The organism is Pseudomonas sp. 5.2 (assembly GCF_059025405.1).
Genome location: NZ_JBYBHH010000006.1, coordinates 286,667 through 344,337 on the forward strand (window position 1 = coordinate 286,667; position 57,671 = coordinate 344,337).

At 63.8% G+C, this 57,671-nt stretch carries 43 protein-coding genes, 1 pseudogene and 1 riboswitch (2 of these 45 running past the window's edge); of the genes and pseudogenes, 17 read left to right on the plus strand and 27 right to left on the minus strand.

The features are described 5' to 3' along the window. Together AC5PZ0_RS12240 and codB are read right to left on the minus strand one after the other, a co-directional pair. Positions 1-898 carry the 5' portion of a PucR family transcriptional regulator gene (locus AC5PZ0_RS12240; protein WP_027593187.1) on the minus strand. It extends 320 nt beyond the left edge of the window, so only the first 898 of its 1,218 coding nucleotides appear in the window; it begins with the start codon at positions 896-898; the stop codon falls past the left edge of the window. After that, a complete protein-coding gene (gene codB / locus AC5PZ0_RS12245; protein ID WP_493855049.1) occupies positions 895-2,160 on the minus strand; it encodes a cytosine permease in 1,266 nt (421 codons plus the stop codon). Before codB ends, AC5PZ0_RS12240 begins: the two co-directional genes overlap by 4 nt. Before the next feature lie 503 nt (positions 2,161-2,663). On the opposite strand from codB, the gene AC5PZ0_RS12250 reads away from it, so the two are divergent. The 8 genes from AC5PZ0_RS12250 to AC5PZ0_RS12285 all read left to right on the plus strand — a co-directional run bounded on the left by AC5PZ0_RS12250 (position 2,664) and on the right by AC5PZ0_RS12285 (position 13,488). Next, positions 2,664-3,488 (plus strand): class II aldolase/adducin family protein, encoded by an 825-nt coding sequence (locus AC5PZ0_RS12250; protein WP_493855050.1) that lies wholly within the window; start codon positions 2,664-2,666, stop codon positions 3,486-3,488. Positions 3,489-3,498: 10 nt separating this feature from the next. Continuing rightward, positions 3,499-4,467 (plus strand): ABC transporter substrate-binding protein, encoded by a 969-nt coding sequence (locus AC5PZ0_RS12255; RefSeq protein WP_493855051.1) that lies wholly within the window; start codon positions 3,499-3,501, stop codon positions 4,465-4,467. Between the two features lie 177 nt (positions 4,468-4,644). Continuing rightward, on the plus strand, positions 4,645-7,083 hold the full coding sequence (locus AC5PZ0_RS12260; protein ID WP_493855052.1) for a TonB-dependent receptor plug domain-containing protein: 2,439 nt from the start codon (positions 4,645-4,647) through the stop codon (positions 7,081-7,083). A gap of 50 nt (positions 7,084-7,133) precedes the next feature. Beyond that, a complete protein-coding gene (locus AC5PZ0_RS12265; RefSeq protein ID WP_493855053.1) occupies positions 7,134-8,453 on the plus strand; it encodes an LLM class flavin-dependent oxidoreductase in 1,320 nt (439 codons plus the stop codon). A 9-nt stretch (positions 8,454-8,462) separates the two neighbouring features. Beyond that, complete coding sequence (locus tag AC5PZ0_RS12270) at positions 8,463-10,064, plus strand: ABC transporter substrate-binding protein (protein WP_493855054.1); 1,602 nt, start codon at positions 8,463-8,465, stop codon at positions 10,062-10,064. A 3-nt stretch (positions 10,065-10,067) separates the two neighbouring features. Next, on the plus strand, positions 10,068-11,027 hold the full coding sequence (locus AC5PZ0_RS12275; protein WP_493855055.1) for an ABC transporter permease: 960 nt from the start codon (positions 10,068-10,070) through the stop codon (positions 11,025-11,027). After that, complete coding sequence (locus AC5PZ0_RS12280; protein ID WP_493855056.1) at positions 11,024-11,863, plus strand: ABC transporter permease; 840 nt, start codon at positions 11,024-11,026, stop codon at positions 11,861-11,863. Before AC5PZ0_RS12275 ends, AC5PZ0_RS12280 begins: the two co-directional genes overlap by 4 nt. Continuing rightward, a complete protein-coding gene (locus tag AC5PZ0_RS12285) occupies positions 11,863-13,488 on the plus strand; it encodes a dipeptide ABC transporter ATP-binding protein (RefSeq protein ID WP_493855057.1) in 1,626 nt (541 codons plus the stop codon). Before AC5PZ0_RS12280 ends, AC5PZ0_RS12285 begins: the two co-directional genes overlap by 1 nt. Before the next feature lie 347 nt (positions 13,489-13,835). Here AC5PZ0_RS12285 and tenA read toward each other — a convergent pair whose 3' ends face one another. Both tenA and AC5PZ0_RS12295 read right to left on the minus strand, forming a co-directional pair. Beyond that, the gene (gene tenA / locus AC5PZ0_RS12290; protein ID WP_099429389.1) at positions 13,836-14,495 is read right to left on the minus strand and encodes a thiaminase II; all 660 of its coding nucleotides are present in this window, start codon (positions 14,493-14,495) and stop codon (positions 13,836-13,838) included. Positions 14,496-14,497: 2 nt separating this feature from the next. Beyond that, positions 14,498-15,145: a TenA family protein gene (locus AC5PZ0_RS12295; RefSeq protein WP_099429390.1), complete on the minus strand. Its 648-nt coding sequence runs from the start codon at positions 15,143-15,145 to the stop codon at positions 14,498-14,500. 79 nt (positions 15,146-15,224) lie between these two features. Beyond that, a riboswitch (TPP riboswitch) is annotated at positions 15,225-15,339 on the minus strand. Between the two features lie 243 nt (positions 15,340-15,582). On the opposite strand from AC5PZ0_RS12295, the gene AC5PZ0_RS12300 reads away from it, so the two are divergent. From AC5PZ0_RS12300 to AC5PZ0_RS12315, 4 genes are all read left to right on the plus strand, one after another. Next, the gene (locus AC5PZ0_RS12300) at positions 15,583-18,975 is read left to right on the plus strand and encodes an Ig-like domain-containing protein (RefSeq protein ID WP_493855058.1); all 3,393 of its coding nucleotides are present in this window, start codon (positions 15,583-15,585) and stop codon (positions 18,973-18,975) included. A 142-nt stretch (positions 18,976-19,117) separates the two neighbouring features. Then, a complete protein-coding gene (locus AC5PZ0_RS12305) occupies positions 19,118-20,104 on the plus strand; it encodes an SCO family protein (RefSeq protein WP_493855059.1) in 987 nt (328 codons plus the stop codon). A gap of 80 nt (positions 20,105-20,184) precedes the next feature. Beyond that, the gene (locus tag AC5PZ0_RS12310) at positions 20,185-22,512 is read left to right on the plus strand and encodes a putative bifunctional diguanylate cyclase/phosphodiesterase (RefSeq protein ID WP_493855060.1); all 2,328 of its coding nucleotides are present in this window, start codon (positions 20,185-20,187) and stop codon (positions 22,510-22,512) included. A 42-nt stretch (positions 22,513-22,554) separates the two neighbouring features. After that, the gene (locus tag AC5PZ0_RS12315; RefSeq protein ID WP_493855061.1) at positions 22,555-23,535 is read left to right on the plus strand and encodes a site-specific integrase; all 981 of its coding nucleotides are present in this window, start codon (positions 22,555-22,557) and stop codon (positions 23,533-23,535) included. Here AC5PZ0_RS12315 and AC5PZ0_RS12320 read toward each other — a convergent pair. Together AC5PZ0_RS12320 and AC5PZ0_RS12325 are read right to left on the minus strand one after the other, a co-directional pair. After that, the gene (locus tag AC5PZ0_RS12320; protein ID WP_371098215.1) at positions 23,525-24,577 is read right to left on the minus strand and encodes an SMP-30/gluconolactonase/LRE family protein; all 1,053 of its coding nucleotides are present in this window, start codon (positions 24,575-24,577) and stop codon (positions 23,525-23,527) included. The two genes, AC5PZ0_RS12315 and AC5PZ0_RS12320, sit on opposite strands and share 11 nt — an antisense overlap. 24 nt (positions 24,578-24,601) lie before the next feature. Then, positions 24,602-25,249, minus strand: a pseudogene (locus tag AC5PZ0_RS12325) (SDR family NAD(P)-dependent oxidoreductase); the annotation flags it as partial. 192 nt (positions 25,250-25,441) lie between these two features. Between AC5PZ0_RS12325 and AC5PZ0_RS12330 the strand changes: the two are divergent. Next, a complete protein-coding gene (locus tag AC5PZ0_RS12330) occupies positions 25,442-26,383 on the plus strand; it encodes a LysR family transcriptional regulator (protein ID WP_027595404.1) in 942 nt (313 codons plus the stop codon). 2 nt (positions 26,384-26,385) lie between these two features. Here AC5PZ0_RS12330 and asnB read toward each other — a convergent pair whose 3' ends face one another. The 9 genes from asnB to AC5PZ0_RS12375 form a co-directional block, all read right to left on the minus strand. Then, a complete protein-coding gene (gene asnB, locus AC5PZ0_RS12335; RefSeq protein WP_493855062.1) occupies positions 26,386-28,221 on the minus strand; it encodes an asparagine synthase (glutamine-hydrolyzing) in 1,836 nt (611 codons plus the stop codon). A gap of 10 nt (positions 28,222-28,231) precedes the next feature. Continuing rightward, positions 28,232-29,617, minus strand: coding sequence for an amidase (locus AC5PZ0_RS12340; RefSeq protein ID WP_493855063.1), 1,386 nt, complete (start codon positions 29,615-29,617; stop codon positions 28,232-28,234). Beyond that, positions 29,604-30,599, minus strand: coding sequence for an AMP-binding protein (locus AC5PZ0_RS12345; protein ID WP_493855064.1), 996 nt, complete (start codon positions 30,597-30,599; stop codon positions 29,604-29,606). Before AC5PZ0_RS12345 ends, AC5PZ0_RS12340 begins: the two co-directional genes overlap by 14 nt. Then, entirely contained in the window at positions 30,596-30,880 is a 285-nt protein-coding gene (locus AC5PZ0_RS12350) for an acyl carrier protein (RefSeq protein ID WP_099429397.1), read from the minus strand. The genes AC5PZ0_RS12345 and AC5PZ0_RS12350 overlap by 4 nt, the downstream gene beginning before the upstream one ends. Further along, positions 30,877-31,284, minus strand: a complete 408-nt coding sequence (locus tag AC5PZ0_RS12355; protein ID WP_493855065.1) for a hypothetical protein — start codon at positions 31,282-31,284, stop codon at positions 30,877-30,879. Before AC5PZ0_RS12355 ends, AC5PZ0_RS12350 begins: the two co-directional genes overlap by 4 nt. 9 nt (positions 31,285-31,293) lie before the next feature. Then, entirely contained in the window at positions 31,294-33,009 is a 1,716-nt protein-coding gene (locus tag AC5PZ0_RS12360; protein WP_493855066.1) for a prenyltransferase/squalene oxidase repeat-containing protein, read from the minus strand. After that, complete coding sequence (locus AC5PZ0_RS12365; protein ID WP_493855067.1) at positions 33,006-34,292, minus strand: phenylacetate--CoA ligase family protein; 1,287 nt, start codon at positions 34,290-34,292, stop codon at positions 33,006-33,008. Before AC5PZ0_RS12365 ends, AC5PZ0_RS12360 begins: the two co-directional genes overlap by 4 nt. Before the next feature lie 352 nt (positions 34,293-34,644). Next, the gene (locus tag AC5PZ0_RS12370) at positions 34,645-35,778 is read right to left on the minus strand and encodes a glycerate kinase (protein ID WP_493855068.1); all 1,134 of its coding nucleotides are present in this window, start codon (positions 35,776-35,778) and stop codon (positions 34,645-34,647) included. Between the two features lie 114 nt (positions 35,779-35,892). Beyond that, a complete protein-coding gene (locus tag AC5PZ0_RS12375) occupies positions 35,893-36,990 on the minus strand; it encodes a sugar diacid recognition domain-containing protein (RefSeq protein WP_493855069.1) in 1,098 nt (365 codons plus the stop codon). Between the two features lie 162 nt (positions 36,991-37,152). Here AC5PZ0_RS12375 and AC5PZ0_RS12380 point away from each other — a divergent pair, with 162 nt between their 5' ends. The 3 genes from AC5PZ0_RS12380 to AC5PZ0_RS12390 all read left to right on the plus strand — a co-directional run bounded on the left by AC5PZ0_RS12380 (position 37,153) and on the right by AC5PZ0_RS12390 (position 42,171). Continuing rightward, positions 37,153-38,481 carry an MFS transporter gene (locus AC5PZ0_RS12380; RefSeq protein ID WP_027595414.1) on the plus strand — a complete coding sequence of 443 codons (1,329 nt, stop codon included), beginning with the start codon at positions 37,153-37,155 and terminating at the stop codon, positions 38,479-38,481. Positions 38,482-38,671: 190 nt separating this feature from the next. Further along, a complete protein-coding gene (locus AC5PZ0_RS12385) occupies positions 38,672-40,192 on the plus strand; it encodes an FAD-dependent oxidoreductase (protein ID WP_493855070.1) in 1,521 nt (506 codons plus the stop codon). 65 nt (positions 40,193-40,257) lie between these two features. Then, entirely contained in the window at positions 40,258-42,171 is a 1,914-nt protein-coding gene (locus AC5PZ0_RS12390; RefSeq protein ID WP_493855071.1) for a sigma-54-dependent Fis family transcriptional regulator, read from the plus strand. Between the two features lie 115 nt (positions 42,172-42,286). On the opposite strand, the gene aldA is transcribed toward AC5PZ0_RS12390, so the two are convergent. Continuing rightward, positions 42,287-43,720, minus strand: a complete 1,434-nt coding sequence (gene aldA / locus AC5PZ0_RS12395) for an aldehyde dehydrogenase (protein ID WP_493855072.1) — start codon at positions 43,718-43,720, stop codon at positions 42,287-42,289. Between the two features lie 7 nt (positions 43,721-43,727). Next, positions 43,728-45,908 carry a PQQ-dependent dehydrogenase, methanol/ethanol family gene (locus tag AC5PZ0_RS12400; protein ID WP_493855073.1) on the minus strand — a complete coding sequence of 727 codons (2,181 nt, stop codon included), beginning with the start codon at positions 45,906-45,908 and terminating at the stop codon, positions 43,728-43,730. A 276-nt stretch (positions 45,909-46,184) separates the two neighbouring features. Between AC5PZ0_RS12400 and AC5PZ0_RS12405 the strand changes: the two genes are divergently transcribed. After that, positions 46,185-47,195, plus strand: a complete 1,011-nt coding sequence (locus AC5PZ0_RS12405; RefSeq protein ID WP_493855074.1) for an aldo/keto reductase — start codon at positions 46,185-46,187, stop codon at positions 47,193-47,195. Between the two features lie 213 nt (positions 47,196-47,408). Here AC5PZ0_RS12405 and AC5PZ0_RS12410 read toward each other — a convergent pair whose 3' ends face one another. The 10 genes from AC5PZ0_RS12410 to AC5PZ0_RS12455 all read right to left on the minus strand — a co-directional run. After that, a complete protein-coding gene (locus tag AC5PZ0_RS12410) occupies positions 47,409-47,621 on the minus strand; it encodes a cold-shock protein (RefSeq protein WP_027595420.1) in 213 nt (70 codons plus the stop codon). Between the two features lie 204 nt (positions 47,622-47,825). Then, positions 47,826-48,905, minus strand: coding sequence for a metal-dependent hydrolase (locus AC5PZ0_RS12415; protein WP_493855075.1), 1,080 nt, complete (start codon positions 48,903-48,905; stop codon positions 47,826-47,828). 95 nt (positions 48,906-49,000) lie between these two features. After that, complete coding sequence (locus tag AC5PZ0_RS12420) at positions 49,001-50,251, minus strand: OprD family porin (protein ID WP_099429408.1); 1,251 nt, start codon at positions 50,249-50,251, stop codon at positions 49,001-49,003. A 54-nt stretch (positions 50,252-50,305) separates the two neighbouring features. Beyond that, positions 50,306-51,505 carry a benzoate/H(+) symporter BenE family transporter gene (locus AC5PZ0_RS12425; protein ID WP_493855076.1) on the minus strand — a complete coding sequence of 400 codons (1,200 nt, stop codon included), beginning with the start codon at positions 51,503-51,505 and terminating at the stop codon, positions 50,306-50,308. Further along, a complete protein-coding gene (locus tag AC5PZ0_RS12430; protein WP_099454061.1) occupies positions 51,505-52,833 on the minus strand; it encodes an MFS transporter in 1,329 nt (442 codons plus the stop codon). Before AC5PZ0_RS12430 ends, AC5PZ0_RS12425 begins: the two co-directional genes overlap by 1 nt. Positions 52,834-52,891: 58 nt before the next feature. Further along, a complete protein-coding gene (locus AC5PZ0_RS12435; RefSeq protein WP_027595425.1) occupies positions 52,892-53,653 on the minus strand; it encodes a 1,6-dihydroxycyclohexa-2,4-diene-1-carboxylate dehydrogenase in 762 nt (253 codons plus the stop codon). A gap of 133 nt (positions 53,654-53,786) precedes the next feature. After that, entirely contained in the window at positions 53,787-54,797 is a 1,011-nt protein-coding gene (gene benC, locus AC5PZ0_RS12440) for a benzoate 1,2-dioxygenase electron transfer component BenC (protein ID WP_027595426.1), read from the minus strand. Positions 54,798-54,867: 70 nt separating this feature from the next. Further along, a complete protein-coding gene (gene benB / locus AC5PZ0_RS12445; protein ID WP_027595427.1) occupies positions 54,868-55,353 on the minus strand; it encodes a benzoate 1,2-dioxygenase small subunit in 486 nt (161 codons plus the stop codon). Next, positions 55,350-56,708, minus strand: a complete 1,359-nt coding sequence (gene benA, locus AC5PZ0_RS12450) for a benzoate 1,2-dioxygenase large subunit (protein ID WP_027595428.1) — start codon at positions 56,706-56,708, stop codon at positions 55,350-55,352. Before benA ends, benB begins: the two co-directional genes overlap by 4 nt. Before the next feature lie 101 nt (positions 56,709-56,809). Beyond that, on the minus strand, positions 56,810-57,671 hold the 3' portion of the coding sequence (locus tag AC5PZ0_RS12455) for a helix-turn-helix transcriptional regulator (RefSeq protein WP_238217571.1). It continues 95 nt past the right edge of the window; the window shows 862 of its 957 coding nt (coding positions 96-957); the start codon falls outside the window, past its right edge; the stop codon is at positions 56,810-56,812.

Here is a 57,671-nt window from a genome sequence, read left to right on the forward strand (position 1 = left end):
GCTCGCTGAAATCGCAATAGCCATTGGCGGGACGCAGGTTTTGCGCCACTTCCAGGGCCTGGCGGGCCTCGTTGAGCGCGCGGCGGTAGTGCGCGCAATCTTCCGCGAGGCTCGACAGCCCCATATAGAGGCCCAGCTCCCCTGCCACGCCCGCCAATTGCCGGTGCAGCGCGGCCAGCGTAGCAGGCAAACCCGGTGCATCGGGCAGCAACAGTACGAACAGGTCACCCGGCAAATGGGCCGTCACGGTGCCCGGCCGGCTGCGGCACCAGGCCTCGAGCTGGTCTTCAAGGGCTTGGCGAATGCCTTGCCACAAGCGCTCGCCTTGGGCCAGCCCATGGCGCTCGAATACGCCATCGACGCCCGACAAACGCAGCGCCAGCAGGCGTCGCGGCTCGTCCAGCGCCAGGGCCAGGTGCGTTGCCCGTTGCCGGGCGATGGCCAGGCTTGGGTAGTCGCCGGTCAACAGTTGCCCGAGGATGTCGTTGCGCGAGCGGCGCACCTGGGTCATCTGCACCAGGGCCGTGCCGATCAGGTGGGTGACCACGACCATTTTCAGCGCATAGGGCTGCTCGATCAACGGCAAGCCCAGTTGCTCGGCGCGGGCGACCACCGCTGGCGGGATTGCCTGGATGAAAGTGCCGCCAGTGAGGATCACCAAGCCGGCAATACCCACGGCCTCGCCGTCTTCCACCAGGCTCAGCAGGTTGGCCTCGCCACGCGGGTGGTTGATGCCGGTGACGAACACCAGTTCGCCGCCCATCACCCACTCGGCGATGCCCTCGTTCTCTGCGACGTAAGGCCAGCGCACCCGACGCTGCAGGTTGCGTGCGCCTGCGCGCACGGTCATGTCCTGCAAGCCAGGCAGGTGCAGAATGTCTTCCAGTGCCAGGCTCACGGCTCGACACCGGCCTCGCCCACCACCCGGCGTCGGCCGCTCAGTTCAAGCAAGAGGATGTAGCACAGCGCCGAGGCAGCAATACCTACCAACGGCGCAACCCACGGCGAGGCATACGCCAGTACCGCGCCGACGGCATAAGCACAAAGCCCCCTCAGGTTGTAACGTGGCAGGGTGGCTGTGGCCAATGCGGGATACTGGCCACGGTGGCGATACCAGAAATCGGCCATGATCACCCCACCTACTGGCGGGATGACCGAACCCAACAGCACCAGAAACGGAATCAACAATTCGTACATGCCGCCAATCGCCAGCACAATGCCCACCCCTGCCGCCACCAGCGTCGCGGTCCGCCGCCGCTCACTGCGCAGCAGGTGGCAGGCAGCTGCCGACACGTTATAGATGGTCGGGCCCTGGATGGTCCAAAGGTTCAGGCAGAGCATCACCACCGCCGCGAACGACAGGCCCTGCAGCATCATCACCTCGACGATGTCGGCCTGCTGATACACCATCGCGCACCAGGCACCGGCAACCACCATCAGGCCGTTGCCCAGCAGAAACGCAACGATGCTGGCAACCACCGCCACCCGCCCGCTGCGTGCCAGGCGTGTCCAGTTGGTGGCCTGGGTGGCGCCACTGGCGAAGGTGCCGAAGACCATGGTCACGGCCGCCGAAAAGGTCATGGTCTCGTGTGGCACCACCGCGGCAAGGCCAGCAAAGCCACCGGCATCGTGAGTGGCGATGTACATCGACACCAGCAACAGCACGAACATCAAGGGCACTGATACCCGCGACAACAGGTCCAGCCCTTTGAAGCCGATAATGGCCGTAATACTGAAGCCCAGGCCGAACAGCACCATCAGCGGCACAGTGAAGCCGCCCGCCAGGCCCAACAATTTGACCAGCACGATCGCTACGGTCGCGGTGCCCCAGGCGTACCAGCCCAGTTCAGCGAACCCCAGCAAGAAGTCGGAAAGTCGGCTGCCCGCTTCACCGAAACAGAAGCGGCCCATCAACACGGTATTCAGCCCACTGCGTGAAGCGATGAACGCCAGGGTTGCGGCGTATAACGCCAACAGCGTGTTGCCGACCGTGGCAACCCATAGCATGTCGACGAAGTTGAAGGCCATGCCCAATTTGCCACCGGCGAACATCGTGCCAGTGAAGAACGTGAAGCTGAACAGCACCATCGCTATCGGTATCAGGCCCTTGCGGGACGACTGCGGGGCTTCGCAAAGCGGGAATTCGGTTGGTGAGCTCATTGCACGGGGCTCCGGGTGGAAGACGGGAGCAGTAAGAGCAATATGCGGGCCGGTTTTACAAGGGCTGGAAACCGAAGCGCATCGGGCGAACAGCACAGACAATACTGTGCACTCTGCATATTTAAGCATCGAATGAGGCGAGATGATGTGTGCCAGCTGCCTTGATTTGAGGCATTTACGCACCAAAGGTGAACAGCGCTGAGTAGTTTTCACCCATGCTTCAGCCAGGGCTTTAGCCCGCAAGGCCCCAGCGTCACGGGCAAGCACACGCCTTAAATGCATTATTCAAATATCAGCGCTAATTTTTATTCGTAAAAATAATAATAAAAATAGATCAAAACAGTATTTCTTCCCGCCCCTACCCCCTTGCTACAGTCCCCTCAGACCCGACCCCTCGCATGGTGGAGGCCCCGATTCATCCACCTGCGAGCCCTGCCCTTGAAACGGCGGACATGGCAGAACGGATGATCGGCAAACGATCATTTCCTCCGTGAGGTACTGCCATGAGCCAACCTGCTGCGCGCCACAGTGTCGCCCGCCTGCCCAACCGTGATCATCGCCTGCAAATCACCGCTCCGCCCACGTTAAGCGACCCGCTCGCCGAGCGCCTGCACCGCAAGCAGCGCCTTGCAGCGTCCTATCGGCTGTTCGCCGAACTGGGCTTTGAAGTAGGCTTGGCCGGCCATTTCACGGCACGCGACCCGATCGAGACCGACCACTACTGGATCAACCCCTTGGGTGTGCCGTTCTCGCACATCCGCACCCGTGACCTGTTGCGGGTAAACGGTGAAGGCCAGGTGGTCGAAGGTGACGGCCTGCTTAATACCAGCGCCCTTGAGCTGCATTACGCGTTGCAACTCGCCCGGCCTGACGTGGTGGGTATTGCGCACCTGCATGGCTTCCATGGGCGGGTCTGGTCAGCGCTGGGGCGTTTGTTCCAGCCCATCACTGCAGAGTCGTCTGCCTTCGCCGGTGAGCAGGTGCTGTTCGACCGCCACGCCCTGCGCACGCCCGAAGGCGGCCTGCTGCAAGACCGCGACCAAGTGGCAAAAGCGTTCGTCGAAACCTTCGCCGACAACAACCTGCTGGTCTGGCAGAACCACGGCCTGTGGACCACGGGCCAGACTGTGGAAAGCGCCGCGTGGCGCTTCATCCTCGCCGACGACAGCGCCCGCGCCCACCTGCTGGCTTACGCTGCCGGCCAACCGCGTATCCCGGACCTGGACGAAGCCCCCGTCAACCCTGCCCAACGCGAGCTGTTCGGTTGGCTGAACTTCCTGCCGCTGTGGGACCGCATCGTCCAACAACAACCCGACCTGTTGGACTGAGGCGCACCCTATGGCAATCAGCATCAACCGCCGCACCTTCCTACGCCACAGCGCCATTGCCGGGCTGGCCGTAGGCTTGGCCCCCGCCCTGGCACGCGCCAATGAAGCCTTGCGGGTTTGGCGCTACAAGGGCCAGGCCGCGAGTTTTCTCGCCGACGCGGGCCAAGCGCAAACACCCTACCCGCTGCACTGGGTAGACGTGCCCGGGGGCGCCATGGTGCTGGAAGCCTTTGCCAGCAACAGCCTCGACTACGCCTTCATGAGCCCGGTGTTGCCGCTGTTCGCCAGCGTGGCCGGTAACCCGCTGGTGTTGATCGCCAGCTACCAGGGCGAGCAGAACCGCAGCAGCGTGATCGTCAAACGCGGCAGCGGCATCGCCTCCATCGCTGACCTCAAGGGCAAGCGCGTGAGCTTCGTCCGCGCCACCGACACCCACTACCTGATACTCAACCTGCTGCGCGACAACGGCCTGACCCTTGCCGATATCCAGGCCAGGCCCATGCCTGCCCGGGATGCGCTGGTGGCATTTCAAAACGGCCACCTGGACGCCATCGTCGCCGGCGGTATCGGTGCCCTGCAAGCGCAGACGGCCATGGATGGCGTGGCGCTGGCCGACGCCAGCCCCTATCACTGCGGCAACTACCTGATTGCAACCACCGCCCAGGCGTTGCAGCAGCCGGGCAAACAGGCCGCCATTCGCGACTTTTTGCAGCGCGAAAAAGCCACTTGGGACTGGGTCGAGCACAACCCCCATGAATGGGCTGCACGTAACCAAGCCCTTACCGGGATTTCCAGCGACCTCTATTTGCAACAGTTCGCGCAACGTCAGCAGCCCTGTCGGCTATTGCCCGTCAGCGAGGCAGATATCGTTGCCCAGCAACACATCGCCGACCTGTTCCACGACAGTGGGTTGATTCGCCAGGCACTGGATGTGCGGGGCTTCTGGGACGACCGCTTCACCCGCTTGCTCAGCGGCTAAGGACCCGCCGCGGCACCCCGTACCGGCGCGCGCCGGACGACTCACAGGCACCTCAGCCACGGGAGCAACGGACCTCCTGCGGGCCAGGCTGCGCCTGCACTGCGTGAAACACCTTATGAGAGCCCGTTCGATCGCACATCCAGGGCCTGATCTGCCAATCGAACCCAAGGAACAGTCATGAAGTCTGTGTTTACCTCTTTAACGCTGGCACCCGCCGTATTCGCTGGCTACCTGCTCACCCCCCTGGCCATGGCAGCGGAGGATGATGCCGCCCTCGACACGGTGATCGTCACCGGCTCGCGGGGCAGCGAAGTGCGTACCGTCACCAGCAGCCCGGCACCGATCGACGTCATCGACAGCAAGCAACTGGAGCAAACCGGCGAGTCCAGCCTGCGCGGTGCCCTGCAGAAAACGCTGCCATCGTTTTCCCAGCGCCCTTCCGGTTCGTCCAATGACAGCATCGCCCGGCCCTATAGCTTGCGCGGGCTTAACGGCTCCAACGTACTGGTGCTGGTCAACGGCAAGCGCCGCCACAACAGCGCAGTGATCAACCTCGACTCCACCGCCGCCTACGGGACCAACCCGGTGGACCTGGACATGATCCCCATCAGTGCCATCGACCACGTCGAAGTGTTGCGCGACGGCGCCTCGGCGCAGTACGGCTCCGACGCCATCGCCGGGGTGATCAACATCATCCTCAAGCAGCGCGACAACGGCGGATCGGCCAGCACCCAGTACGGCCAATACTATGAGGACGGCGACGGCGGTAACCTGCGCCAAACCCTTAACCAGGGTCTGGCCCTGGGCGACAACGGCGGCTTCTTCAACTATGCGCTGGACGCCAAGTCGGTCCAGACCGCCACCCGCTCACGCGCCGCCACCGGCAACCTGTATTTCGCCGGCGACCCCCGCAACGACACCGCCGACCGCGAAGTGCAAAAAAACGGCCTGCCCAAGATCAAGGCCATCAACCTGTCGTATAACGCCGAACTGCCGGTGAGCGACGCACTGACCCTGTATTCCTTCTCGACCTTCAGCAAGCGTGATGCCCGCGGCGGGCAAAACTACCGCCGGCCCAATTCCACCAACATCATCCCTGAGATCTACCCGGACGGCACTGCCCCCTTCTACACCCTGGAAGAAACCGACTACCAGGCAGCCGCCGGTGGCAAGGGTGAATTCGCCGAATGGCACTGGGACCTGAGCTCTACCTTCGGCCGCGACAAAGGCCAAGCCGGTGCCGACGAAACCCTCAACGCCTCGCTCGGCCCGACCAGCCCGACCCGCTTCGACACCTATACCAATACCTTCGACCAGTGGACCAACAACCTCGACCTGACCCGCGCCTTCGAGGTTGGCCTGGCTAAGCCCTTGCAGGTTTCCTGGGGCCTGGAACACCGCCACGAACGGTACAAGACCGAGTCCGACGACCCGCTCTCGTACATCAACGGCGGCTACTTCTACCCCAGCGGCCCATTGGCAGGCCAACCGGCAGCGGTGGGCGCCCAAGGCGCCATTACCCTGACCCCGGAAGATGAAGGCCAACTCAGCCGCAACAGCTACGCCAGCTACCTCGACCTGGGCCTGAACCCGACGGAAAAACTCTGGCTCGGCGTGGCCGCGCGCTTCGAAAAATACGATGACAGCAGCGGCAATACCCGCAGCGGCAAGTTTTCCGCACGGTACGACTTCACGCCAACCTTTGCCCTGCGCGGCACCCTCAGCAATGGCTTTCGCGCCCCGTCGCTGTCGCAGTCGGTCTACGCCCAGACCGCCAACCAGTACACCACCGTCGACGGTGTGGCGCAGTTCGTCGAAGCCAAGACCGTGCGGGTGGATTCGCCGTTGGCCAAAGCCCTGGGTGCCGAAGACCTCAGCCCGGAAAAGTCACGCAACATCAGCCTCGGCCTGACCTGGCAACCCTTGCCGCAGGCCAGCGTGACTCTGGATGCCTACCAGATCGAAATCCGCGACCGCATTGCCTTGACGGGCTTCCTTTATGGCAACGGCGTCGATCAGCAATTGGTTGCCAACGGCTACAAGCCAGGCTACCGCGTCAAGTACTTCACCAACGCGGCCGACACCACCACCCGTGGCGTCGACCTGGTGGCCGACTACCGCGTCGACTACGGGCGCTTTGGCCGGGTCAAGTACGGCCTGGGGGTCAACTACAACAAAACCATCATCGACGACATCAAGCAGACACCGGCATCGCTGCGCGCCGCAGGCAACAGCCTCGAACTGTTCGACCGCGTCGCCCAGGGTTACCTGACCGTGGCCAACCCCAAGACCAAGCTGATGCTCAGCGCCAACTGGCAGATCGAGCGCTTCACCATCAACGCCGGCCTGACCCGCTACGACAAAGTCATCGCCCGCGACGCCAACCCCGATTATGACGTGACCTACGGCGCCAAGTGGCTGACCGACCTGGAAGTCGCCTACGCCCTGACCGACCACTTCGATGTCGCCGTGGGTGCCAACAACCTGTTCGACGTGCGTGCCGACAACAATGGCTACCCCGCCGGCGATACCAATGGCTTCCCCAAGTTCGGTGCCATTTCGCCGTTCGACCCTTACGGTGGCTTCTGGTACACGCGCATCGCCTACAACTTCTGACCCCCCCCACACAGCGCCCGCCGTGTGTGGCGGGCGCCAGGAGAAGCACCATGAGCCACGGCCCGTTCATACTCGGCGCGTTCATCCCCGGCACCCTCAGCGGCAGCGCCTGGCGCCTGCCGGAGGCACCGCTCGATACCTTCAAGAGCCTGGAGCATTACCAATACATTGCCCGCAAGCTGGAAGCCGGGCGGTTTCACGCGCTTTTTTTCAACGACACCCTCGACGTCAAACTCGACCTGGCCCTGCAGCGTGGCCCCAACAGCGTGCGTTGGGACCCTTTGATCCTTGCCCCGGCGCTGGCCGCCAGCACCCGCCATATCGGCCTGATCGCCACGGCCAGCAGTACTTATAACGAGCCCTACAACATCGCCCGCAAATACGCTGCACTGGACCACCTGAGCGGAGGCCGGGCCGGCTGGAACCTGGTGACGTCGCTGGGCGGCGGCGAAAACTTCAACCGCCAGGAGCACGTCGAACACGATGACCGCTACGCCCGTGCCGAAGAGTTCTACGACGTGGTCAGTGGCCTATGGGACAGCTGGGCCGACGATGCCTTTGTCCAGGACAAGGCCAGTGGCACCTGGCTGGACATCGACAAACTGCATGTGCTCGAACATCAAGGCGAACACTTCCAGGTGCGCGGGCCGCTCAACGTGGCGCGATCGCCGCAAGGTCATCCAGTGGTCGCCCAGGCCGGCGCTTCTGTAGCTGGCAAGCGGCTGGCGGCGCGGGTTGGCGAATTGATCTTCACCGCCCAGCACACCATCGCCCAAGGCCAGGCGTTCTACCAGGAGACCAAGCAGGCCGCCGCCGGTTTCGGGCGCCGTGCCGATGCACTGAAAGTGTTGCCCGGCGTCTCGCCGGTAGTGGGCAAGACACTGGCTGAAGCCCAGGCCAAGTACGACCGCCAGCAAGAGCTCTTGGAACCCAAGGCCTTCCTCAGTTCCATCTCGCGCTTCGTCAGCCTCGGCTACGACCTCTCGGAGTTGCCCTTCGACGAAGCAGTGCCCCTGCCCCCAGAGACCTTCACCACCAACACCCACCAGAGCCGGCAAAAGCTGGTGTTCGACCTGATCCGCCGTGAGCGGCCGACCGTGCGTCAATTGTTCAACCAACTCACCTCCGGCGGCCATCGCATCCTGATCGGCACCCCGCAGAGCATCGCCGATGACCTGCAGGCCTGGTACGAAGCCGGCGCCGCCGATGGCTTCAACATCATGTTCAGCGGCCTGCACTCAGCCATCGATGACTTCGTAGATGGCGTGGTCCCAGAGCTGCAACGCCGCGGCCTGTTCCAGCGCGAATACGCCGGCACCACCCTGCGGCAAAACCTAGGCCTGCCTTACCGCGCCAACCGCTTCTTTTAAGGAGAGCCCATGTTCCGACCCCTGGCGACACTGAGCCTGGCCATCGCCCTGAGCCTGGCCGGCTGCGATGGTAAAAGCGCGCAGCAGGCCAACCTGGGCGCCCCGGCGCAGCCGCAGCATGGCGGCGTGCTGCGGGTGGCGTTCGACGGCGACCCCAACTGCATCGACCCGCAACAGGCGGGCAACAACACCGCCCTCAACGTTGGCCGGCAATTGGTGGACTCGCTGACCGACCAAGACCCGCAGACCGCCGAGATCGTGCCCTGGCTGGCCGAGCGCTGGGAAGTCAGCGACGACTCGCGCCAGTTCACCTTTCACCTGCGTGAAGGGGTGACCTTCAGCGACGGCAGCGCGCTGGACGCCGCAGCGGTCAAGGCCAACTTCGAGGCCATCGTCGCCCTCGGTGCCCAGGCACAACTGGCCAGTACTTACCTGGCTGGCCTTGAAACCGTCGAAGTCATTGGGCCGCTGAGCGTGCGCATCCGCTTCAAACAGGCCAACGCGCAGTTCCTTCAGGCAACCTCGACCATGAGCCTTGGGCTACTGGCACCCAGTACCCTGGCACGTAGCGCCGAACAACGCTGCCAGGGCGCCTTGGTGGGCTCCGGGCCATTCAACGTAAAAAGCTTCGAGCACAACCGCCTGGTGCGCATCGAAGCCCGCGCCGATTACGCCTGGCCGTCTTCGCTGGCCGAACACAAGGGCCGTGCCTGGCTGGAGGCTATCGAGTTTCACATCCTACCCGAGTCCGGTGTGCGCCTGGGCAGCCTGCTGTCCGGGCAAATCGACGTGAACACCAGCGTGCCGGTACAGGACGAGGCGGTGCTGCAGGCCCAGGGCATTGCGTCCATCGCGCGGTCTAACCCAGGCATCGTCTTCAACCTGACGCCCAACGAGTCCCGTCCGCCGCTGGACGATGCCAAGGTGCGTCAGGCACTGAACAAGGCGATCGACCGCAGCCAGTTCAAGGGCGTGATCTCCCGCTACCAGAAACCAGCAAGTTCCGTGCTCGCCAGTAGCACGCCCTACTACCAGGACCTAAGCGCGGTGCTTGCCTACGACCCACAAAGTGCCGGCCAATTGCTGGACAGCGCCGGCTGGCACAAGGGTGCCGACGGTTGGCGGCAGCGTGATGGCAAGCGCTTGAGCTTTGCTCTCGACTACTGGCAGGCCAGCACACCGGTGCTGGAACTGGTACAGCAGCAACTGCGCCAGGCCGGCATCGAGCTGCGCCTGAACAAGTCCACCATCGGCCAAGTCAGCCTGCTGCAGACATCGCTGAACTACGAACTGTGGTTCTTCAACCTGACCCGCGCCGACCCGGACGTGCTGCGCACGGTGTTCCTCGCCAGCGGGCGCAACGTCAACGTGCGAGGCCCGCTGGCACTGGACCAGACCCTGATCGATTCGGCCGCCAGCCTCGATGTGCAAACGCGCGGAGCGTTGATCCACCAGGCCAGCCGCGAGCTACTCGAGCAGGGCCACGTGATCCCGCTGGTCGAGGCCGCTACGGTCACGGCGTTCCGCGATGTGGTGCGCGGCCTGCATTACGAGGCCTCGACCCGCTTGCAGTTCTACGACACCTGGCTGGCACAACCGGGGAGTCACTGACCGATGAACGCCCTGAACCATCACCCCGCGCACCTGTGGCGCCTGGCCCAGTCACTGCTGGTGCTGTGGGCAGCGTTTAGCCTGTCGTTTGCCATCCTTTATGGGCTGCCCGGTGACCCGGTAGCGATCCTGCTGGCGCAAAGCGGCGAACCGGGCTCGGCAGACCCGGTCATGGTCGCTGAACTGCGCGCTCGCTATCACCTCGACGGCAGCCTCTGGCAGCAGTACACCGGTGCGCTGTGGCGGTTGCTGCAGCTAGACCTGGGTACTTCGCTGCAGACCGGCAAGCCCGTCACCGCAGCACTTGCAGCGGCATTGCCGGCCACCCTGGCGTTGGCCTTCACGGCGCTTGGCCTGGCGCTGCCACTGGGCATCTGCCTAGCGCTCGCGGCCCATCGCGTACGCCTGCGACCGTTGCAGAGCGTGCTGCACAATGCCCCTGCCGTGGTGGTGTCGCTGCCGACCTTCTGGGTCGGGCTGGTGCTGCTGCAACTGTTTTCCTTTCAACTGCACTGGTTGCCGGCCATGGGTGGGCAAGGCCTGGCCAGCCTGGTTCTGCCGGCCGTGACTTTGGCCCTGCCGTGCGCGGCGATGATCGCCCAGGTGCTTGGCCGCTCGATCGCCACGGTCAGCCAACAGCCCTTTGTGCAGGCCCTGCGCAGCAAGGGTGTCGGGCCATGGCGGCTGCTTGGCGGGCATATCCTGCACAACGCAGCGATCCCCTTGTTGAGCCTGGCCGGCACCCTGCTGGGCAACCTGCTGGCCGGCGCGGTGGTGACCGAAACCGTGTTCTCCCGTGATGGCATCGGGCGCTTGGCCCAAGGTGCTGTCGCTAGCCAGGACATCGCCGTGGTCCAAGGCGTAGTACTGCTGGCCGCCGCCTTGTACGTGCTGACCAACCTGCTGACCGACCTGGCCTACCCGTTGCTCGACCCCCGTATCCGCCAAGGAAGCCGCCCATGATTCTGCAACCTGCCTACCGCCTTGCACGCCCGATGCGCTGGCCCAGCCTGCCACTGACGCTGAGCGTGGCCTTGTTCATCGTGGTGCTGGGCTGGGCCTTCTGGCCGAACCTGTTCAGCAGCGCCGACCCGCTGCTGGCTGACCCGAACCAGGCCCTGCAAGCCCCCTCCGCCGACCACTGGTTCGGTACGGACCACCTGGGCCGCGACCTGTATGCGCGTTGTGTGCATGGCGCGGCACTGTCGCTGCAGGCCACCAGCATCGCGGTACTGATCGCCTTGGTCGCCGGCAGCCTGCTGGGGGGCATTGCCGGCTGGTTCGGTGGCGTCGCCGACCGGCTGCTGGCGATGGGGGTGGAAGTCCTGATGGCGATTCCTGCCTTGTTGTTGGCGATGGCCATCGTCACCGCCCTGGGGTTCGGCACGCTGGAGATCGCCCTGGCCGTGGGGCTTTCCTCGGTGGCGATGTTCGCCCGCCTGGCACGTGGCGAAGTCTTGCGCTGGCGCCGCCGCAGCTTTGTCGAAGCGGCGCAGGTGGTCGGGGTTGGCAGTTGGACCAACCTTTGCCGCCACGTGCTGCCACATGCCGCGGGGCCGTTGCTGGCCCTGGCCGCACTGGAATTCGCCAGCGCTGTGCTGGCCGTCTCGGCGCTTAGCTTTCTGGGCTTCGGCGCGCCGCCGCCCCAGCCGGAATGGGGCTTGCTGATCGCCGAGGGGCGCAACTACATGGTCGTCGCCTGGTGGTACACCACCTTGCCGGGCCTGGTGGTGGCTGCGGTGGTCCTGGCTACTCAACAACTGGCGCGTAGCCTGCAACAACTTCAAGGAGCAGCGTGATGAGTTCGCCACTGGTTCGTATCCGCCAGTTCCGCGTCGACTACCCCGGCAGCCAACAACCCGCCGTGCAGGCGCTGGACCTGGAGATTGGCGCTGGCGAAATCGTCTGCCTGGTCGGCGAGTCCGGCTCAGGCAAGTCCACTACCGCGGCGGCGCTGGCGGGTCTGTTGCCGGCTACAGCACGGCAAAACGGCCAACTGTGGCTACAGGGCCAGGCGCTCGACACCTTCAATGAGCGCGACTGGCAAACCCGCCGTGGCCGCCTGGTCGGCTTCGTGCCACAAGACCCAGGCACGTCGCTGGACCCGGTCAAGACCATCGGCGCGCAGGTGATCGAAGCCATGACCGTGCATGGCGTAGCGCACAGCGAGGCCCATGCCAAGGCGCTGGCCTTGCTGCAGCAGGTAGGCCTCAAGGCACCTGAGCAACTGCTGCGGTGCTACCCCCATCAGTTGTCGGGCGGCATGTGCCAGCGGGTATTGATCGCCATCGCCCTGGCCAATGACCCGCCGCTGCTGATCGCCGACGAGCCCACCAGTGCCCTCGACGTGAGTGTCCAGCGGCAGATCCTCGACCGTTTGCAGCATTTGGTGCGCGCGCGCGGCAGCAGCCTGTTGCTGATCACCCATGACTTGGCGGTGGCGCTGGACCGGGCCGACCGTATTCTGGTCATGCGCCACGGCCAACTGCTCGAAAGCGGCACGCCCGAACACCTGTGGCATACCCCCAGCCACCCCTACACGCGCCAGTTGCTCAATGCCTCACCCTTGGCACGGTTGCAGCAGCGTCGTACCCGCCCGGCCGATCACCCTGCGGCGCCCTTGCTGCAGGTCACTGGGCTGCAGCGGCGCTTCAACCGCCAGGGGCCGGCGGCGGTGGCGGATGTCAGTTTCAGCCTGCCTCGTGGCAGCACTACCAGCCTGGTTGGCGAGTCGGGCTCTGGCAAGTCGACCACGGCGCGCATCATCCTGGCCCTGGAGCAGGCAGATGCAGGCAGCGTGTTGTTTGATGGCGAGCAGGTGCTTGGCGCCAGCCGCAAGCAGTTGCAGGCCTATCGGCGCCGGGTGCAGTTGGTCTACCAGAACCCATGGGCCGCACTCGACCCGCGGCACAACCTGCTGGACATCATCCGTGAGCCGCTGCGCGCCTTCGCCATCGGCAACCGGCGCGATGATCGCCAGCGGGTGGTCGAGCTGCTGGGGCGTGTCGGGCTACCTGCCGACTTGCTGCAGCGGCGCCCTGGCGAGTTGTCCGGTGGGCAACGGCAACGGGTCGCCATCGCCCGTGCGCTGGCCGCCGAGCCGGAACTGTTGGTACTGGATGAGCCGCTGTCGGCGCTGGACGCACCGGTGCAGGCGCAAGTGCTGGAGCTGTTGCAGACCTTGCAACGCGACCTGGGCCTGACCTACCTGTTCGTGTCCCACGACCTTGCCACGGTACGCGGCATCAGCGACCAGGTGCTGGTGATGAGCCAGGGCAGGCTGGTGGACCAAGGGCCTACCGAGCAGGTATTCGAGCAACCAGCGAGTGAGTACACACGTCGCTTGCTGGCGGATATGCCAGGGTGGCGAGGCCTGCAGCCGGCCCCACTAGCCCTGCCTTCCCGTCAAGCGCGATCCGGGTAGTAGCAGCCTTGTGCTGCGAAGAGGCCAGTGGCAGCAGCGAAGATTAATGGTGTCTTCACCGGCCTCTTCGCAGCGCAAGGCTGCTCCTACCTGGAATTGAGCGCCCCCCCCAAACCGCATTCAAGCAGTCCGCCGTCCAGGCATTCCTGCAGCGCGGGTGGCTTTTGCTACATCGCAGCCAACCCACTAACCCTGCCTTCCCGCCATGCGCGATCCGGGTAGGAGCAGCCTTGTGCTGCGAAGAGGCCAGTGGCAGCAGCGAAGATTAATGGTGTCTTCACCGGCCTCTTCGCAGCGCAAGGCTGCTCCTACCTGGAATTCCAATGATCAACGAGGACCATTGATCCCTACTTCGCGCCATCCAGCCCCATCTGCCAGAAATCGGCCTCCAGGCTCGACGCCTGGCCAAAGATCCCTGCCAGCTCCACGAACCGTTGTTCGGTCATGCTCCGCGCGGCCAGTTCATCCAGGTGCTTGCGGGCATTGGCCGCCACCTGCTGATACCCTTCCCCGGCATACTCAGCGATCCACTCACGGTAAGGGTGATCGCTCAGGTCACCAATCCGTTCAGCCAACGTCCGGCCAATTTCTGCGTAGCCGATCACACAGGGCGCCAACGCCACATGCAGCTCCAGCAGATCGCCTGCGGCGCCGCAGTCGAGCACATAGCGGGTATACGCCACCGTGGCCTGGTGCTCGGGTGCGGCCTGGATATCAGCCTGGGTCAGCCCCCAGCGCGCGCACAGGCGCAGGTGCAGCTCGGTTTCGTCGAGAATCGCCGCGAGGCCCGCCTGGGCGGCGCGGATGTCGGCCGGCAGGCGGCTCTTGTAAGCGGCCAGGGCCCAGGCGCGGGCGAACTGGATCAGGAACAGGTAGTCCTGCACCAAGTACGTCCGGAACGCCGCCTCGCTCAGCGTGCCTTCGCCCATCTGCTGCACGAAATCATGCTCGACATAGCGGTGCCACTCGCCCGTGGTGGCGGCCTTGAGGCGATTGAAAATATCCATGCTCACACCTCCCCCTCGTAAACCGCATCGAAGAAGGCCAGCTCCAAGGCCACGGTACGCAGGTAGAAATCGGTGCTCAGCTCGGCTTCCTGCGGCCCGACGCGGTCCAGTTCGGCCTGCAGGAAGGCGACGAACGCCTGGAACGCCGGGTTGTCGTGCAAGGTGATCCATTCGGCATGCACGAAGTGTTCAGGCAAGGGTTTCGGCGCCTTGAGCGCCCAGTCCAGGTACAACCCTTCGGCGACATTCAATACTGCCAACGCGGCGGCGTACGAGCGGGTGGCGGCTGCTTCACGCATGATCGCCTTGAAGCCTGCGGTCGGCGCAGTGTCCGCGGCCTCTACGCGTTGCGCCGGGCTGACGTCCAGCGCCTCGAAGGCGCGCAGGAAATAGGTGTTCTCATCGCTGGAGATCATCCCGGCGAACTGGCCGAAGCGCAGGCGTGCCTCGAAGGTGTCCGCGGTGGCGATCGCAGCGCCGAGCAGGGTCAGGAAGCTGTCGAGAAAGCGGTGGTCCTGCACCAGGTAGCGGACCATGATCGGGTCCGGCAGGCTGCCGTCGCACAGTTGGCTAACGAAGCGGTGCCCGACGGCCGCCGACCAGGTCGGCTCGCTCTGACGGCGCAGGGTTTGCGTGAAACGTTCGGTCATGATGCTGTCCTCTGCAGGGGGTGACAGCGAGACCGTTGAAGCTGGCATGGACTGGCCTCGCAGTGAGGCCGGCAAAAAGGCAGGTTTCAAGTCCCATCCCTTCGCCGGCATGATCCGGATCAGGTTCGAAGGGTCACCGCGCTGCAACGCTCAGCGGTTTCTCAGCCCGTTGCCGGGCTCCCCTTGGTGGCCCACAGGTATACAGCAGGTAGGAAGGTGCTGTCACGCCCCAAACACTGGGCCTTGGGTGACCCGCTTGTGGGTGCCTGTCCCCAGCCCTGGCACGCCATTATTTAGCGCGACTCAGGTTTTTAAAGGATTTGTTTAACAAAGCATTACCGAAACATCTGTTGGCACAGCCGTTGCTCAGGCCCCTTAACCAGGCAAAACGCCATTGATGGCCCCAAGCCATACAGCCGCGAGCGAGGCACCAGGCAATGAAAACACCTGCCGTGATTCACCCAACCAGGCAAACATTCAAACTGTCTGCCGTCACCGTGCTGATGCTCAGCCTTGGGCTGAACCCGGCAATCGCGTCTTCCCTCGATGACGTCGGCCAGCCGCCGCCGACCGACCCTTCGGCCTATACCGACCAGCCGGACGACCCAAACCCGGCGCTGCTCAACCTGTACACCTTGCCGGAAGCCAACGAAGGCTCGTTGGAGCTGACCGATGGCGTCCATGGCGACCGCTCTACCGTGCGCCAGGACAACGTACTGCCGCCCGCGTTGCAAACCTCTGAAAAGTACCCCACCAACGGCAAGCCCAGCCCGTTGTTCGGTGCGCAGCCGTTCACCCAGCAACTGCTGCTGTTCGAAGAATTCGGCCCGGAAAAGCTCGACCCCAGCATCCCGGCACCTGACCTGACCTTCCCCGTACCAACCCTAGGCGCGGCCCCCGCGCAAGACCCCAATGTGGTCGCCCGCAGCGGCCCCAGTGGCACCGCCCTGGAAGCCTTCCTCAAGCAGCCGGGCCTGTACCCCTTCCCTACCCAGTTCTCCAACGTGCTCGACCGCAACCCGTGGAAAGCGCAGATAGAGATGTTCCTCAACCGCCACCCGGTCGGCTCGCCGGCTGAAGGCCGCCCACCAGGAAAGGGCTGGTCCCATCAGCGTTGGAACGAGTTCTACCCTCAGGCTGCGTTCAAGACCGCCCAAGCTGGCGCACGCATCAACCTCGGGCTGCGTGACCGCAAGCAAATGCACAACTATGCGGTCGGTGAATTCGCGCCAGGCGGGCTGTACTACCAGACCTCGGACATCCCCACCACGTTGGGCACCACCAAGGGCATCGACACCCGCTTCCACCCAAGTTTCCCTCTGCAAAACCACAAATCGCTGTGGACCTTCGACGGCACCTTCCCGCCCAAGCTGCTGATGGTCCGCTATGGCCAGCCGATCTTGATGCGCCATTACAACGCCTTGCCGATCGACCCGTCGGCCAACGGCGGCTTTGGCTTGCACACCATCTCCACCCACGAGCACAACGGCCACTCCCCGGCCGAGAGCGATGGCTTTGCCAACGCCTACTTCTTCCCCGGCCAGTACTACGACTACCGGTGGCCGGTGCAATTGGCCGGTTACGACACCATCAACACCCGCGCCCAAGACCCGCGCGCGGCGTTCCCCTGCGCACCGGGCGAAACGCTGTACGTCAACGACGCCTCACCGGGCCTTAAAACCTGCGAAAACGGCAGCATCAAGATTCGTGGCGACTGGCGCGAAACCATGAGTACCCACTGGTTCCACGACCACATGATGGATTTCACGGCGCAGAACGTCTACAAAGGCAACGCCGTGATGATGAACTACTACAGCGCCCTGGACCGCGGCAACGAGGCCCTGCAGGATGGCGTCAACCTGCGCTTCCCCAGTGGTTCGGCCATGCCGTGGGGCAACCGCGACTACGACGTCAACCTGGTGATTGCCGACAAAGCCTGGGATGCCAATGGCCAATTGTGGTTCAACCCGTTCAATACCGACGGCTTTCTCGGCGACCAGATCCTGGTCAACTGGCAGTACCAGCCCAAGCTGAAAGTACGGGCACGTAGCTACCGTTTCCGCATACTCAATGGGTCGGTGTCGCGCTACTTCAAATTTGCCGTGGTGCGTGAAATCGCCGGCAGCAGCGGCGAATTCAAAGGCCCGTCCGGCTCCAACGTGTCGTATGCCCGCGTACCGTTTCACATGATCGCCAACGACGGCAACATCATGGAACATGCCGTGCCATTCGACGGCACCTTGGACCTCAACGGCGACGGTGACCTCAAGGACAACAACGGCATTATGCCGCTGCAAGGCATCGCCGAGCGTTACGACATCATCATCAACTTCGCCAAGAACGGCATCAAGGCAGGCGACAAGCTGTACTTCGTCAACCTGATGGAGCACCAGACCGGCAAGGGCCCGAACCAGGCCATTTCCCTGGCCGATGTGCTGTCGGAGAAATACAAGGCGGTCATCAAGCAGACCAGCAAGGGCCCGCAGTGGGACAAAGGCGACCCGGTGGTGGGCAAGTTCATGCAACTGCTGGTGCAGCCTTACAGCGGCCAGGACCTGAGCATGGACCCAGTCGCTTATGAACCGGCCAAGCCGGGCAAGGCCGCAGGCCTGAAGATGATCCCGCTGACCCTCGACCGCAACGCCGTGGCCGACCAGGCCAAGCTCAAGGATGCCCGCCACCGCGAGTTCATCTTTGGCCGCTCCGACGGCACCGACACCACCCCCTGGACCATCAAGACCGATGGCGGCTTCGGCTACAGCATGGACCCACGGCGCATCAACGCAGCGCCGCAACTGGCCAACGAAGCCACCCAAGGCGGCTTTAGCGGCGACGGCACCCTGGAAGTGTGGAAGATCAAGAATGGCGGCAATGGCTGGAGCCACCCGGTGCATGTGCACTTCGAGGAAGGCATCGTGCTCAGCCGCGACGGCAAGGCACCGCCAGAGTGGGAAAAGTGGGCGCGTAAGGACGTCTACCGCATTGGGCCGGATGCCGACTCGTCGGAAGAAGTGGAAATGGCCATCCGCTTCCGCGAGTTTGCCGGTACCTACATGGAGCACTGCCACAACACCCAGCACGAAGACTCGTCGATGCTGCTGCGCTGGGACCTGGAACACCCTGGCCAGTTCCAGGTGATGCCTACCCCGTTGCCGGGTTGGGACGGTGTGGAATACGTCGCTTCTGTAGGCCTGCCGACCTTCCGCACGTCTGGCCACAATGATAACGACGATACCAACAAGCCACCGGTTGCGGTCAACGACAGTGCTGCCACCACGGCCGGCAAGGCGATCACGCTCAATGTGCTGGCCAATGACACCGACCCCGAGCGCAACCTGCCCTTGACCGTCACTGGCCTCAGCCAGCCGGATTCGGGCATGGGTACCACCAGCACCGACGGCACCACGGTGACCTACACCCCACCGGCCACCGTCGCCACACCGTTCACCGCCAGCTTCAACTACTCGGCGCGCGACGCCAAGGGTGCCGAGTCGGTCGCCCCGGCGGCGGTCAGCATCGCGGTGAGCCCGGCATTACCGGTCGACAACATCCAGGTCAGCAGTGCCTCGGTGCAAGTGCGCAGCGGCAACCGCTACACCTGGGAGCTGGCGGGCACCACCTCGGTGGCTACCGGCAATGCCATCAACGTGACGGTGGCCACCACCAGCGGGCCGTTGAACCTGGGTGCTGCCACGCTGACCGCGGCCACCACGGGTGCCCGTTGGCGGTTGTCGGCTACTACCACCGGCAACGGCCCGGCAACACCGGCGACAGCGACCGTGACGTCGACGCTGGGGCAAAGCGTGACAGCGCCAATCAGCATCAAGTAGGCAAAGCAGGTGTAGGAGCAGCCTTGCGCTGCGAAGAGGCCAGTGGCAACACAATGCAATTTCGGTGCTTTCACTGGCCTTTTCGCAGCACAAGGCTGCTCCTACAACGGTTTGTGTAGGATCTTTTACGGAGGAGTACTTCATGACTGGCTCATGGCGTGTTCTGCTCGTGCTATCGCTGTTCGCTGCCAGCATCCCGTTCTGGCCCGTGCAACCCCGGCAAGCCCCACCCCAAGAAACCACCACCCCCTGGGGCGCCGACTACTTCCCCAATACCCCCCTGCTGACCCAGGACGGTGAAAAAGTGCACTTCTTCGATGACCTGATCAAAGACAAGGTCGTCGCCATCAACTTCATCTTCACCGGCTGCTCCGACTCCTGCCCGGTGGAAACCGCGCGCCTGCGCCAGGTGCAAAAAATCCTCGGCGACCGGGTCGGCAAGGACATATTCCTCTACTCCATCAGCATCGACCCCTACAACGACACGCCGGCCACCCTCAAACGTTACGCCGAAAAATTCGCCATCGGCCCTGGCTGGACCTTGCTCACCGGCGAGCCTGCCGACATCGAGCAATTGCGCAGAAGCTTGGGCCTGTACATAGAAGGCCTGGAAAACGGCCGCTCCAAAGACCACAACCTGAGCCTGATCATCGGCAACCAGGCCACCGGCCGCTGGATGAAAGCCTCGCCCTTCGAGAGCCCCTACATCCTCGCCGACCGCCTGGGCAACAGCTTGCACAACTGGAAGCAAGCCAGCGCCATGGCCAACGACTACGCCCATGCGCCGGAAGTCCGCTCGCCCAGCAGCGGCGAGCAGATCTTCCGCACCCGCTGCTCTTCCTGCCATACCCTGGGCGACGCCGAGCCAGGCGTGCAACGGGGCATCGGCCCCGACCTGTTGGGTGTAACCCGGCAACGCGATGCCAGCTGGTTGAGCCGATGGCTGAAAGAGCCTGATCTGATGCTTGCGCAAAAAGACCCGCTGGCCATGCTGCTGTACGAGCAATACAACCGCCTGGCGATGCCCAACATGCGCCTGGGCGATGCCGAGGTCGCTGCGCTGATGAACTATATCGAAGAAGAGACCACACGCTTGCAGACGCCCTTGGCGGTTACAGCAAAACCTTAGAGGCACTTAGCCATCAGTCATCGACCTGTCATCATACTGTCGTATGTTTTGAGCATCACCCAGGGTCGGGATTATCAGTCGTGATTCGCCGTTCGCTCTCTTCCGCCAGCCTTCTGCGCCTGTTGATCCTGATGCTGTGTGCCGCCACCCTGGCATTTCTCTGGGGGCTGCACTTCTCCCAGAAAGCCGCTGCGCGCCAGGATGCAGTGGCGGCCAAGGCGGCCGAGCACCTGAACCTGGCCAGCATCGTCGCGCAAAGCCTGCGCCAGTTGGTCGACCGTGCCCAGGCCGTGGGCCGCGTCACCCAAGGCGACCTGAAGGCCCCGCGCCAGGGCAACGCCAACCTGGCCCGGTTGCTGGCCGATGACCCGTTGTTCAAACGCATGAGCCTGTACGACCGACACGGCCGGCTCGTGTCGGCCAGCCATGCCGACGACGCCGCAACGCTGCCTGAAGACTGGCTGCGGCAGTTGCAATTGCACGTTGCCCGCTACGGCTTCAAACCCTTCATGCCCAGTATCGAGGTGCAAAGCCCGCTTAGCGCCCTGCCCAACTGGCGTCTGCCGTTCATATTGCCGCTGACCGACCTGCCCGGCCGCGAAATCGACAACATCCTGGTGGTACAGCTGGACATCGGTTACCTGGCGGTGCTGTTCCAGCACATCGACCTGGGCAGCACCGGCCTGATGCGCCTGCTGCAGGACGATGGCCACGAACGCCTGCGCATCGACTCCAGCGGGGTGATCGTGGCCGCCGACAGCCTGGAGCCTGATTTACCGCAGGCCGGGCCCGACGCGGGCGCGTTCACGCAGTATTCACCCGGCGGGCCCTACCAGAGCCTGTACCGGCGCGAGGCCGAGCGAGGCTTTAGCGTGGTGGTCAGCCAACGCTACGAAGAAATCCTGGCGCCGACGGCCTTGGCCTACTCACGGCAGTTCTGGCTGAACCTGAGCATGACCCTGATGATTCTGGCCAGCCTGGTGTGGACGTTGCGCCTGTTGCGCAAGCGCCAGGAAGCGTTCAGCGCCCTGGAGCACGCACAGCAGGTCAACCAGCAACTGATAGAGCGGCTTGAGGACGAACACCGGCGCAGCAGCCACGCCGCGGCCACTGACCACCTCAGCGGCCTGCACAACCGCCGCCAGTTCGTCGAAGTCGCTGGGCTTGCGCTGACCCGGCAACGGGGCAAGCGCCGGTTGATGGCCATCCTGTTCATCGACATGGACCGTTTCAAGTCGATCAACGACTCACTCGGCCACAAGATCGGCGACCTGCTGCTGCAAGCTGTGGCTGGGCGAATTCAACGGTTGCTGGAGCCGGGCGACGAAGCCTCGCGTTTTGGTGGTGACGAGTTCGTGGTACTGCTGGCCGGTCAGCGCAGCGAAGAACAGATCAACGCCTGGGTTCGCGAGCTGGTACAGAAACTCTCGACCACCTATGCGCTGGATGGCCAGGAGGTCAACACCAGCCCCAGCGTCGGCGTCAGTATCTGCCCACGCGATGGCCAAGACATCGACAGCCTGATCCGCTGCGCCGATGCCGCGATGTACTCGGCCAAGCAGGCCGGGCGTGCCCAGTACCGCTTCTTCGACCCGTCGCTGAACCTTTCCGATATCCATGCCTTCACCCTCGAGCAAGCCTTCGGCGCGGCGTTGGCCGAGCGCCAGTTCATCCTGCATTACCAACCGCAGATCCGCCTTGATACCCACCAGGTGCTGGGCTACGAGGCACTGGTGCGCTGGGACCACCCGGAATTCGGCCTGCTTTACCCGGACCGCTTCATCGGCCTGGCCGAGCGCAGTGGCTTTATCATCGAGCTTGGCTGGGAAGTGCTGCGCCTGGCTTGTGAGGCGCTCGCCCGTTGGCACGCGCAGGGCCGCGAAGCGCGCCTGGCGGTCAATGTTTCGGCGCTGCAGTTGCGCCAGGCAGGCTTCAGCACGCGGCTACTGAACAAATTGCAAAGGTACGGCATCGCCCCACACCGGTTGGAGCTGGAAATCACTGAAACCACCATCCTTGACCCCGAGGGCACGGCGGTCGAGCACCTGCAGCGCTTGCGCGAAGCGGGCCTGGGCATCAGCCTGGACGATTTCGGGCGCGGCTATGCAGGGTTCGCGCACCTGCACTCGCTGCCGTTGAGCAAGCTGAAAATCGACCGTTCGTTGATTGCGCCGTTGTCCAACAGCCATGACGACAGCCCGATCGTCTCCTCCACCATCATCCTGGCCAAGCGCCTCGGCCTGGAGGTGGTGGCCGAAGGTGTGGAGACCCGTGAGCAAGTGGTGTGCCTGAAGCTCGCCGGTTGCGACATTGCCCAGGGGTATCACTTCAGCCGCCCACTGTCGCCGGCACAACTGCTCGACTACCCACCCTTCAACGGCATCGATGAAAAGGTAGGTGTCTACTAAAGAGGGATTGATGCCAAGACAGGCAAGCCGATTCGGTTTATCGTGTCACCACTGAATACCGGCTACTGCACCATGACCGACATCGAGCGCTACGTCCGCGCCGCCACCCGTGACAACACGCGGCGCAGCTACCAGGCTGCCATCGACCATTTCGAGACCCAATGGGGTGGTTTCCTGCCGGCCACCGCCGAGGGCGTGGCCCGTTACCTGGCCGACCACGCCGAGCAGCACGCGGTGAGCACTTTGCGTCAACGCCTCGCGGCCCTCAGCCAATGGCACATCAGCCAGGGCTTCCCCGACCCGACCAAGGCGCCGCTGGTGCGCCAGGTACTGCGCGGTATTCGCACCCTGCACCCGACACCGCCAAAACAGGCTGCACCGCTGTTGCTGCAACACCTGCAAACCGCCGTGCAATGCTTCGAGGACGAAGCCCGCCAGGCACGCGAATGCCACGACTTGACCACCCTGCGCCGAGCGCGTCGCGACACGGCGCTGCTGTTGCTGGGGTTTTGGCGAGGGTTTCGGGGGGATGAGCTGGCGCGCCTGCGCGTCGAGCACATCCAGGCTGAAGCCGGTGTCGGCATCACCTTGTTCCTGCCTCGCAGCAAGGGTGACCGCGAAGCGCTTGGTGTGCAGCACCGCACGCCGGCACTCAAGGCATTGTGCCCGGTCAGCGCGTACCTGCAGTGGATCGAAGTGGCCGGCATCGCCCATGGCCCGGTGTTTCGCAAGCTCGACCGCTGGGGCAACCTCAGCGACGCGCCGCTCAACAGCAACAGCCTGGTTGGGCTGCTCCGGCGCATGCTGGAGCGTGCCGGGGTACCGGCGGCGTTGTACACCGGCCACTCGCTGCGCCGTGGTTTCGCCACGTGGGCCACGGCCAATGGTTGGGAACTGAAGTCGTTGATGAGCTACGTGGGCTGGAAGGACGCCAAGTCAGCACTGCGCTACATCGACTCGGCGCAACGCTTTGGTGAGCTGGCCGTGTTACCGGCCAGCCAGGTGCACAACCTCATTCCTTGAAGGCGTGGCGCGCAATGCCGCCGATTTCCGGGCGGATCGCATAGAGGTCGCCGGCATCCGGGTAGTGCCGCAGCTCCACAGCGTTCATGCCGAACCGCGCGGTGGTGATATACAAGGTGGTCATCCCTTCACCGCCAAAGCAGCAACTGGTCGGGCGCGTCACCGGCATCACCACCTGGTCGGTCAGGTGGCCGTGACGGTCGTAACGCAGCAGGCAACTGCCATTGAACTGGCACACCCACAGCCCGCCTTCGCGGTCTAGCGCAATGCCGTCTGGGCGCCCTAGCTCGGCAGGCGTTTCGGCAAACAGCGTAACCTCGGTCAAGCGGCCTTCGGGCAGGTACTCGGCGCGGTAGATGGCGCGGGCTACCGAGTCGACGAAGAAAACGCTTTTCCCGTCTTCCGACCAGGCCAGCCCGTTAGGCAGCGCCATGCCATCGTGGATCACCTGGTCGCTCAGTTCCGCGTCGAAACGGAACAAGGCGCCGGTCTTGCCACTTGGGGCTTCGTCCATCAGGCCGCTGACGAAACGGCCCTGGGGGTCGCAGGCACCATCGTTGAAACGGTAGGTGGAACGCGGGTGAACCGGCACGGAGTATTGCCGCACCTTGCGCGCGTTCACGTCCAGAATGGCGACACTGGAATCCTCGGTGAAGATCAGGTTGCCCTGGTCGGTCAGGGCCAGGGCGCCAATGCGTGCGGCCGACTCATACAGGCTTTCGACCTCGCCGTCCGGGTTCAACCGATTGATGCGCCCATCGGTGATATCGACGAAGTACAGCGCGCCGCTGCGCGCGTCCCAAACCGGGCTCTCGCCCAGGTCGGCGCGGGTGTTGGCGACCTTGACCGGTACGTAGTGGCATTCCTTGATGCGGCTCCAGCGTTCGGCCACTTCCTTGAAGTTGCCCGCCTGTACCCTCGCCAGGTCGCGTGGGTAGCTGACGCCGCTGTTCTCGGTGAAACGGGTGGCGGTGAACTGCCCGTTGCTGGCACGCAGGATGTAGCCCGTGTCGCGGCACAGCGAGCTGGCCAGGTACAACAACCCTGGGGTGACCCATTCGGGCTTGAGCTCTTCCGGGGCCTGGGTCACGCCCCACATGCGGGTCTTGGCCACGGGCGAGATGGCATTGACCAGGATGCCGTGCTCCATCCCTTCCATGCTCAAGGCGTTCATGATACCGACCTGGGCCATCTTGCCGGCTGAATAGGCCACCAGCCCGGGCTGCGAATAGCGCTGGTACATGGCGCGGTCCGAGGTGGTCAGCACCACGCGCGGGGCGGCGGAATGCTTGAGGTACTTCCAGGCATGCTTGGCCAGCCACACCGGGGCGTGCACGCTGATGCCCAGCGCGCGCTGAAGAAAGGCTTCTTCCTGCGCTTCGATGCCCTGGTAATCGACCCAGCCTGCATTGTGAATGAGGATATCCAGTGCGCCAAACTGCTCGATGGCCAGCTCGATCAATTGTTGGCAGGCGCGTTCGTCTTCCAATTGCCCGGCATGGGCGATCGCGTTGTAGCCCTTGGCCTGCAGGGCCGCGAGTGCCTGGGCCAGGGCCGACGGGTCCTCGCCCTGGCCTGCCCGGTCAGTCCCCAGGTCGCTGATGACCACGCGGGCGCCTCGCTCGGCCAGTGCCATGGCGTAAGCCAGGCCCAGCCCTTGGGCAGCACCGGTGATGATCGCGACTTTGTTCTTGAATGGGTCTGTGATTGGCATTGCAGGGCACCTTCGATTCTCCTTTTTTACGATAACAATAAAAAATTCAATGACTTAATATTAAAAGCATGCAACTTTGATATCTCAGGGATATCACCGAGGCTTTGTCACTCGGTGGCCACGCACTATGATGGCCGCCTTGCAGGGGTGGCGCCTGCCAGGCACCCCGGCAAGTCGATGAAGGAACATAGAATGATCGAGACACGTTTGCTCAGGCAGTTCATCGCCGTAGCCGAAGAACTGCACTTCCACAAGGCCGCCATCCGCCTGCACATGGCGCAGCCGCCCCTGAGCCAAGCGATCAACCGCCTTGAAGAAAAGCTCGGCTTCAGCCTGTTTCTGCGCAACAAGCGCGGGGTCAAGCTGACTGCCGCTGGCATGGCCTTTCTGGAAACCGCCTACCGCACGCTCAAAGAGCTGGAGCAAGGCATCGAATACGCGCGCAATGTCTCGGAAGGCATCTGCGGCAAGCTGACCATCACGGCCATCTCCATCGCCTACTACGAGTCGCTGCTCACGACCTTGCGCAGGTTCCGCGAGGTCTACCCCAATGTACGCCTGACCATCCGCGAGATGCCCTCAGCCTCGCAGGCCAAGGCCTTGATGGCCGGCGAAGCCGACATCGGTTTCATGCGCAAGCTGCCGATGCCGCCCGATACCATCGAGTCGCGGCTGTTGCTCAACGAGCAGATCATCATGGCCCTGCCCGCCAACCACGCCAGGGCACATCAGCCGCTGGTCGACCTGCGCGATTTTGCCGAAGAGGACTTCGTCTTCACCCCGCAAGCCCTGGGCAGTGGCTACCACAGCCAGTTGATCGCCCTGTGCGAGTCGGCCGGTTTCTACCCCAAGGTGGTGCAGGAGGCGGCGCAGATCCACACCCTGATCGGCCTGGTCGCCTGTGGCTTCGGCGTGGCCCTGGTGCCGGAATCGATCGCTTACTCGACGCTGCGTGAGCGCGTGCAATTCCGCCCGATCCGCCCGATCAAGGACCAGCCCACCCCAACCATGGGCCTGTACATGAACTGGAACATCCAGAACGCTTCGCCGGCCCTGGGCAGTTTCATCGCCATGCTCGACCAGGGCGCGCCGAAGCGCTTCAGCGACACCCTGCAGAACCCTCTGATCCTGTAGCCCTACACCGTCAACCGGTACTCACGTAGCCAGGTGTCCAGCGCCAGGGCCGTCTCCAGGTTGTTACGCCGCAGTTGCGAGTTGAAATAGCCCTCGGGCTGGCGCAACTCGGCGGCCAGCCGACCGTGGTCGATGACCTGGAACACGGGCCGGACTGGCGCCTTCAGCAACTGCCGAATGCGCTCGCGCAGAAAGCGCTCATAGGCCAGGTTCGCCGAGGTCGGGTACGGGCTTTTGCGCCGTTGCAACACCGCAGGCGGTACCCGGTCGGCGCCGGCCTGCTTGAGCAACCATTTTTCCTCGCCATCCTTGCCCTTGATCGACCACGGCACGTTGTACACGTACTCCACCAGTGAATGATCAGTGAACGGCACCCGCACCTCGAGGCTCGCGGCCATGCTCAGGCGGTCCTTGCGATCGAGCAGAATCGGCAGCCAGCGCTGCAGGTGCATGTGGCAGATTTCGCGCATGCGCCGTTCCTGCGGACTGTCCCCTGGCAGATGCTCGACGCTGTCCAGGGCCTGGTGATAACAGCTGTCCTGATACTGGGCAAAATCGCAGGCCCGGTTGAACTCAGGGTTGATCAGCTCGGGCTGCAGCAGTTGCATGCGCGACAGCCAAGGGAAGCGCGCTGCGGCCACGGCCTGCGGGTCGCGGAACCAGGCGTAGCCCCCAAACACTTCATCTGCCGCCTCACCGGAGATGGCCACCGTGGAATGCGCGCGGATCGCCTTGAACAACAGGTACAGCGAGGTGTCCACGTCGCCGAAGGTGGCCGCGCTGTCGTTGGCGCGGTACACCGCCAGGCGGGCCGGGTCCGACACCAACTCCCGGTTGTCGATGAGGATGGTCTGGTGCCGGCTGCCGATGTACTGGGCCGCCGCCAGGGCATAAGGCTGGTCACGTTCGGGGCGAAACGCATCACCCTGAAACTGCTCGGCCTGGCCGACGAAATCCACCGAGAACGAATTCACCGCCCCGCCATGCTCGGCCGCTAACCGCTGTTGCGCCATGGCGGTCAGCAGGGTCGAGTCCAGGCCACCGGACAGCAGCGAGCAAACCGGCACATCGGCATGCAACTGCTCGCCCAAGGCATTGTCGAGCAGCTCGCGGGTGCGTTCGACCGTGGTCGCCACGTCGTCCTGATGCTCGCGGCGTTGCAACTGCCAGTAGCGGCTGATCTTTACCTGCCCCTGGGGCCGCCAGGACAACCGATGCCCCGGCGGCAATTCGCTGACCCCGCGAAAGGCAGTGCGGGTGGTGCCCCGGGACAGGCTCAAGGCATCCACCAGGCCTACCGCGTCCAGGGTGCTGGCAACCTCGGGGTGGGCAAGAATCGCCTTGATCTCGGAGCCGAACAGCAGCCCCTGCTGGTGACGGGCGTAGTACAGCGGCTTGACCCCCAAGCGATCACGCACCAGCAGAAAGTGGCCATCGCGCCCATCGAACACAGCGAAGGCGAACATGCCATTGAGGTGGTCGCAGCACTGCTCGCCCCACTCCAGGTAGGCGTGCAGCACCACCTCGGTGTCGCTGCGTGTTTTAAACACATGCCCGGCCTGGCGCAAGCGTTCGCGCAGGGCATGGTGGTTATAGACCTCGCCGGTGTACACCAGCGCGACCTCTTCACCCGTGGGGAAGCGGTAGGTCATGGGCTGCACGCCACCGCTCAGGTCGATGATGGCCAGGCGCCGATGCCCCAGCAAGGCGTTGCGGTGCTGCCAGCTGCCGCTGGCATCCGGCCCGCGCAAGGCCAGGGTATCGGTCATGGCGCCGAGCACCTGGCGCTGGTGCGCGAGGTCGCGGGTGTAGTCCACCCAGCCTGTAATTCCGCACATGGTTCGCCCCTTACACCTGAAGACGACGGGTAGGCAGCAGGCCGATCAACGCCTGCACACGTTTGGCGATGTCCAGCAACTGCAGCTCGCTGTCGCGTCGGCCCATGATCTGTATCGCCAGGGGCGCCTTGCCGTCAGCGCTGAGGGCGATCGGCACGGTAATGGCCGGCAGGCCGCTGAAGCTAGCCAGAGGGGTGAAACCGATTTTCTGGGCGTAGTCGTGATCGTCCGGTGACGGAATGGTCGAATCACCCGGTTGTGGGCTACGCCGGTCGAAGGGCCGGTTCGGGTCCATCGGGAACATGACGACATCCACCTGGGCGGCCTCGAACCAGGCATCGATACCCGCCCGCACGGCGTCCATGCGGGCATGTATGCGCGAGTAGTCGCTGTCGCTTACCCCTTCACCCACCTTGAGCGCGCTAAGCGTTGACCAATGCAGTTCGCAGTCGAAGCGCCGCGCCCAGGCCGCAGATGCCAGCCAAGCGTCGCGCGCGCACAGCTGCCAGGCATCGCCACGGCAGGCCCACAGGTCGGGCATGGCCACTTCACGCGGGGCCATGCCCAGGTCGGCCAGTGCAACACGGGCCTGGCTCAACATGTCGAGCATTGGTGCGCTGGTCAGCGCAGGGTCGAGCGCGTGTTCAAGCACGCCGACACGGTACTGCTGCTTGAGCGGCTGCTGATCGCCCAGCAACGGCCCCAAGCCCAGCATCGGCAGCAGCAGGGCAAGGTCGTCGGCGCTGCGGGTCACCCAACCCAAGGCGTCCATGCGGGGCGACAGCGGGAATACACCGGCCAGGCTGGCGGCCTTGTGGGTCATGCGCAGGCCGACCATGCCACAGTGGGACGCCGGCCAACGCACCGAGCCCAGCACGTCGGTACCCAACGAGATGTCGCACAGGCCTGCAGCCACGGAAACCGCAGACCCGGTGCTGGAACCCGACGGGTCGATGGTCGGGAAATGCGGGTTGCGGCAGCCTGCGCCGAACGCGATGTTCAGCTCGGTGGTCGCCACCTTGCTGGTCAGCGCGATACGCGGGTCGAGGTGGCTCAGCGCCTCGGCGCTGCGTTGCGGGTAGTGACGGTAGCTGCGCAGCCCCAGGCGGGTCGGCAGGCCGGCGACGTCCACGGTGTCCTTCACCCCCAGCCGGACCCACGGCGCCTCAACTGGGCGGGTGCTGGTCAGGCAGCGATAGTGGCTGTCGGCGTGATCGCGCCAGGCCTCGTACTGTGCAGCCCAATCAGCCGCCAGTGCAGGGCTGCGTTCCAGCAGTTCGAGGCGCTTGCGCAGGCTTAGGGCGAGGTATTCGGGCTGTTCGCGGCCACTGGCCAGCGGCGCACCGCAGTGGTTCAGGTAATGGGCGATGGTGCCCTGGGTATCAGCGTGGCTCATGGGTGTATTCCTTGACAGTGGATGAGGCGGCCCACGGTTGGGGCTTGCCGGTGGCAGACAGCGGCAGGTGCGCGACCCGGCGCACGGCGACCGGTCGCGGGTGGTGCGCAGGCCAGTGCGTGAGCGCTTCGCGCACGGCCTGCTCGGTCAACGTTGGCGAACTGAACAGCACTTCGAACGCTTCGGCGCGCAACCCATCGCGCACCGCCACGCAGGCCAGGGTCGGGCACTGCAGGCGTTGGCCGAGCTCGCAGGCCAGGCGCGCCAGGTCGAGCCGAACCCCGTTGACCTTGATCAGGCTGCTGGCCCGGCCCAGCCATTGAAAGCGTCGCGCGTCCAATGGCAGCACCAGGTCATCGCAACGGTGATGGTGTGCCGGGGTTGCAGCGCCCTGCTCCCTCGCGATGCGTGGGCTGCTGACGTCCAGCGGGCCGGCTGCGCCGGTCGGGCTCAGCAACTCGACATCGCTCAGCAGCGTCCACGGTTGCTCTGCGGTACTCTGCGCATCCAGCGCGCGATAGGCCATGGCGCCGGTTTCGGTGGCACCCAGCAGCTCGATGAAGCGCACCTGCGGCCCTGCGAAGCGGTGCACGGTGGCCAATGCGTCCGGTGGCAACAGCGATGCGCTGTGCACCACCAGTACCGAACGCCGTGCTGACAGGCGCGCCAGCAGTGCAGGCAAGAGCCGCCAGGTGCTGGCAATGGCGAGGATCACACAGGGCCCGTCGCCATCGAGCTGCGGTAACTGCTGGTGTTCCAGCGAGCAGGCCTGCAACCGCGCGTTCAGCCATTGCGCACCGACCTCGCCCAGGATCATCCCGTAGCTGTGGCAACTCGGCGCGAATGACAGGATCTCGCTCGCGTCAGCCGCCCAGCGGCCGAGAATCAGCGCGGCCTCGTCAACCATCTGCGCGTGGCTGCGTAGCCAGTGGCGTGGCGCGCCGGTGGAGCCCGACGTGGTGAACAGATGATCGCCGCTCACGGGGTGGCCTGCAGGGTCAATTGGTCTTCGCGTTTCTGGGCGACGAACTGCTCCATCTTTTCCAGTGTTTCAAACCAGTAGCGAACGTCGTCACTCAGGTAATCCACTTCGATGGCGAAACAGCCTTCAATGGCGGTGATGACTTCGACGGCCATCAGGCTGTCGAAGCGTTCGCCTAGAAAATCGCGGAAGCTGTCGCGCTTATCGATGGCGTTGACCTCGTCGCCGAGTAGTTGCGCCAGTGCCTGACGAATCTGCTGCTCAATAGAAAGGTTGCTCACGCGCCTGGTTTTCCTTGTTGATGGTGGGCATTGATCAATGCTGTTCCCGCGCTGTAGAACACGTGTTCTGGCAGGATCGGATCAAACTGCAAATAGATGAAAGCGTTCGGGTAGTGACTGACCAGGCAACGGTGCAGGCCTTCGGCCAAGGCCGCATGGGCCAGCCCGTCGCGCGCCACCGACAGGGTGATGCGCAGGTAGAACTGCAACGCCACACCGTTGCCATCCGCGGTCGGCAATGGCATGCCGGCGCTGAACACACACCCAGGTTCCAGCACATTGAAAAACACCATGCAGTGCGCGGTATCGGCGCCCTGCGCTTTCAGCAGGCGGGTGAACGCCAGGGCCAGGCGCTTGCGCTCGATGGGCTGCAGTGGTGCGCAGGTAACAGTAATGGTTGGCATGCCTGCTCCTCACGACAGCTGCAGGTTGGGCAGGTGCTGACGCCTGCCTTCGGCAAACGCCTGCAACAGGCGCCCCAGGCAATCGGACAGTGCGTCGTGGCCCTCCAGGTACAGCGGCGACCAGGCATGGCCTTGGCCGCTGCGCACTTTGTCGAGAAAGAACTGCAGGTGCGCGCGGTCGACCGGCAACCCCTGCGCGGCGCCGAACGCCAAGGCCTGGTAGGTGCTGAGCAAATCAGGGATGCGCTGCCCCAGATTGGCGAAGCCGCCCTGGCGCACCTTGTGCGCAACCAGCAGTTCGTTTGCCTGCTCGCGCACATCCCAGCCCACATGGTGCAGGCAGATCAAGGCTTGCAGGCTGGCACGCAAGGACGCCTGCCCTCGTGGGTAGGCGGCGTGCCCACCTTGCTGAGCGCAACTGGCCACAAAGGCCTCCAGCGCCACAAGGTTGACCCCAGCGTTGTTGCCCAGTTGCTGGAGGATCGCCACCGCAGACGCCGTGGACACCAGGTCCGACGCGCGCCCCTCCCAGAACCCGAAGCCACCATCGGGGTTCTGCAACGAGGCCAGCCAGTGCCCGACCGCCTTGCGCGCCGCTGGCTGGCCGGCGAAGGCGCCCGCCGCCAGGCCCCAATTGGTGCAGCGGACTTCGGCGCCCCGCCCTGGCATGTACATGAGCCCAGGCTCGTTAGGCATCTGGCAGCCTTCGATCCAGTGCAGCGCTGCCGCCCGCTGCGCAGCGCTCAGCTGATCGCCAAGCACGGCAGCCGCTGTGGTCAGCACATCCGCCGCGCTGTCGACTTGCCGATAGGTGTAGCCACCCTGAGGCAGCGCCAAGGTCGCGATGAACCGTGCAATATCATCTGCCAGGTGGGCCACCGGCTCTCCCAACGCCTTGAGCGAGCCCACCGCGCAAAAAGCGGCCCAGACGTCCTCGCCGTCATAGCCCTGCCAACGCACGAAAGCGCCACTGGGCCGACGCAGTGCGTCGATCCAGGCGATACACGCGTGGCGCGCCAAGGGCTGCGCATGCAATGCCGCAAGGCTCGCCGTGGCGCGGTAGGTCGCCCACAGGCACGGCTGCTCGGCAGCCTCGCTGAAACGAAAGCCGCCGCTTTCCACCTGCTGCGCCTGCAACCAGGCAATCAACCGCGGCACGTCCCACTGCGGTGCGGGCAGCCCCTGCTGGGCCAGGGCTCGTGCGGCCATTACGCCGTAGAAGCAGGCACGGGTGTCGGCCAAGTTGCGCTGGGCAAAGTCTGCCGACCAACTGAGGCCGCCATTGCTGCACTGCAGCCCTTCCAGCCAGGCGTACAACGCCGGGGCATCGGCCACTTGCCCCTGGCACACCTCGATTAACGTACGCACTGCATAGTGGGTGGCCCAGACATCCGCCGTCTGCCCGGGGCACATGGCGTAGGCATCACCGTCGAACAGCGTTTGCAGCCAATCGGCAGTTTGGGCGCCATGGTCAATGGCGATACCCAGGTCCTTGAGGGTTTCGGTGCAATAAAAAGTCGCCCAGGCGTCGGATGGCATGCCCTTGCTCCAGGCGAACCCCCCGTCGCGGTTACGCCGGGACTGGATATAGCTGTGCAGGGCCGGCGTATCGACGCTGTCGAGGCGCTCGACCCAGGCCAGGCTGCGGATCGCGGCGTATGTGCACCACAAGTCAGGCTGGCCGTTGCCCAGACCGCGCCCTTGGGCAAGGGGTGACGTGGTCATTGCTTGCCCCCCACGAAGCGCAGGTTGGTCTTCTTCCAGCTTTTTTGCGAGCCACCGCTCTTGTTGATGGCCGACAAGTTGTTGACGAACAGCACACGGCTCCAGCGCAGCCCCATCAGTTGCTCGGAACGTGCCAGCAACTGCGCTTGCAGTTGGCCTTCCTGGGCGTTGTCCCAATGCACGTCACGTTCAAGGATCAACGCGGCGCTGTCGTTCTGGCGGTCGATTTCGATCACATAGCCGGTGGCGTCGCAGGCGCCGTAGACCACCTCTTCGACGGCGCGAATCTCAAGGTCCACCCCGGCCACCGCGATGCTATCGCTGTCGCGGCCATTGACCAACAGGCTGGGGCTGCTCCGCCCGGCTTGCCACGGCGCGGTAAGGGTGACGCTGTCGCCGGTGTCCAGCCGCAGTAACGGGCGCGCGTACAGGTTCAGCGGGGTGACGACGAGGCGGCCTGTCAGGCCTTCGGCGGGCGTTACCAGCCTGCCGTCCGGCAACAGCAGCTCGAAATAATTCGTGGCCGTGGCCAGGCGCATCTGCTGGCCCGCGCCTACGGCTGCCAGCGTGCCGGTCTCGGTGCTGCCATAACTGGCGTCGTGTACCTCGCAGTGCCACCCGCGGGCCAAACGGTCACGAAACGGCTGGGTGTTGACCTCGCCCAGCAGCATGATCGTGCGCACCGACTGGGCAAACGTGTCGAGCAGCTCCCGCTGCTTGAGGTAGCGGGTCAGTTGCACCAGTACGCCGGGGGCGATGAACAGCACCGTGGGCCGGTAGGTGTCGAAGGTCGTGCACACCCGTTCCCAGTCGGTGATGCCGGTGGTAAAGGGATAGAGCCGTACATGCGACACGTCGAGGTATTCGCAGACGTTGGCGATCAGGTCGCCGACCGGCACGATGTCCGATGGCATCAGGTTGGCCACCCGCGCCCCGGGCTGCAGCACCGCTCGCCAGTGGCTGGCGACGCTGACGGCATTCCAGATGATGTCGTGTTTCAGGCGCGGGGTTGGGGTTGGCTCGCCGGTGGTGCCGGTGGTTGCGTAGTACTTGGCCGCATCGCCAAGGGCTACGGTGCAAAACGCCAGGGGTTGGCTTTTCAGCGCGGCCTTGGCGGTCAGCGGCAATTGCTGGAACGCTGTGAAGCTGTAGGGGCCAATCCCTGCGTAATGGCTACTGTGTTGCGCACGCGTCCAGACTGCTTGCAACTTGCGTTCATAAAATGCGGCATCGGGCACGCGCCCGACCTGCTGTTGAAGTTCGCCCTCGGCATCCTTCAACACGCCGAAATCCTTATCGCCATGAACTAACATCGACTCGCCCTCTCGAATAAACAGTGCAGAGAATTGGCGAGCGACAGGGGTTAAGTAAAATACTTAATAGTAAGTAGCGGTGAGAGTCGGACGGTATTACTGGGCCGAAATAGAGCCTTTTGCGTGTGTTGTATGTAGCGCTTTTCTGATCAAAATCAGCGATTCGGCCTTTGTTTATGGCGAGATATCAAACAAAGATAATTTCCATATTTGCCAAGTCTCATAACTTCGGCATGGACGTGTAGGCGCGGCCTTAGGGCGCGAAAGGGCTGCAAAGCAGCCCCCACGCTAGTTGCACTTACACGGAAATCTCTGACCGCGCTTACACCGCGCAGCGCCACAGCCGGGCGATATCACCGGCGCGCGCCTGCAGCAGCTCGCGGGCGTTGGCGCACGCCTGCTCCAGGCTCATCGGCCCGCTGGCCAACGCAAAGGCCGCGTCAATGCCGTGGCCATACAATTGCTGATACCCCTCCCCCAGCGTGCCCGCCAGCACCACCACCGGTACACCATGGCGCTTGGCGACCCGGGCCACGCCCATTGGCGTCTTGCCACGCAGGGTCTGGGCATCGAAACGCCCCTCGCCGGTCAGCACCAGGTCGGCGCCTTGTACCAGCGCGTCCAGGCCGGCCAGCTCTGCCACCACCTCGACGCCAGGGCGGAACTGCGCGCCCATGAACGCCTTGGCCGCAAAGCCCATACCGCCTGCAGCGCCGCAGCCCGGGAAGTCACGCATGTCCTCGCCCAGCAATTGCGCGCAGTGATCAGCAAAATGCCCCAGTGCTTGGTCCAGCGCTTGTACTTGCTGCGGGTTAGCCCCTTTCTGCGGGCCGAAGATCGCCGAAGCGCCATTGGCACCGCAGAGTGGGTTGTCGACGTCGGCAGCAACCTCGACCTGGACCTCGGCCAGCCGAGGGTCGAGGTCGCTGGCATCGATACGTGCCAGCTTTGCCAGGGCCAGCCCCCCTTCTTCCAGTGCTTGCCCCTCGGCATCCAGCAGCCGCAGCCCCAGGGCGCGCAGCATGCCACTGCCGCCGTCATTGGTCGCGCTGCCGCCAATGGCCAAGACAATGCGGCGGGCACCCGCAGCCAAGGCGGCGGCGATCAGTTCGCCCGTGCCCCAGGTGCTGCTGCGGCAGGCATCACGCTGCTGGGTGGGCACCAATTGCAGGCCGCTGGCCTGGGCCATTTCGATGATCGCCGTGCGGCTCTGCGGCAGCCAACCCCAGCCGGCCTCGACGCTGTGCCCCAACGGCCCACGCACAGCCAGGCGGCGTAATTCGCCCTGGCTGGCGGCCAAGATGGCGTCCATGGTGCCTTCACCGCCGTCGGCCATGGGGCATTCGACCAGCTCGGCATCCGGCCACACCTCGGCCAGGCCGGTGGCAATAGCGCGGGCGACACCGGCAGCGTCGAGGCTGTCCTTGAACGAGTCGGGGGCGATGACGATCTTCATGGGGATTCTCCTGTCCAGATGAGCGGCATGCTGACAGTTGCCTGGCAAGGTGGCCTCGGTCAAATGCACAAGACGGCGGAGGCGTTGTTTGGGCAAATGCCTTCGGCCAGCGCTTCACTCAGCTCGCAACAACTGCAACCCCAGGTACAGGCTGAGCATCCCCTCCATCCTCAAGGGGTCGACCTCGCCCAGCTCGGCGATCCGCTCCAGCCGGTAGCGCAGGCTGTTGCGGTGAATGCCCAAGGCGTCGGCACAAGCCTGGCTCTGGCCATCATGGGCACACCAGGCGCGCAAGGTCGCAATCAGCTGACCACTGGCGTCCTTGGCGCGGATGCGTTGCAGCGGTTGCAACAGCTCATCCAGCGCATCGTCATTGCGATGCCGCCACAGCAAGGCCGGTAGCCGGTACCGCTCAAGGCTGAGCAGGCGCTCGGCCGGCAGCACCTCTTGCCCATAAGCCAGCAGGTCGCGCACCCGGCGATATCCACGGCGCAGTTGTTCCAGGCTTTGCGCCACGCACCCCAGGGCCAAGCGCTCAACCTGCCAGCCGTGACGCTCGAGGCGCTCCAGCAACCGCGCTTCGTCCAGCACCAGACCCGCCGGGCGACACCACAGCAGCGATTGCCGTGCGGGGCTGACGCACCAGCTGTCCGGGTAACGGCTCATCAGCCAGGACGACAGGGCTTCTGCAGACGGCCCTGATTCCAGCTCGAACAGGCAAGGTACCCTTGGCAGTTGCGGCTTCAGGCCGAGCTGACGGGCTTCATCGAGCAGCCGAGGCGAATCGCCGCTGCCGCCTAACAGCAAGGCCAGCAGGTCGTCGCAGCGTTGCCGCCGCCATTGCTGTTCAACCTGCAGGTGGCGCTGGGCCAGGAGCATTTCAGCAGTCATGCGCACCAGTTCGCCATAGGTACGCAGCTGCTGCGGGTCGCCGGTCAAGCCCAACACCCCCATCAGCCGGCCATCGAGCATCAATGGCAGGTTCACCCCGGGCTGCACGCCTTTGAGGCACTTGGCCGCGTCCACGTCGAGCTCGACGATCCGGCCGTTGGCCAGCACCAGTTGTGCGCCTTCGTGGCGGGTGTTGATGCGCTCCGGCTCGCCACTGCCCAGGATCAACCCCTGGCTGTCCATGACATTGACGTTGCACGGCAAAATGGCCATCGCCCGATCAACGATATCCTGCGCCAGGTCATGGTCGAGTTCGAACATTCAAGGGTCCTTAGGGTGGTAGGCTTTGGTCCCGGGCACAGCGCCCCTGGTCAATCGCTGTGCAAAAGCACAAAGACAGGCACGCCGCTGTCCCCGAGACTCGTCAGGGCGAGCGCCGGAACAGGCGACGCGGTGACAACCATAACAACAGAGAACCCGATCATGGCACACAGCCCCGCCCCTGACCAAGGCACGGACACCACCCGCAATGCGCTGTACCGGCGCATCACCCTGCGGCTGATTCCGTTCATTTTCATCTGCTACCTGTTCAACTACCTGGACCGCGTCAACGTCGGCTTTGCCAAGCTGCAGATGCTCGACGCGCTTAAATTCAGCGAAACGGTATACGGCCTTGGCGCCGGTATCTTCTTCATCGGCTACGTCCTCTGTGGCCTGCCGAGCAACCTGGCGCTCAACCGCTTCGGCCCCCGGCGCTGGATCGCGCTGATGATGATCGCCTGGGGTAGCCTCTCGACCTGCCTGCTGTTCGTCACCACCCCCACCGAGTTCTACACCCTGCGCCTGCTGACCGGCGCGGCTGAAGCCGGCTTCTTCCCTGGCGTGGTGCTGTACCTCTCGCGCTGGTTCCCGGCGGCCCGTCGCGGTGGAATCATGGCCTTGTTCATGTCGGCGATCCCGGTGTCGGGGCTGTTGGGCGGGCCGTTTTCCGGCTGGATCCTCGAACATTTCGCCGCCGGCCAGCATGGCCTTGCCGGCTGGCAATGGCTGTTCCTGATTCAGGGCCTGCCCACCGTCGTGCTGGGTTGCCTGGCAATCCGCCTGCTCAGCGACGGCTACCAGAAAGCCGCCTGGCTGAGCCCGGCCGAACGCCAATTGATCGAAGCCGACCTGAAGGCCGATGCCGCGAGCAAACCCGCCACCACCGGTGACGGCGTGCTCGCGGTGTTGACCAACCCGTTGATCTGGACGTTCGGCTTCGTCTACTTCTGCATCCAGAGCGGTGTGTACGCGATCAACTTCTGGCTGCCGTCGATCATCAAGAACATGGGCTTCGACAACCCCTTGTTGATTGGCTGGCTGAGCGCCATTCCGTACCTGCTGGCGGGTGTGTTCATGATCGTCTGCGGGCGTTCGGCAGACCGGCGCAACGAACGTCGCTGGCACTTGGTGGTGCCGATGTTGATGGGCGCCATTGGCCTGTTGATTGCGGTCAACTTCGCCGGCAACCCGACCATCGCCATTCTTGGCCTGTCGATCGCCACCATGGGCGCCCTCACCGGCCTGCCGATGTTCTGGCCGATGCCTACCGCCCTGCTTAGCGCAGGTGCGGCCGTGGCCGGCCTTGCGCTGATCAACTCGGTGGGCCAGATGGCCGGCTTCCTCAGCCCGTACCTGGTGGGTTTCATCAAGGACCAGACCGGCTCGACCGATGCTGCGCTGTATTCGTTGGCGGCATTGATCGTGGTCGGTAGCCTGGTGGCGCTGCGGGTAACGCGCGCAGGGGCGTTGGCCACAGCCAAGGCCAACTAGAACGCCTGTGTAGGAGCAGCCTTGTGCTGCGAAGAGGCCGGTGATAGCAGCGAACATTTGCTGTTTGATCACCGGCCTCTTCGCAGCACAAGGCTGCTCCTACAGGGCAATGCCCCCGATCGTCGGCTCGGGTCAGCAACTCATCACCACAGGCGTCAAATGGTTCCAAAGGCCCCTTTGGAGAACCCCCATGACCCAGCACGCCGTGGCCCGCCTCGATCAGCTCGACCCCAACCGCCCCCTGCGTGTGCAGGCCGGCAGTGAAGAACTCATCCTGATCCGCCAGGGCGACCTGGTGCATGCCTACCAGGCCAACTGCCCGCACGCTGGCGCCCCGCTCGAAGAAGGCGTGATCTGCTCGGGGCTGCTGGTCTGCCCATGGCACAAGGCGGCGTTTGCCGTGGACGAAGGTGCGGTGTGCGAACCGCCGGCACTGGCCGACCTGCGCCGCTACCGTGCGTGGGTCAAAGATGATGAGGTGTGGGTGGATGACCAACCCCTGGCCAAGGCCGAGCCCCCGCGGCACAGCGATGCCCGTTGTTTCGTGGTAGTCGGTGCCGGCGCCGCCGGCAGTGCCGCCGTCGCTACCTTGCTGCAGCACGGTTTCGCCGGTCGTCTGGTCTGGCTCGACCAGGAACACCAGCCAGCCTACGACCGGACCGCGCTCAGTAAATTCGTCATTGCTGGGCAAATGCCACCTGATGAAGTCCCTGCCCTGCTCGAAGCGGATGACTTGCGCAAAGGCCACCTGATCCGTCAGCACGGCAAGGTCCGCACACTCTACAGCGAGAAACGCCAGATCATCCTTGCCGACGGGCAGCACATTGACTATGACGCTTGCCTACTGGCAACGGGCGGTAAAGCGCAACGCCCACCGCTCCCCGGCGCAGACCTGCCGGGTGTATTCACCCTGCGCTCACGTGAGGACGCCGCGCTGTTGCTCGACGCCGCAGAACCCGGGCAGCCGGTGGTGATCGTCGGCGACGGTCTCATCGGCCTGGAGGCCGCCGCTGCACTGCGCAAGTACGGCCTGCAGGTGCACCTGGTCACCCGCCATGAGGTGCCGTTGGCCAAACAATTGGGTGAACGTATCGGGCGCAGCATTCGCGAACTGCACGAACGCAAAGGCGTGGTCTTTCACGGCCCCACCGAAGTCGAACGTTTCGAAGGCCAGGCTAAGGTGGAGGCCGTGTTGCTGGCCAACGGTGAACGGCTGCAGACGCCATTGGTATTGCTGGGCACCGGGGTCAAACCTGCCACGGCCTATGTGCAAGGGGTGGCGCTGGCCGACGATAAATCGCTGCCGGTCAATGCCGAAATGCGTGCGGCACCCGGGCTGTGGGCCGCCGGAGATATCGCCACCTTCCCCCTGGCTGGCCGGCCAGTGCGCATCGAACACTGGCGCCTGGCCCAGCAACACGGCGTGATCGCTGCGGCCAACATGCTCGGCGAGCAGCGCCGCTACGAAGATGTGCCGTTCTTCTGGACCTACCAGCATGGGCGCACCTATGAAGTCCTGGGGCATGCACGGGACTGGAACCGCATCGAGTACGTCGGCCAGCCAGAGCAAGGCGACTTCGTCGCGCTGCAATGCGTGGATGAGCAAGTCGAGGCCGTCATCGCCAAGGGCTACTCGGATGCCATGGCGCAGCTGTCGCAGCGGATGATGCGGCCATTACGGCTGGACGAGGCGCTGAAGCTGATTGGCTGACTTTTTCGGGAAAAAATCAGCTATGGTTTCCCCACCTCTAATAACAAGCATTTCGTGGAGCGCCCATGGCCGCGCACACCCCTTCACCCCGCGCCAGTGAACTGGCCGCCTTCGTCGACTGCCACTTCGCCGAGCGCGGCCTGACGCCAGAACCGGTGATTGCCGAATCCTGGTACCGCAGCATCACCCAGCACCGCCTGGACCCCGAGCTGCGCCACGTCGACAACATCCTCAGCGCTGCCGAAATCCGCCAGCACCAGGCCCAACACGAGGCCTACCTGAGCATCGCCAGCCAAGGCGTCAGTGGCCTGGCAAGGCGTGTGGTGGACGCCGGTTTTGCCGTGCTGCTCAGCGACGCCGACGGCATCACCCTTGATGCCCGCCTGCCAGCCGACCACCAGCGTTACACCCGCTCCGGGTTGATCGTCGGCGCGCGCTGGGACGAGTCGATCGCCGGTACCAACGGCATCGGCACTGCACTGGCCTCGCAGCAAGCGCTGACCATCCACCGTCAGGAACACTTCCTGGCAACCAACGCCAGGCTCAGTTGCTCGGTGGCGCCGATCTTCGATGCCCACAACCAACTGCTCGGCTGCCTCAACGCGACCTGCCTCTATAACGACGGCCCCAAGCAGGCCCAGCACCTGACCTTGCAGTTGGTGACGCTGTACGCCCGGCTGATCGAGAACAGCCATTTCCGCCAGCGCTACCGCGACTGCCTGACCTTGGCCATCAAGCCGCGTGATGATTTCTCCGACCTTGCCGCCGAGCAACTGCTGGCCCTGGACGAAGGCGGCCGGGTGATCGGCGCCAATCGGGCGGCCTTCCTGGCGCATGCCGGCACGCTGTTGGGCGTGGCGATCGAGCAGCTGCTGCCCGCCAACATTGACCAGTTGCTCGACCTTACGCGCGGCGGAGCCCGTGGCACTCAATTGCACGGGCATGTGCAAGCGCATCTGCTGGACGTCGGCCTGCGTATACCGGCCGGCTACCGCCAATCCACGCCGTCGCGGCCCCTGCCGGCGCGTGCGGCGTACCCCACGCTTGAGCAATTGGCAGGCGAGGATGCACAGTTGCAACAGGGGGTGAAACGCCTGCGCAAGGTGCTCGACAAGGACATCGCCATTTTGCTGAACGGCGAAACCGGTACTGGCAAGGAGGCCTTCGCCCGTGCCTTGCACCAGGCTAGCCAGCGCCACGCCAAACCCTTCGTCGCGCTCAACTGTGCAGCGATACCCGAGTCGCTGATCGAAAGCGAACTGTTCGGCTACCGCGCTGGCAGCTTTACAGGTGCCAATCGCAAGGGCATGAAAGGCAAACTGGAGCAGGCCAATGGCGGCACGTTGTTCCTGGATGAGATCGGCGACATGCCAACGCACCTGCAAACGCGCCTGCTGCGGGTGCTTGCCGAACGCGAACTGGTACCACTGGGCGCAGAGGCGCCGGTGACGCTGGATATTCAGGTGATTTCGGCAACGCACCAGGACCTGCAAGCCATGATCGGCGATAAAGGCTTTCGCGAAGACCTTTACTACCGGCTATGCGGCATGCGCATGACGCTGCCGGCATTGCGTGAGCGCAGTGACCGACGTGAATTGATCGAGCGGTTGTTGGCGGGGTTGCCGGGAGGGGCTGGTTTGCGTTTGAGCGATGAGGCCCGGCGTTGCTTGCTGGGGTATGCCTGGCCGGGGAACGTGCGGCAGTTGCTCAATACGTTGCGCCAGGCGGTAGCGCTGGCGGAAGGTGGAGTCATTGAGCTGGCAGATTTGCCGGAGGAGCTACTGAACCGTGCAGTGCCTGCCAGGCCAAAAATGCTGGAACAACAGGTCGAAGATGCCGAGGCGCGGCACTTGCTGGAGGTTTTGAAGCGAGAGCGCTGGAACATGAGCCTGGCGGCAGAGGCTGCGGGGATTTCGCGGTCGACGTTGTATCGGAAAATGAAGCGGTACGGGATCGTTCAGCCGAACCAGTTGGGGTGACTGTACCGGCCTCTTCGCGGGCAAGCCCGCTCCCACAGGAAAGTCCACAGGCTTGAAAACTGTGGTGTACCTGTGGGAGCGGGCTTGCCCGCGAAGAGGCCAGAAAAGCCAACCCTTATCCCTGGATGTACACCACCTGCGTACGCGTGTACTCATACAACCCGTGTTTGCCATCCGCCCCGCCGATCCCGGACTTGCGCGCCCCGGCATGGAAGCCCTGCATGGCCTCGAAGTTTTCGCGGTTGATGTAGGTCTCGCCAAAATCGATCTCGCGGCTAGCCTTCAACGCCGCGTTCAGGTCGCGGGTGTACAGCGAAGACGTCAGCCCGTACTCGCTGTCATTGGCCAAGGCAATCGCCTCGTCCAGGTCATCGACCACCTGAATCGGCAGCACCGGCCCAAAAATTTCCTTGCGCATGATCTCCATGTCGGCGGCGCAGCCCGCGAGCACGGTCGGCTGGTAATGGAACCCGGCCCCCAGGTCCGCTACCTGCCCGCCGGTCACCAACTGGGCGCCCTGCCCGACCGCCGTGCGCACCATCTGCGCTACCTTGTCGAGCCCGGCCTGGTTGATCAGTGGCCCCATGTCCAGGTCTGCCTGGCGCGACGGGTCGCCGTAACGGGTCGCGGCCATGGCCTGGGCCACCTTGTCGACGAAGGCGTCGGCTACCTTGCGCGCCACATACACCCGCTCGGCGCAGTTGCACACTTGGCCAGTATTGATCACCCGCGAGGCAACAATGGCTTTCGTCGCCAAGTCCAGGTCAGCGTCCGCCAGCACGATCGCCGGGGCCTTGCCGCCCAGTTCAAGGTTGAGCTTGGTGATGTTCGGCGCTGCCGCCGCCATGATCCGTGCCCCCGTAGCGACGCTGCCAGTAAAGCTGACCAGGTCGATACCAGCATGGCTCGTCAGCCCATGGCCGACGCTGGCCCCCTTGCCACCGACCACGTTGAACACCCCCGCTGGCAGGTCGGTCTCGGACACCAGCTTGGCGAATTCATAGCAGTTGATGGGCGTTTCTTCACTGGGCTTGATCACGATGGTATTGCCCGTGAGCAGCGCCGGCGCCATCTTGCGGGCGATGAGGAAGAACGGGAAGTTCCAGGGCAGTATCCCAGCCACCACACCCAGCGGCTTGCGCATCAGGAAAATGTGCTCGTTGGCACGGTCGCTGGTCAGCACCTCGCCTTCAAGGCGCCGCGCCCATTCCGCCATGTAGTCGAGGTAGTCGGCGGTGAAGTTCACCTCGACCTGCGCCAGCCCCGGCACCTTGCCGCCTTCCTGGGTGATGATGCGCGCTAAGCGGTCAGCATTGGCACGCACCTTGGCGGCGATCTGACGCAGGTAGCCGGCGCGTTCGATGGCAGGTTTCGCTGCCCAGCCTTTTTGCGCGTTGCGTGCCGCAGCAATGGCCCGCTCCACCTGATCGATCGGCGACTCCGGCACACGCCCCAGTAACTGCGCGTTGGCCGGGTTGTACACCTCGATCAGCCCCTCGCTGGGTACGAAGGCGTTGTCGATGTAGTTCTGGTAGATCGCTTCAGTCATGGTCATCTCACTCCTGTGACGGGTTGTCGGCCAGTGACGGCTGGGCAGCCGGCTTGGCGCTGAATTGCTGCCAGGCGTTGCCTTCGCTTTTCAGGTCATGGGCACGCTTGATGAGGTACTGGTGCACCTGCTCGACCTGCTCGGGCTTGAGGTTGTCGGCAAACGACGGCATGCCATCCGGCACGCGGCCGCCATAGAGGATGCCAAGGAACATCTGGTGTTTATCAGCACTGAGTTTGCGCAGGTCTGGCAGTACACCGCCGCTGACGGCATGGATGCCGTGGCACTGTGAGCAGTTGCCGTCGTACAGGGCCGCACCGGCGGCGACAGTCTTGGCGTCGGCGGTCAATGGTGGGGGTTCGGGCGCATTGGCGGGCGGCGCTGGCTCACGCAATTTGGCGGTACCGCCAATCTTGTAGGTCAGCACTTGCGAGAACGGCTGTACCCCGGCACGCAACGACAACGCCCCGGCAAATGTCGAGAAGGCCCCGCCCCAGCCGGCCATGAAGGTGACGTACTGCTCGCCATCGACCGAATAGGTGATCGGCGCTGCCATCACGCCACTGGCGGCGGGTGATTCCCACAGCTTCTTGCCGGTGTCAGCGGCATAGGCGATCACACGGCCATCGGCGCTGCCCTCGAACACCAGGTTGCCGGCGGTGCTCAGGGTGCCGCCGTTGAAGATGGTGATGTAGGGCACCTCCCAGGCCGGCGCCTGTTTGACCGGGTCCCAGGCGATCAGCTTGCCGGACCATGTCTTGGCCATCTCCAGCAGGCCATCGGCACCCTCGGGCATCATGCCGGTGCGTAAGCCCAGCTGGTACACGCTTTTGAACGGGTTGCGCTTGGGCGCCTCGGGGATGTGCTCGTAATAGGCCGACATGATATGCGCCGGGATGTACACCAGGCCGGTGTTGGGGTTGTACGACATTGGATGCCAGTCATGCGCGCCCCAGAATGCCGGCGTCACCAGCTTGCGCTTGCCGTCCTTCCAGTAGGCCGCTGCCTCGTCGTCGAGAATCGGCCGCCCGGTTTTCATGTCGATGCCCTTGGCCCAGTTCACCGGCACGATATTCTTCGCGGACAGCAACTCGCCGGTGGCCCGGTCGAGCACATAGAAGAAGCCATTCTTGGGCGCCTGCATCAGCACCTTGCGTTGTTTGCCGTTGAGCGGCAGCTCGGCGAGGATCATGTGCTGGGTGGCGGTGAAGTCCCAGGCATCACCGGGGGTGGTCTGGTAGTGCCAGGCGTATTCGCCCGTATCGGCATTGACGGCGACAATCGACGACAGGAACAGGTTGTCGCCTTTGGCCTGGCTGCGCCATTTAGGGTCCCACATCGAGCCGTTGCCAACGCCGATGTACAACAGGTTCAGCTCAGGGTCGTAGGCGAACGAATCCCAGGCCGTGCCGCCGCCGCCCCACTCGACGAAGGCATCGCCGTGCCAGGTCTTGCTGGCAATCTCCATGGCCTTGTCTTCAGGCGGCAGCTTGGGGTCACCCGGCACGGTGAAGAAGCGCCAGGCCTGCTTGCCGGTTTCGGCGTCATAGGCCGTCACATAGCCGCGCACACCAAATTCCGCCCCACCGTTGCCAATGATGACCTTGCCGTTGACCACCCGCGGCGCACCGGTGATGGTGTAGCTGCGCTTATGGTCGTCGCGGGTGTCCACCGACCACACGCGCTGGCCGGTCTTGGCATCGATCGCCTCCAGGCGCCCGTCCAGCACGCCGACGTAGACCTTGCCCTGCCACACGGCCACGCCGCGGTTTACCGCATCACAGCACGCCTCACCGGCGCGATTGCGGTCTGACTGCGGGTCGTATTTCCACAGCAGCTTGCCGTTGCGGGCATCCAAGGCATACACCACGGAAAACGGCCCCGTGGTGTACATCACCCCATCGACCACGATAGGCGTGGCTTCTACACCCCGGTCCAGGTCGAGCTTATAGCTCCAAGCCAGGCCCAATTGATTGACGTTGTCCTGGTTGATGGCCTTGAGCGGGCTGAAGCGTTGTTCATCGTAGGTACGGCCGTGGCTCATCCAGTTGCCAGGTTCCTGGTCGGCCTGGATGATCCGCTTGCCATCCACTTCTGCAGCAAAAGCGGTTGCGCAGCACGCCAAGGCAAGGGCCAGGCAGCCCAAGGCGTGCGGAAGGGGCCGGCGGTACGGGCCTGTTCGGTTCATGGTCGGTTCTCCGTTCTTGTTATGGCGACACCGCATCAGGCGTCGATAACAGACAGAGCAACGGTTGTGCCAGCATCACCCGGCACCCTCGAAACAGGCATTACAGAGCGGTTGCTAGCCAAACGGTCGGGCAATGGCTGATACCTGCACATGCAGCAGCCATGGCACAGCTGATGCAGGCATGACACAGGTGTGTCAGCCACTGTGGCGGGCTTTCAATGGCGTGCGGTTGTGTGTAAAACAGGCAGACAAGCCCACTGCAAAGGACTCAACCGCATGATCTACCGTCCCCTTGGCCAGAGTGGCCTGCAGGTTTCCGCCCTTACCCTGGGCAGCATGATGTTCGGCGAGCAGACCAGCACCGAGGACTCACTGCGGATCATCGAAAAAGCCTGGGACCAGGGCATCAACTTCATCGACACCGCCGATGTCTACAACAGCGGGCGTTCGGAAGAAATCGTCGGTGAAGCCGTGGCTCGCCATCGCCAGGACTGGATAGTGGCGTCCAAGGTCGGCTTTGGCCCGGCCGACGGCCTGCCCAACCGCAGCGGGCTTTCGCGCAAGCACATCTTCAATGCCATCGACGCGACGCTCACGCGCATGGACCTGGACTACCTCGACGTTTACTACCTGCACCGCGAAGACCACAAGGTACCGCTGGAAGAAACCGTGCAAGCCATCGGCGACCTGCTGCGCCAAGGCAAGATCCGCTATTGGGGCGTGTCCAACTTCCGCGGCTGGCGCATTGCCGAGCTGTGCCACCTGGCCGAGCGACTGGGCGTGGCCAAACCGGTGGTGAGCCAACCGCTGTACAACATCGTCAACCGCCAGGCAGAGCCCGAACAGCTGACCGCTGCGGCTTACCATGGCCTGGGCGTGGTGCCGTTCAGCCCCTTGGCCCGCGGTGTGCTCAGCGGCAAGTACGCACCCGGCTCGGTGCCAGATGCCAGCAGCCGTGCCGGGCGCCAGGACAAGCGGATCATGGAAGTGGAATGGCGCCAGGAATCATTGGCCATCGCCCGCCAGATCCAGGCGTATGTCGAAGCCAAGGGCGTGGGCATCGTCGAGTTCGCGATTGCCTGGGTACTTAATAACCAATTGGTGAGTTCGGCCATTGTCGGGCCGCGCACCGAAGCACAATGGGACACCTATGCCGGCGCACTGGACGTGAAGATCACGGCGGAGGATGAAGCGTTCATCGATTCGCTGGTCACACCGGGCCATGCCTCGACGCCAGGGTTCAATGACGTGGCGCACTACGTGAGTGGGCGACTGGCGCGCAGTTGATGGCAGCCGTTTGATTGAAGCCAAGGGGCCGCAAAGCCGCTTGGCAGTTCTACCGCGTTGCGGCAGATACAAAAAAAGCTCCCTATCTTTCGATACGGAGCTTTTCTTTACACGCCACACAATTGCCAGGCTTCACGCCGTTCGATCAAGCACCCAGGTCAACCCGCAAGGTTGCAAGCACCTGTTCGAACGCCGAGCCGGCGGGTGCGTGTCTTACTCAGGTCGCACTTGGGCGGCCTGCATGCCTTTTTGCCCTTTTTCGGCAACAAAGCTAACAGTCTGGCCTTCTTTCAGCGACTTGAAGCCGTCCGATTCAATGGCTTTGAAATGAACGAAGAGGTCGTCGCCACCACCCGCTGGGGTAATGAAGCCGAACCCTTTTTCATCGTTGAACCATTTAACTGTACCGGTTTGTCTGTTGGACATGCTCTGAGCCCTCGATGGCTTATTTGATGCGTTTTACGTGAAATTACAACGAGGGCCTTATCAAACAACCAGCCCCTGCAGTGGCATATTGAGCGCTTTGGCGACGATAAGCTACTAAGAATTCCACCAAGCCGCAAAATAGCTGTGCCCTGTACCCGATTTCCCCCGCAAAATGGGGGCTGCGGCGGTAAACAGAATCTTCGTTTAATCGCCCCTGGGCGGTACTACAGCCGGCCCCAGGTAGCGCGAAGTCCACTCAGCCAGTGGCAATGGGGGTTGCTGATCGACGATACGCCGCCAGATCAAGCCCAGGTCATGCCCGTTGAACATCGATGCCACCCCTGCCCCTCGCCACGCCGTGGGCGTGTCGGCAATCCAGTGCCCCTGGCTGTCACGGTGGGCCATGTTGAAGCGGAAGGTGTAGTTGCCGGGGATGCCCATGCGCAGGTCGGTCACCACCAGCGCCCCGTCGATTTCGTCATAGCGCAACCAGTCATCAGTGAACCAGCGCAGGCGTTGATGCAAAGGCGCACCGGCAAGTGCAACGGCCAGCTCAAGGTTGCGTGGCAGGCGCTGCATTTCTGGCGGTTGCTGGTCGAACCCACTGCTGACACCTTCGTAGTAGTCGCCGTCCGGCGTCTTGGCCAGCACGCGCCAGATCAGGCTGTTGAAGGCAATCGGCACGGCACGTACGTCGCTGACCGTGATGCCTTGCTGGTCCAACGCGGCCTGAAAGCGTTGCTCCGCCTGCATGCGCCCAGCCAGGCCAAAGCCGAGGTAGGCCGTACTGAAAACCAGTGCCAGGGTCAGCAGCCGCACCGCAGTGCCCGTCACGCCCTTGGCGAGGGTGTAGATCACTGCCGCCAGCAGCGGCACGGTGTAGACAGGGTCGATGATGAACACCGCAGCCCAGCTTTGCGGGGTCAGCGCCAACGGCCAGAACAGTTGCGTGCCATACACGGTAAAGGCGTCCAGCACCGGGTGCGTGACCAGCACCAGCCAGAACGCCAGGAACAGGCGCGGCACGGTATAGCCTTTGCCTGGCCAGCACCGGTTGACGCACCAGGCCAGCAGCAGCGCCAGCCCGGTCAGGACGAAAAGGGAGTGGGAGAACCCCCGGTGGTAGGTCATCTGCGACACCGGGTCGGCGTAGCGGATGACCACGTCCAGGTCGGGCAGTGTGGCCAGCGCTGCGCCGTACAGCAGCGCTCGGCGGCCCTGGATGCGACCGAGCACAGTGCCCTGTAGGGCGGCGCCGAGTACGGCTTGGGTCAATGAGTCCAAGGCGGGATTTCCTGAGAGGATGACGCGTGAAAGCTAACCCCCTCTACCCTCTGGGTGCAAATGCGGCTCAGTGACAAAAGATGGCAGCTGGGTTTTCACAACAACTGCCAGGTGTACACCAGGGTCAAGCGATTCTCGTCGATATCACTGCGGTAGTTGGACCGTGCCATGGCATTTCTCACGCGAATGCCCAGGCCTTTCAACGCCCCACTCTGCACCGCATAGCCGATATCCAGGTCGCGCTCCCGGTCACGGCCCTCGTAGCCCTGCCCGGTATCGACATTGTTGCCGGTGATGTAGCGCACCGTTGCCGTCAGCCCCGGCACGCCCATGGCGGCAAAGTTGTAGTCGTAGCGCACCTGATAGGAACGCTCGTCGGTGTAGGCGAACTCGTAGGTTGGCACCTCGTTGCCCAAGGGGGAGATGTTGGCAAATACCCGCGGGAACGGGCTGTCGCCATAAATGCCCTGATACCCTGCATGGAAGCTGTGCCCGCCATGGCGGGCGGTGAACAGCGAGAAGAATGCCTGGTTATCGATACTGCCCAGCAGGGCGTCGCCGTCCTCGCGGGCGGTGAAATAGCCAAGGTTGGCGCTCAGCACCCAGTCGCCGACAGGTTTGCTGTGTTTAAGGCCGACAAAGCCTTGCTCGTAGATATCTTCCAACTGCCCGTACCACAGGCTGACACTGCTTTGGTTCGCATTGAACGCGTAGTCGCCCCCCACATAGTTGAACGCATCACCTTCAGCCTGACGCATTGGCACGTGGCCGAGCATGGCATTCATCTTGCCATCGCCGCCCTCGTTGCGCAGGTGCGTTGAGGTCAGGTGCCCGGCTTGCAAGGTCAGCCCCTGCAGCTCGGTCGACAACAGGCTGGCACCTTGGTAAGTCGGCGGCAGCAGGCGGATATCACTGAACGTCAGCACCGGCAGGTTGGGCTGCAGTTCGCCCACCCGCAGCTCGGTTTTCGACAGCCTGGCCTTGAACGTCGGCGCCAGGCGGCTGTATTCGTCTGCGGCGCGGCCATCGCCATGCACCGGCAACAGGCCGGTATTGACCCGGTCGGGGCTGCTGTCGAGTTTGATGCCCAGCAGGCCGAGTGCATCCACCCCGAACCCCACCGTGCCAGGCGTGTACCCCGATTTGAAGTCAAGTATGAAGCCCTGGGCCCACTCCTCGGCCTTGGACTGTTGATTGGCGCCGACAATGTCGGAGAAGTCGCGGCTGAAATAGTAATTGCGGGCACTGAGGCTGGCCTTCGAATCCTCGAAGAAGCCGCCTTCAGCAGCCAGCAGCGGTGGGCTGAGCAATGTCAGGCCAATAGCGACGCAAGGGGTATGGTTCATTCCGAAGCTCTCTTGATCTTGTTTTTATGGAATAAAGCGCTGGGAACACAGGCATCATGGGGTGCGGCGCATTACCTCCCGCGCTTGAGGCCGCCGCAGAACAAGCAGCGCGTGGGCCAGCAGGCCGAACAGCAGCCCCCAGAACGCCGCCGACAGGCCAAGGAAGGACACCCCCGAAGCGGTGACCAAAAAAGTGAACAGCCCGGCATCTCGCTCAGCAGGCTCGGCGAGGCTGCGTGCCAGGGCTTCGCTGATTGCCCCGTACAGGGCCAGCCCGGCAAGGGCCGCAATCAGTGCCGCCGGAAATGCCGCGAACAGCGACATCAAGGTGGCCCCAGCAACCCCAAGCAGCAGGTACAGCACACTGCCGGCGACGGCCGCGACATAGCGCTGGCGCGGGTTTTCATGGGCCTCAGGGCCTGTGCACAGGCTGGCGGTGACAGCCGCCAGGTTCAGGCCGTGGCAACCAAAAGGCGCGAGCACGGCGCCACCGATGGCGCTGGCACTGATCAGCGGGCTGGCCGGCGTGGCGTAACCGGCGTTGCGCAGCACGGCCATCCCCGGCATGAATTGCCCGGTGAGGGCCACCAGCACCATGGGCAACGCCAGGCTGAACACCGCCGCCAAGCTGAATTGCGGGGCAATCCATTGCGGCGAGGCCAGTTGCAGTACCAACGCCTCGCTGCGAAACGCCCCGCTGGCCACGGTCACGACGGCGCCCACGCACAGTACGGCGGCCACCGCATAGCGCGGCTGAAGCCTGCGCATCAGCACATAGGTGATGAACATGGCCACCACCAGCAGCGGCTGTACCGGCAAGGCGCGGAACACCTCGATGCCGAAACTGAACAAGATGCCGGCTTGCATGCCGGCGGCAATGGAGCCTGGCAGGCGCGCGATGATGCGGTCGAAGGCCCCGCTGATGCCAATCAGCAGCAGGACCAGGTTGGCCACCAGGTACGCCCCCACGGCCTGCTCCAAGCCGAGTTCAGGCAGGGCCGTGACCAACAGCGCCGAGCCTGGGATCGACCAGGCGATCACGACCGGCACTCGGTAGCGCAGGCTGAGTACAGCGCCGAGCACTCCGCTGCCCATGGAAACGGCCCAGACCCAGGAAGACAGCTGGCCATGGGACAACTGCGCGGCCTCGGCAGCGTGAAAGATGATCACCAATGGGCCGGCGTAAGAGATCATCGTCGCCAGGCAGCCGGCGACGATGGCGGACAGCGAGCTGTCCTTGATCAGGGTTTTCATTACGCTTGCGCCGCCGTGGCCAGGCCATGGCGCTTGCCACTGACCAGGTGCACGGCCATGGCCAGCGCGGCAATCGCGCCAGGGATGGCGAACGCGATGAAATTCAGTTGCAACGGCAGGTTGATGCCCATCAGCGCGCCACCCAGCAGCGGGCCGACAATGGCGCCATTGCGGCCAATGCCCGAAGCCCAGCCCAGGCCGGTAGAGCGCACCGCCAGGCCATACATCTGTGCCGCGCCGGCATACAACAGGATCTGCGTGCCGATGGTGGTGGCGCCGGCGATGAAGATCAGTAGGTACAGCACCGGCATCGGGCTGTTCACCCCCAACAGGCTGATCGACAGCGCAGCTGCAATGAAGAAACCGACCTTGACCTTGACCAGGTTGTAGCGGTCGCCCAACCAGCCCCCCAAAATCGCCCCGGCCATGCCACCGAAGTTCAGCGCCAACAGGAACGACAGGCTCGAACCCAGGCTGTAACCCGCGTTGGCCATCAGCTTCGGCAACCATGAACTGAGCGCGTAGACCATAAGCAGGCAGCAGAAGAACGCCAGCCACAGGGCCAGTGTGCGCACGGCCAGGCCGTTGCGGAACAGCTCGACGACCGAGCTGCCAGCCCCCTTGCGGTCGGTTGCCTGAAGCACGTCACCAGGCTGGATGTCGCACTCGGGGTCAAGCTGTTTGAGCAGCTTGCGGGCTTCTTCGGTGCGCCCTTTACGTACCAGGAAGCCAATGGATTCTGGCAGGTAATAGAGAATCACCGGCAACAGCAGCAGCGGTACCGCCGCAGCGAAGAACATCGACTCCCAGCCGAAACGCGGCAGCATGAAAATACCGACGCCTGCCGACAGCATGCCGCCCAGCGAATAACCACTGAACATGATCGCCACCAGCGTGCTGCGCAGGCGTTTGGGGGCGTATTCGTTCATCAATGCCACGGCGTTAGGCATCAAGCCGCCACACCCGAGACCGGCGATGAAGCGGTAGATGCCGAACTCGCTGGGGCTGGTGGCAAAGCCGTTGAGGATAGTCGCCGTGGAAAACAACGCGAAGCAGATGGCGATCCCCTTCTTGCGCCCGATGCGGTCGGCCAGGCTGCCGAATACCAGGGCGCCAAACATCATGCCGAACAGCGCATAACTGCCCAGGGCGCCGGCCTGCAGGGGCGTCAGGCCCCACTCTTTCATGATTACCGGCAGCACCACGCCGTAAATGAACAAGTCATAGCCGTCGAAGATCAGCAGCAGGCCGCACCAGGCCATGACCATCCAGTGGAACGCGGTAAAGCGCGCATTATCGATGATCGGGTGCACGTCAAGGGTTCGCATGGCATCTGTCTCTGTTTTTTTTGTTGTGGAGTAAAACGGTTGCCGGGGGGGGGCTGGCTCAGCCGAGGTCGCCGCCCCCTACCGGCAGCGTTACGCCGGTGATGTAGGAGGCTTCGTCGGAGGCCAGGAAGAGGATGGCGCCGACCTGCTCGTCGATGCTGCCGTAGCGGTGCATCAAGCTGCTGTCGAGGGTCTGGTCGACGATTTGCTGGTACCAGGCCTTTTCCTGCGCGCTCTGCTCGGCGGCGTTGCGCGGCACGCGCCGTGGCGGTGCCTCGGTGCCGCCAGGGGCAGTGGCATTGACACGGATACCGCGCCCGGCGGTTTCGAAAGCCAGGCAGGCGGTGAGCGCGTTGACGCCACCTTTGGCCGCGCCGTAGGGCACGCGGTTGACGCCACGGGTGGCGATGGACGAGACGTTGACAATGGCCCCTGCCCCACGTTCGAGCATGTACGGCAACGCGGCATGGCAACACCACAAGGTGGGGAACAACGAGCGGCGCACTTCGGCCTCGATCTGTTCCACTTCGTAGTGTTCGAAAGGCTTGGCCCAAATGGTGCCGCCGACATTGTTGACCAGGATGTCGAGGCGGCCAAACGCTTCGACCGCAGCGGCCATGACGCGGGCACAATCGCTGTGCAGTTCGAGGTCGGCGGTGAGGGTCAGCATGCCCTCCCCGGCCAATTCGTGGACCAGCTCTGAGCGGTCCACCGCCACCACCTGCGCGCCTTCGGCCTTGAGCCGCCAGCACACGCCGCGGCCAATGCCTTGAGCGGCGCCGGTGACCAGGGCGACTTTGCCTTGAAATCTTGTGTTCATCAGTATTTCTCCATGCTGACGCGGACGCTGTGGGAGCGGGCTTGCCCCGCTAGCAGACCCCACGGTGGATGGCACGGGCTTCGCCCGTGTTCGCGGGGCAAGCCCGCTCCCACAAGGGCGGCCCCAAGGAAACTCAGGCCGCGGCGGCGAACTTCTCGTAGTAGAAGTTCGCCGGCGTAATGCCCTGCTCGCGAACGTACTGGCTGACTGCCTCGACCATCGGCGGTGGCCCGCACAGGTACACGTCCACATCGCCGTCATTGAGGTGGCGCGGTTCGATGTGCTGGGTGACATAGCCTTTCTGCGGGTACTGGCTGTCTGGGTTGGCCACGCAGGCGCTGAAGGTGAAGTTTGCAATGCGCGCCGCCAAGGCCTGCAGGCGGTCCAGCTCGACCAGGTCGAAGTCGTTGGTGACCCCGTAGATCAGGTGCACCGGGTATTCGCTGCCCTGCTCGGCGATCTTCTCCAGCATCGCGGTGAACGGTGCCAGCCCGGTGCCACCTGCCAGCAACAGCAGTGGGCGCTGGATCGGCCGCAAGTAGAAGCTGCCCAGCGGCCCTGCCAGGCTCATGCTGTCGCCGGCCTTGGCCAGGTTGGTGAGGAAGCTGCTCATCAAGCCGCCCGGCACATTGCGGATCAGGAAGCTGACCTCGCCGTCCTTTTGCAGCGAGCTGAACGAGTAAGCGCGGCTCTGCTCGCTGCCGGGCACCTTGAGGTTGACGTATTGCCCCGGCAGGAACGCCAGCCGGCTCAGCGCCTCGCCCTTGATCGACAGGGCAATGGTGCTCGCCGACAACTGGCGCACGTCGCTGATGGCGGCTTCGAAACTGGCCTGTTCGGTCTTGCACACGTGCGAAGAGGCCGGGATGCGCACCACACAGTCGGATTCTGCCCGCATCTGGCAGGTCAGCACATAGCCTTCGGCGATTTCGTCCTCGCTCAGGGCGTCTTCGATGAAGTTGTCGCCCAAGTCGTAGCGCCCGGACTCGGCCTTGCACTTGCAGGTGCCGCAGGCGCCGTCGCGGCAGTCCAGCGGGATGTTGATGCCCTGGCGGTAGGCGGCGTCAGCCACGGTCTCATGGCCAGTGGCCTCGATGAAGCGGGTTACCCCGTCCTCGAAATTCAGTGCGATCTGGAAGCTCATGTTGCACCTCGCGGGCGAGCCTGCCCGCGGCGCGCCATGCGGCACACCGGGCGGCTCGCGTTACCTCGGTTCAGATGTGGTAGATGTCGATGACCTGACGCACGTAGTCGTTCTTCAGGACCACCTTCTTGGCCTTGATCAACGGCTGCTCGCCGCGCAAATCGAGGGTGTAGAAGCTGCTGCCGAAGTAGCTGTCGGTGGTCTTGTAGCGAAAGCTCAGGGTGTGCCAGTTGAAGCGCACCTGGCAGTAACCCTCGCCCTGCTCGACGATCTCGATGTTGCTGATGTTGTGCGAGGTACGGGTGTCCGGCACGGTCGCGCTGGAGCGCTCGGTCTTGATGCGGAACACCCGGTCCTCGAGGCCACCTCGGTTGCCGTACCAGATCAGCGAGATTTCGCTTTGTGGGTCTTCGGTGAGGCGGTCGTCATCGTCCCAGGACGGCATCCAGAAGCTGGCATCGGCTGCGTATAGCTCCAGCCACTGGTCCCATTCGGCGTCGTCCAGGTAGCGCGCTTCGCGGTAGAGGAAGTCGCGCACGGTTTCGTAGAGGCTCATTGCACGGCCTCCACGGGGATCAGTTGCTGCTCATCCTTGAGCGCCTGGATCATGGTGTCCTGCCAGTACTTGTGTTGCAGCACGAACAGGCCTTCGTCCTCGGTGCGCACGCCTGACAACAGCGGCTTGAGCTCGATTTCCTGGGCCGCTTCGTCAGCGCCCTCGACCCAGTGGGCAGCGCCGCGGGACATGTCATTCCAGCCGGTGCCGCCGCCGTAGCCTGTCTGGCACGAGCGGAACTCTTCAAGGTCGTCCGGGGTGGCCATGCCGCTGACGTTGAAGAAGTCCTCGTACTGGCGGATGCGCTTGGCACGGGCGTCAGCGCTCTCGCCTTTGGGCGCGATGCAGTAGATGGTGATTTCGGTCTTGTTCACCGAAATCGGCCGGGCAATACGGATCTGCGAACTGAATTGGTCCATCAAGTACACGTTGGGGTACAAGCAGAGGTTGCGCGAGTTCTCGATCATCCAGTCGGCGCGTGCCTGGCCGTAATCGGCGGCCAGCTGGTCACGGCGCTCGTAGGCCGGGCGGTCTTCTGGGTTGGCCCAACGGGTCCACAGCAGCAGGTGGCCATGGTCGAAGGAATAGAAGCCCCCGCCCTGCTTGGCCCAGGCGCCTGCGCTCATGGTCTTGATCTCGTCACCCGCCTCGCGCTGTTTGCGCTGGTTCTGGGTGGCGGCGTAGTTCCAGTGCACGGAGCTTACGTGGTAGCCGTCGGCGCCGTTCTCGGCGGTGAGCTTCCAGTTGCCTTCGTAGATATACGAACTGGCGCCACGCAGCACTTCCAGGCCTTCGGGCGACTGGTCGACGATCATGTCGATGATCTTGGCCGACTCGCCCAGGTGCTCTACCAGCGGTTTCACATCGGCATTCAAACTGCCGAACAGAAAGCCCCGGTACGACTCGAAGCGCGCGACCTTGGTCAGGTCGTGGGAGCCGTCGCAGTTGAAACTGTCGGGGTAGCCGGCGTTGCTCGGGTCTTTGACCTTGAGCAGTTTGCCGCTGTTGTTGAAGGTCCAGCCATGGAATGGGCAGGTGTAGCTGGCACGGTTACCGCGCTTGTGCCGGCACAGCATGGCGCCGCGGTGGCTGCAGGCATTGAGGAAGGCATTGAGTACCCCGTCCTTGTTGCGCGCGATAAAGATCGGCTGGCGCCCCATGGTCAGGGTGAGGAAGTCGTTCTTTTCGGGGATCTGGCTTTCGTGCGCCAGGTAGATCCAGTTGCCCTCGAAGATGTGCTTCATCTCCAGGTCGAACAGGCGTGGGTCGGTGAACATCTCGCGCTTGCAGCGGTAGATGCCCTGTTCACGGTCGTCTTCGAGCATGGCATTGAGGTAGTCGAATCCCAGGGACATGGCCAGGGTCTCCATTGTTATTGTTCAGACCATGTCAGGTTAGGGATCGAGGGGGGGCGGCAATATCCTATTCGTGCAGAGTGGTATCCGATTTGTGCAAATCAACGCCGGTTGCGCAGTGTGGCAGAGGGCAGTTCCCCGAACTGTTGCCGGTAGATCTCCGAAAAACGCCCCAGATGCAGGAAGCCGTAGTCCATGGCAAGCTCGGTAACGTTTTTCACGGTACAACGGGTATCGCTCAGGCAGGCATGAACCCGCGCCAGCTTGCGTTGCCGCACATACTGCTTAGGCGTGGTACCCAAGTGCCGATCAAACAAGGCATACAACGACCGCACGCTCATGCAGGCCTGCTCTGCCAGCACTTCAGCTGAAAGCTCAAGTTTCAGGTTGCGCTCGATGTAATCCAGAATCCGCTCAAGGCTTGCCGCCGGTGCACTCAGGCTTTCGCGCCGAATGTTGGTGCTCATCAAGGTCAGCAGTTTGCTGGCCACAATCTGGCTGTAATGCCCCTGCACCCGCGGCAACGACTCATTCACCTCGGCTTCATGGCACACCATCGCCAGCAGGTTTACAAACCCATCCAGCTCTTCCAAACGGTAGTGGTTACGCAGGAACCGCACGCCGCCATCCGGGCGATGCCAGCGTTGTTCTTCGCAGATCGAATCGAGCAGCCGGGTCGGCACCTTGAGGATAAATTTCTCGCAGTCTTCCGAGTAGGTCAGGTCAACCGGGTCGTCTGGGTTGATCAGCAACAACTCGCCCGGCACCAAGTGATGCTCACGCTGGGGCCCGCGCCACAGGCAGTTGCCGTTGAGCAACACTTGCAAGTGGTAGATGGTTTCCAACGCAGGCGAGGTGACGCGCACGCTGCCGCCGTAGCTGATGCGGCACAGGTCGAGTTCGGCGAACTTGCGGTGGCTGAGGCTGGCCTGGGGGTGGGTGGTGCGCGACAAACCGATGCAG

What these genes read in the sequence shown, in the direction of transcription:
- AC5PZ0_RS12270 (WP_493855054.1), top strand. Translation starts at nt 8,463, where the DNA reads ATGTTCCGACCCCTGGCGACACTGAGCCTGGCCATCGCCCTGAGCCTG.
- AC5PZ0_RS12430 (WP_099454061.1), bottom strand. Translation starts at nt 52,833, where the DNA reads ATGCGAACCCTTGACGTGCACCCGATCATCGATAATGCGCGCTTTACC.
- AC5PZ0_RS12265 (WP_493855053.1), top strand. Translation starts at nt 7,134, where the DNA reads ATGAGCCACGGCCCGTTCATACTCGGCGCGTTCATCCCCGGCACCCTC.
- AC5PZ0_RS12420 (WP_099429408.1), bottom strand. Translation starts at nt 50,251, where the DNA reads ATGAACCATACCCCTTGCGTCGCTATTGGCCTGACATTGCTCAGCCCA.
- AC5PZ0_RS12305 (WP_493855059.1), top strand. Translation starts at nt 19,118, where the DNA reads ATGACTGGCTCATGGCGTGTTCTGCTCGTGCTATCGCTGTTCGCTGCC.
- AC5PZ0_RS12260 (WP_493855052.1), top strand. Translation starts at nt 4,645, where the DNA reads ATGAAGTCTGTGTTTACCTCTTTAACGCTGGCACCCGCCGTATTCGCT.
- AC5PZ0_RS12295 (WP_099429390.1), bottom strand. Translation starts at nt 15,145, where the DNA reads ATGACCGAACGTTTCACGCAAACCCTGCGCCGTCAGAGCGAGCCGACC.
- AC5PZ0_RS12340 (WP_493855063.1), bottom strand. Translation starts at nt 29,617, where the DNA reads ATGAGCCACGCTGATACCCAGGGCACCATCGCCCATTACCTGAACCAC.
- AC5PZ0_RS12410 (WP_027595420.1), bottom strand. Translation starts at nt 47,621, where the DNA reads ATGTCCAACAGACAAACCGGTACAGTTAAATGGTTCAACGATGAAAAA.
- AC5PZ0_RS12300 (WP_493855058.1), top strand. Translation starts at nt 15,583, where the DNA reads ATGAAAACACCTGCCGTGATTCACCCAACCAGGCAAACATTCAAACTG.
- AC5PZ0_RS12375 (WP_493855069.1), bottom strand. Translation starts at nt 36,990, where the DNA reads ATGTTCGAACTCGACCATGACCTGGCGCAGGATATCGTTGATCGGGCG.
- tenA (WP_099429389.1), bottom strand. Translation starts at nt 14,495, where the DNA reads ATGGATATTTTCAATCGCCTCAAGGCCGCCACCACGGGCGAGTGGCAC.
- benC (WP_027595426.1), bottom strand. Translation starts at nt 54,797, where the DNA reads ATGAGCTTCCAGATCGCACTGAATTTCGAGGACGGGGTAACCCGCTTC.
- AC5PZ0_RS12380 (WP_027595414.1), top strand. Translation starts at nt 37,153, where the DNA reads ATGGCACACAGCCCCGCCCCTGACCAAGGCACGGACACCACCCGCAAT.
- AC5PZ0_RS12425 (WP_493855076.1), bottom strand. Translation starts at nt 51,505, where the DNA reads ATGAAAACCCTGATCAAGGACAGCTCGCTGTCCGCCATCGTCGCCGGC.
- AC5PZ0_RS12255 (WP_493855051.1), top strand. Translation starts at nt 3,499, where the DNA reads ATGGCAATCAGCATCAACCGCCGCACCTTCCTACGCCACAGCGCCATT.
- AC5PZ0_RS12330 (WP_027595404.1), top strand. Translation starts at nt 25,442, where the DNA reads ATGATCGAGACACGTTTGCTCAGGCAGTTCATCGCCGTAGCCGAAGAA.
- aldA (WP_493855072.1), bottom strand. Translation starts at nt 43,720, where the DNA reads ATGACTGAAGCGATCTACCAGAACTACATCGACAACGCCTTCGTACCC.
- benB (WP_027595427.1), bottom strand. Translation starts at nt 55,353, where the DNA reads ATGAGCCTCTACGAAACCGTGCGCGACTTCCTCTACCGCGAAGCGCGC.
- codB (WP_493855049.1), bottom strand. Translation starts at nt 2,160, where the DNA reads ATGAGCTCACCAACCGAATTCCCGCTTTGCGAAGCCCCGCAGTCGTCC.
- AC5PZ0_RS12400 (WP_493855073.1), bottom strand. Translation starts at nt 45,908, where the DNA reads ATGAACCGAACAGGCCCGTACCGCCGGCCCCTTCCGCACGCCTTGGGC.
- AC5PZ0_RS12280 (WP_493855056.1), top strand. Translation starts at nt 11,024, where the DNA reads ATGATTCTGCAACCTGCCTACCGCCTTGCACGCCCGATGCGCTGGCCC.
- AC5PZ0_RS12360 (WP_493855066.1), bottom strand. Translation starts at nt 33,009, where the DNA reads ATGACCACGTCACCCCTTGCCCAAGGGCGCGGTCTGGGCAACGGCCAG.
- AC5PZ0_RS12250 (WP_493855050.1), top strand. Translation starts at nt 2,664, where the DNA reads ATGAGCCAACCTGCTGCGCGCCACAGTGTCGCCCGCCTGCCCAACCGT.
- AC5PZ0_RS12390 (WP_493855071.1), top strand. Translation starts at nt 40,258, where the DNA reads ATGGCCGCGCACACCCCTTCACCCCGCGCCAGTGAACTGGCCGCCTTC.
- AC5PZ0_RS12435 (WP_027595425.1), bottom strand. Translation starts at nt 53,653, where the DNA reads ATGAACACAAGATTTCAAGGCAAAGTCGCCCTGGTCACCGGCGCCGCT.
- AC5PZ0_RS12370 (WP_493855068.1), bottom strand. Translation starts at nt 35,778, where the DNA reads ATGAAGATCGTCATCGCCCCCGACTCGTTCAAGGACAGCCTCGACGCT.
- AC5PZ0_RS12275 (WP_493855055.1), top strand. Translation starts at nt 10,068, where the DNA reads ATGAACGCCCTGAACCATCACCCCGCGCACCTGTGGCGCCTGGCCCAG.
- AC5PZ0_RS12385 (WP_493855070.1), top strand. Translation starts at nt 38,672, where the DNA reads ATGACCCAGCACGCCGTGGCCCGCCTCGATCAGCTCGACCCCAACCGC.
- AC5PZ0_RS12405 (WP_493855074.1), top strand. Translation starts at nt 46,185, where the DNA reads ATGATCTACCGTCCCCTTGGCCAGAGTGGCCTGCAGGTTTCCGCCCTT.
- AC5PZ0_RS12355 (WP_493855065.1), bottom strand. Translation starts at nt 31,284, where the DNA reads ATGCCAACCATTACTGTTACCTGCGCACCACTGCAGCCCATCGAGCGC.
- benA (WP_027595428.1), bottom strand. Translation starts at nt 56,708, where the DNA reads ATGTCCCTGGGATTCGACTACCTCAATGCCATGCTCGAAGACGACCGT.
- asnB (WP_493855062.1), bottom strand. Translation starts at nt 28,221, where the DNA reads ATGTGCGGAATTACAGGCTGGGTGGACTACACCCGCGACCTCGCGCAC.
- AC5PZ0_RS12285 (WP_493855057.1), top strand. Translation starts at nt 11,863, where the DNA reads ATGAGTTCGCCACTGGTTCGTATCCGCCAGTTCCGCGTCGACTACCCC.